General features: G+C 35.3%; 47 protein-coding genes and 1 other annotated feature (1 of these 48 cut by a window edge). Of the genes, 11 read left to right on the forward strand and 36 right to left on the reverse strand.

What is annotated here, in order from left to right:
• The 3 genes from rpiA to I5677_RS08630 all read right to left on the reverse strand — a co-directional run.
• A protein-coding gene (rpiA, locus tag I5677_RS08620) for a ribose-5-phosphate isomerase RpiA (protein WP_197661176.1) crosses the window boundary here: on the reverse strand, positions 1 to 641 show its 5' portion. Its footprint begins 34 nt before the window's first position; the window shows 641 of its 675 coding nt (coding positions 1–641); its start codon is at positions 639 to 641; the stop codon falls past the left edge of the window.
• A gap of 560 nt (positions 642 to 1,201) precedes the next feature.
• Positions 1,202 to 2,449: a glycoside hydrolase family 10 protein gene (locus I5677_RS08625; RefSeq protein WP_197661177.1), complete on the reverse strand. Its 1,248-nt coding sequence runs from the start codon at positions 2,447 to 2,449 to the stop codon at positions 1,202 to 1,204.
• Positions 2,450 to 2,591: 142 nt separating this feature from the next.
• The gene (locus tag I5677_RS08630; protein WP_197661178.1) at positions 2,592 to 5,348 is read right to left on the reverse strand and encodes an N-acetylmuramoyl-L-alanine amidase; all 2,757 of its coding nucleotides are present in this window, start codon (positions 5,346 to 5,348) and stop codon (positions 2,592 to 2,594) included.
• Between the two features lie 530 nt (positions 5,349 to 5,878).
• Here I5677_RS08630 and I5677_RS08635 point away from each other — a divergent pair.
• Complete coding sequence (locus I5677_RS08635; RefSeq protein ID WP_197661179.1) at positions 5,879 to 6,601, forward strand: tRNA 2-thiocytidine biosynthesis TtcA family protein; 723 nt, start codon at positions 5,879 to 5,881, stop codon at positions 6,599 to 6,601.
• Between the two features lie 106 nt (positions 6,602 to 6,707).
• Entirely contained in the window at positions 6,708 to 7,760 is a 1,053-nt protein-coding gene (locus tag I5677_RS08640; protein WP_197661180.1) for a tyrosine-type recombinase/integrase, read from the forward strand.
• Here I5677_RS08640 and I5677_RS08645 read toward each other — a convergent pair whose 3' ends face one another.
• The 9 genes from I5677_RS08645 to I5677_RS08685 form a co-directional block, all read right to left on the reverse strand.
• Entirely contained in the window at positions 7,761 to 8,336 is a 576-nt protein-coding gene (locus I5677_RS08645; RefSeq protein ID WP_197661181.1) for a hypothetical protein, read from the reverse strand. It abuts the gene before it with no gap.
• Between the two features lie 370 nt (positions 8,337 to 8,706).
• Positions 8,707 to 9,966, reverse strand: coding sequence for a diaminopimelate decarboxylase (gene lysA, locus I5677_RS08650; RefSeq protein WP_197661182.1), 1,260 nt, complete (start codon positions 9,964 to 9,966; stop codon positions 8,707 to 8,709).
• Positions 9,963 to 10,664, reverse strand: a complete 702-nt coding sequence (locus I5677_RS08655; RefSeq protein WP_197661183.1) for a TrmB family transcriptional regulator — start codon at positions 10,662 to 10,664, stop codon at positions 9,963 to 9,965. The genes lysA and I5677_RS08655 overlap by 4 nt, the downstream gene beginning before the upstream one ends.
• 261 nt (positions 10,665 to 10,925) lie before the next feature.
• Positions 10,926 to 11,912 (reverse strand): hypothetical protein, encoded by a 987-nt coding sequence (locus tag I5677_RS08660; protein ID WP_197661184.1) that lies wholly within the window; start codon positions 11,910 to 11,912, stop codon positions 10,926 to 10,928.
• 114 nt (positions 11,913 to 12,026) lie between these two features.
• The gene (locus I5677_RS08665) at positions 12,027 to 12,866 is read right to left on the reverse strand and encodes an EcsC family protein (RefSeq protein ID WP_197661185.1); all 840 of its coding nucleotides are present in this window, start codon (positions 12,864 to 12,866) and stop codon (positions 12,027 to 12,029) included.
• Between the two features lie 18 nt (positions 12,867 to 12,884).
• Complete coding sequence (locus tag I5677_RS08670; RefSeq protein WP_197661186.1) at positions 12,885 to 13,583, reverse strand: RluA family pseudouridine synthase; 699 nt, start codon at positions 13,581 to 13,583, stop codon at positions 12,885 to 12,887.
• A 15-nt stretch (positions 13,584 to 13,598) separates the two neighbouring features.
• Positions 13,599 to 13,784 (reverse strand): hypothetical protein, encoded by a 186-nt coding sequence (locus I5677_RS08675; protein ID WP_197661187.1) that lies wholly within the window; start codon positions 13,782 to 13,784, stop codon positions 13,599 to 13,601.
• A 678-nt stretch (positions 13,785 to 14,462) separates the two neighbouring features.
• Positions 14,463 to 14,705, reverse strand: a binding site (T-box leader).
• Positions 14,706 to 14,760: 55 nt separating this feature from the next.
• Positions 14,761 to 16,092: an aspartate kinase gene (locus tag I5677_RS08680; RefSeq protein ID WP_197661188.1), complete on the reverse strand. Its 1,332-nt coding sequence runs from the start codon at positions 16,090 to 16,092 to the stop codon at positions 14,761 to 14,763.
• 594 nt (positions 16,093 to 16,686) lie between these two features.
• Positions 16,687 to 17,040 (reverse strand): LysM peptidoglycan-binding domain-containing protein, encoded by a 354-nt coding sequence (locus I5677_RS08685; RefSeq protein WP_197661189.1) that lies wholly within the window; start codon positions 17,038 to 17,040, stop codon positions 16,687 to 16,689.
• 618 nt (positions 17,041 to 17,658) lie between these two features.
• Here I5677_RS08685 and lexA point away from each other — a divergent pair.
• On the forward strand, positions 17,659 to 18,276 hold the full coding sequence (gene lexA / locus I5677_RS08690) for a transcriptional repressor LexA (RefSeq protein WP_197661190.1): 618 nt from the start codon (positions 17,659 to 17,661) through the stop codon (positions 18,274 to 18,276).
• Positions 18,277 to 18,485: 209 nt separating this feature from the next.
• On the opposite strand, the gene rsfS is transcribed toward lexA, so the two are convergent.
• From rsfS to rplU, 8 genes are all read right to left on the reverse strand, one after another.
• Positions 18,486 to 18,842: a ribosome silencing factor gene (gene rsfS, locus I5677_RS08695; protein ID WP_197661191.1), complete on the reverse strand. Its 357-nt coding sequence runs from the start codon at positions 18,840 to 18,842 to the stop codon at positions 18,486 to 18,488.
• 12 nt (positions 18,843 to 18,854) lie between these two features.
• Positions 18,855 to 19,439 (reverse strand): bis(5'-nucleosyl)-tetraphosphatase (symmetrical) YqeK, encoded by a 585-nt coding sequence (gene yqeK / locus I5677_RS08700; RefSeq protein WP_197661192.1) that lies wholly within the window; start codon positions 19,437 to 19,439, stop codon positions 18,855 to 18,857.
• Positions 19,440 to 19,444: 5 nt separating this feature from the next.
• Entirely contained in the window at positions 19,445 to 20,056 is a 612-nt protein-coding gene (nadD, locus tag I5677_RS08705) for a nicotinate-nucleotide adenylyltransferase (protein WP_197661193.1), read from the reverse strand.
• 111 nt (positions 20,057 to 20,167) lie between these two features.
• Entirely contained in the window at positions 20,168 to 20,476 is a 309-nt protein-coding gene (yhbY, locus tag I5677_RS08710; RefSeq protein ID WP_197661194.1) for a ribosome assembly RNA-binding protein YhbY, read from the reverse strand.
• A 203-nt stretch (positions 20,477 to 20,679) separates the two neighbouring features.
• Positions 20,680 to 21,966, reverse strand: a complete 1,287-nt coding sequence (gene obgE, locus I5677_RS08715) for a GTPase ObgE (RefSeq protein WP_197661195.1) — start codon at positions 21,964 to 21,966, stop codon at positions 20,680 to 20,682.
• A 328-nt stretch (positions 21,967 to 22,294) separates the two neighbouring features.
• The gene (gene rpmA / locus I5677_RS08720; RefSeq protein WP_197661196.1) at positions 22,295 to 22,582 is read right to left on the reverse strand and encodes a 50S ribosomal protein L27; all 288 of its coding nucleotides are present in this window, start codon (positions 22,580 to 22,582) and stop codon (positions 22,295 to 22,297) included.
• A gap of 40 nt (positions 22,583 to 22,622) precedes the next feature.
• The gene (locus I5677_RS08725; RefSeq protein WP_197661197.1) at positions 22,623 to 22,955 is read right to left on the reverse strand and encodes a ribosomal-processing cysteine protease Prp; all 333 of its coding nucleotides are present in this window, start codon (positions 22,953 to 22,955) and stop codon (positions 22,623 to 22,625) included.
• Between the two features lie 11 nt (positions 22,956 to 22,966).
• Positions 22,967 to 23,275, reverse strand: coding sequence for a 50S ribosomal protein L21 (gene rplU, locus I5677_RS08730; protein WP_197661198.1), 309 nt, complete (start codon positions 23,273 to 23,275; stop codon positions 22,967 to 22,969).
• A 910-nt stretch (positions 23,276 to 24,185) separates the two neighbouring features.
• Here rplU and I5677_RS08735 point away from each other — a divergent pair.
• Genes I5677_RS08735 through I5677_RS08745 form a run of 3 tightly spaced genes read left to right on the forward strand, consistent with a single transcriptional unit; the run spans position 24,186 to position 26,751 of the window.
• Entirely contained in the window at positions 24,186 to 25,172 is a 987-nt protein-coding gene (locus I5677_RS08735) for an ABC transporter ATP-binding protein (RefSeq protein ID WP_197661199.1), read from the forward strand.
• Positions 25,169 to 25,963: an ABC transporter permease gene (locus tag I5677_RS08740; protein ID WP_197661200.1), complete on the forward strand. Its 795-nt coding sequence runs from the start codon at positions 25,169 to 25,171 to the stop codon at positions 25,961 to 25,963. The genes I5677_RS08735 and I5677_RS08740 overlap by 4 nt, the downstream gene beginning before the upstream one ends.
• Positions 25,960 to 26,751 (forward strand): ABC transporter permease, encoded by a 792-nt coding sequence (locus I5677_RS08745; protein WP_197661201.1) that lies wholly within the window; start codon positions 25,960 to 25,962, stop codon positions 26,749 to 26,751. Before I5677_RS08740 ends, I5677_RS08745 begins: the two co-directional genes overlap by 4 nt.
• Before the next feature lie 570 nt (positions 26,752 to 27,321).
• Here the strand turns inward: I5677_RS08745 and ybaK are convergent.
• The 11 genes from ybaK to I5677_RS08800 form a co-directional block, all read right to left on the reverse strand.
• Positions 27,322 to 27,792: a Cys-tRNA(Pro) deacylase gene (ybaK, locus tag I5677_RS08750; RefSeq protein ID WP_197661202.1), complete on the reverse strand. Its 471-nt coding sequence runs from the start codon at positions 27,790 to 27,792 to the stop codon at positions 27,322 to 27,324.
• 92 nt (positions 27,793 to 27,884) lie between these two features.
• Positions 27,885 to 29,099 (reverse strand): ribonuclease E/G, encoded by a 1,215-nt coding sequence (locus I5677_RS08755; RefSeq protein ID WP_197661203.1) that lies wholly within the window; start codon positions 29,097 to 29,099, stop codon positions 27,885 to 27,887.
• 60 nt (positions 29,100 to 29,159) lie between these two features.
• Entirely contained in the window at positions 29,160 to 30,056 is an 897-nt protein-coding gene (locus I5677_RS08760; RefSeq protein WP_197661204.1) for a TIGR03936 family radical SAM-associated protein, read from the reverse strand.
• Positions 30,040 to 32,016, reverse strand: coding sequence for a TIGR03960 family B12-binding radical SAM protein (locus I5677_RS08765; RefSeq protein WP_197661205.1), 1,977 nt, complete (start codon positions 32,014 to 32,016; stop codon positions 30,040 to 30,042). Before I5677_RS08765 ends, I5677_RS08760 begins: the two co-directional genes overlap by 17 nt.
• A 194-nt stretch (positions 32,017 to 32,210) precedes the next feature.
• A complete protein-coding gene (locus I5677_RS08770; protein ID WP_197661206.1) occupies positions 32,211 to 32,810 on the reverse strand; it encodes a hypothetical protein in 600 nt (199 codons plus the stop codon).
• A gap of 233 nt (positions 32,811 to 33,043) precedes the next feature.
• Positions 33,044 to 33,571, reverse strand: coding sequence for a GNAT family N-acetyltransferase (locus I5677_RS08775; protein WP_197661207.1), 528 nt, complete (start codon positions 33,569 to 33,571; stop codon positions 33,044 to 33,046).
• Positions 33,572 to 33,832: 261 nt separating this feature from the next.
• A complete protein-coding gene (locus I5677_RS08780) occupies positions 33,833 to 34,465 on the reverse strand; it encodes a response regulator transcription factor (protein ID WP_206762684.1) in 633 nt (210 codons plus the stop codon).
• Between the two features lie 174 nt (positions 34,466 to 34,639).
• Positions 34,640 to 35,755, reverse strand: a complete 1,116-nt coding sequence (locus I5677_RS08785) for a sensor histidine kinase (RefSeq protein WP_197661208.1) — start codon at positions 35,753 to 35,755, stop codon at positions 34,640 to 34,642.
• Between the two features lie 11 nt (positions 35,756 to 35,766).
• A complete protein-coding gene (locus tag I5677_RS08790; RefSeq protein WP_197661209.1) occupies positions 35,767 to 36,912 on the reverse strand; it encodes an ABC transporter permease in 1,146 nt (381 codons plus the stop codon).
• A complete protein-coding gene (locus I5677_RS08795; RefSeq protein WP_197661210.1) occupies positions 36,909 to 38,015 on the reverse strand; it encodes an ABC transporter permease in 1,107 nt (368 codons plus the stop codon). The genes I5677_RS08790 and I5677_RS08795 overlap by 4 nt, the downstream gene beginning before the upstream one ends.
• 12 nt (positions 38,016 to 38,027) lie before the next feature.
• On the reverse strand, positions 38,028 to 38,975 hold the full coding sequence (locus I5677_RS08800; RefSeq protein ID WP_197661211.1) for an ABC transporter ATP-binding protein: 948 nt from the start codon (positions 38,973 to 38,975) through the stop codon (positions 38,028 to 38,030).
• 641 nt (positions 38,976 to 39,616) lie between these two features.
• Between I5677_RS08800 and tyrS the strand changes: the two genes are divergently transcribed.
• From tyrS to I5677_RS08825, 5 genes are all read left to right on the forward strand, one after another.
• Positions 39,617 to 40,849 (forward strand): tyrosine--tRNA ligase, encoded by a 1,233-nt coding sequence (gene tyrS / locus I5677_RS08805; protein WP_197661212.1) that lies wholly within the window; start codon positions 39,617 to 39,619, stop codon positions 40,847 to 40,849.
• A 172-nt stretch (positions 40,850 to 41,021) separates the two neighbouring features.
• The gene (locus I5677_RS08810) at positions 41,022 to 41,999 is read left to right on the forward strand and encodes an SUR7/PalI family protein (protein WP_197661213.1); all 978 of its coding nucleotides are present in this window, start codon (positions 41,022 to 41,024) and stop codon (positions 41,997 to 41,999) included.
• A 358-nt stretch (positions 42,000 to 42,357) separates the two neighbouring features.
• Positions 42,358 to 43,332, forward strand: a complete 975-nt coding sequence (locus tag I5677_RS08815; RefSeq protein ID WP_197661214.1) for a biotin--[acetyl-CoA-carboxylase] ligase — start codon at positions 42,358 to 42,360, stop codon at positions 43,330 to 43,332.
• Positions 43,333 to 43,539: 207 nt separating this feature from the next.
• Complete coding sequence (locus I5677_RS08820; protein ID WP_197661215.1) at positions 43,540 to 44,121, forward strand: biotin transporter BioY; 582 nt, start codon at positions 43,540 to 43,542, stop codon at positions 44,119 to 44,121.
• 385 nt (positions 44,122 to 44,506) lie between these two features.
• Positions 44,507 to 45,934 carry a PQQ-dependent sugar dehydrogenase gene (locus tag I5677_RS08825; RefSeq protein WP_197661216.1) on the forward strand — a complete coding sequence of 476 codons (1,428 nt, stop codon included), beginning with the start codon at positions 44,507 to 44,509 and terminating at the stop codon, positions 45,932 to 45,934.
• 198 nt (positions 45,935 to 46,132) lie between these two features.
• Here the strand turns inward: I5677_RS08825 and I5677_RS08830 are convergent, their stop codons facing one another.
• The 5 genes from I5677_RS08830 to I5677_RS08850 all read right to left on the reverse strand — a co-directional run bounded on the left by I5677_RS08830 (position 46,133) and on the right by I5677_RS08850 (position 49,991).
• Positions 46,133 to 46,408, reverse strand: a complete 276-nt coding sequence (locus I5677_RS08830; protein WP_197661217.1) for a hypothetical protein — start codon at positions 46,406 to 46,408, stop codon at positions 46,133 to 46,135.
• Positions 46,409 to 46,750: 342 nt separating this feature from the next.
• Complete coding sequence (locus I5677_RS08835) at positions 46,751 to 47,107, reverse strand: hypothetical protein (protein ID WP_197661218.1); 357 nt, start codon at positions 47,105 to 47,107, stop codon at positions 46,751 to 46,753.
• Positions 47,108 to 47,224: 117 nt separating this feature from the next.
• Positions 47,225 to 47,473, reverse strand: coding sequence for a hypothetical protein (locus I5677_RS08840; protein ID WP_197661219.1), 249 nt, complete (start codon positions 47,471 to 47,473; stop codon positions 47,225 to 47,227).
• Positions 47,474 to 47,695: 222 nt separating this feature from the next.
• Positions 47,696 to 48,856, reverse strand: a complete 1,161-nt coding sequence (locus I5677_RS08845) for an LCP family protein (protein WP_197661220.1) — start codon at positions 48,854 to 48,856, stop codon at positions 47,696 to 47,698.
• 289 nt (positions 48,857 to 49,145) lie between these two features.
• Complete coding sequence (locus I5677_RS08850; RefSeq protein ID WP_197661221.1) at positions 49,146 to 49,991, reverse strand: Ig-like domain-containing protein; 846 nt, start codon at positions 49,989 to 49,991, stop codon at positions 49,146 to 49,148.
• Positions 49,992 to 50,142 lie beyond the last annotated feature (151 nt).

Raw genomic sequence — 50,142 nt, forward strand, 5'->3', positions numbered from 1 at the left:
GTATCATTACCGATGATAATTCTGTCACATAGGTTTAAAAACAAACCGGTTTCTAATACTCCGGTGATATTTTTTAATTTCTCTTCCACTTCTTTCACTTTTAAAGGTTTTTCAATCCATAAATCGGCAATATAATTATGATTATCTGTAATATAAATCTCCTTGTTATTCCTACGAAGCTTTGGATTATACTGTAAGCGTTCCAGTCTTGCCATAATATGTTGATAGCCATAGGGTAATATCTCAACAGGCAGGGGAAATGCCCCAAGTGCATCCACTGTCTTACTGGAATCCATAATCCATATGACTTCTTTGGCTACTTTGGCTACCATTTTTTCACGAAATAAAGCACCTCCGCCTCCCTTTATCGCATTAAAATCCGGATCAATCTCATCCACACCGTCTATTACGAGATCAATCTCCTTAACCTCATCAATGGATACTAAGGGTATCATAAATTGATTAGCTAACCGGGTCGTACTCTCAGAAGTGGCTACCGCTTGAATCTTTAGTCCCTTCTTAACCATCTCTCCAACTCTTTCAATCATATAATACGCCGTAGAACCGGTACCAAGTCCCAGTATCATACCATCTTTTATATATTCGGTCGCTTTCACACCGGCCATTCTCTTCTGTTCCATCTCAGTATCTCCTTTACAACAAAGTTTTTCTAAAATTTTTATTGACTTATTATAGATAATCTTTCTATCAAAAGCTATATAAGCTATTATTAACTATAGTAAAAAGAATATAATAGTATTTGTAATTCGTATATAGTTTTATGGTATTATTTTTCATACCGTATTATTGCATAGGCACTGGGAAAGTAAGCTCTGGTCTATAAAAGATATACCTAAGATGAAATAAGGAGATATACAATCACCCAAATATAACCATATCACTTTTAAGTTAACATAATATTTTTATGTATATTAATATTAACCATTGTTCCTTCAATACAAAATATGGTATCCATTTCCTAACACAATTTTATATTCAATCAGGCCCTTTTGTTTACATAATATACTTATGATTAATTTCTCCCCTCATATCACTTTCATATTTTATGTTTTATTTATTTCATTCTTTCTTATGCAAAAAAGTACACCTCATGTAAAATACATTCTTTACATGAGGTGTACTTTAGTCTTCCTATACTTAAAAATAAGTTAATACCTGTTACCAATAAAATAATCTCTGATTAGTTTATAATCTTTAACATATGCTTTACTCCGGTTTGTGTCGCTTTCTTATAGAAGAAATCATATCTAAAATGCATGTAACCGTCTACCTTACCGGTGTTTCTTCCATATTCAATCTGTTTCTTTAATAAATAGGGGTCCTTCTTCCAATCGGTTTCCAAATCAGATCCTGCCCGATAGGTTGCAATACCAACATATACTTTTACATTCTGATTCTTTCGCAACTCTAACCATCTATCTAATGTCTCGTCGTACGGGAATCTGGAATGATTGAAGGACCAATAAATTTGAGGAGCAATATAATCAATATAACCCGGTTTTGACATCCACGTCTTAATATCTGTATAATACCTATCATCCATTAATAGATAATCCAGAAATCCACCCGGGCTGATACCAAACTCAACCGATTTGTCAATACCTTTTATTAATTGATAGGATTTTTTCACAAGTCGATTTACATTGTCTCTGCGCCACTGTTCAATTGGTTTTATCTTAACTCCATTTTCCTTACACCACTTAACGTATTCATTATATTCAATATGGTCAAAGCTTTTTTTATAATTTGATCCTAAGGTAGGATAAAAATAATCATCAAAATGTATTCCATCTACATCATAATTCGTTACGATTTCCTCAATACCATTTCGAATTAATGACTGAACCCAGATATCCGAGGGGTTATAATAGAGCGAACCATTGTAAGAAATCACCCTTCTATCATTCGTTTTTAACTTATCTGTACGCCATCTTCTAGCCATATTATCCTTAGCTAAGGCTTTGTAATCCGTACTGTTACTTGTAACTCGGTAAGGATTAAGCCATGCATGAAATTCAAGATCTCTCTTATGGGCAGCACTTACCATGTATTTTAGAGGATCAAATCCCGGATCCTTTCCCTGTGTCCCTGATATATATTTGGACCAAGGGAAATAATCAGAAGGATAAAAAGCATCTCCAAATGGACGAACATGAACAATAACGGCATCCATTTTTAGTTCAACCACATTATCAAACATTTCATCAATAATATTCTGAAAACGCTTTTCGCTAAATCCCAACTCCCCGGTAGAAGGATCCTTTAATCTGTCATTAAACTCTAAGTAGGAAATCCAAACTGCATTAAATTCCCTATCATCTTCTGCCGCTTTACTTATATGACTGGAAAGGTATAATCCTCCAAAGAGTGCAAAAATAATACATGCCAATTTAATCCAAGTATATCCTGTCATTCTTTTATTTATCATCTGTTTGTACTCCTTCGTAATGAAAGGATGCTGATTGAAAAATGGCAGGCTTACATATTCCATTTTTACCAACAGCATCCCCATGCTTTTGTGTATTTCGTATGTGTATGTTTTTTAATTAAGAATAATTTGTACTTGATAATTAACGGCCGGTTGGATAGAGTTCAAAGATCTGTTGTAATGTCTCATATATGATCCTTACTGAATTCTCCTGGAATACTGGATCAGAAATCAATGCAAAATCATTTTTGTTTGACATAAAGCCTAACTCTATCAAAACAGCAGGAACTGTGTTCTTATGTACTACCGTATATCTTTCGGACTTTACTCCCCGGTTATTGGTTCCTAAAGCCGATGTCAGATTGTTGACAAATAAGGTAGCCATTGTCTTGCTGTTAAGGCCCGCTTTGTTAGTCGTGTTATTATTGGTGGAATAATAAACCTCAGTTCCGTAAGCTGCTGTAGAAAGCGAAGCATTCATATGAAGGCTGACAAATAAATCTGCTCCCATTTTACTCGCATAAGCCGCTCTGTCGGATAGAGACATATCCACATCTGTCTCTCTGGTATAGTATACCTTAAGTTTGGATGGATTGGAATTAAAGTACTTTTCTCCTAAGGTATATAACATCTTAAGATTAAGATCCTTCTCCTTCGCACCAAAATACTGTGCTCCGTTCGCAGGTCCGCCGTGTCCGGGATCTAATATCACTATATTCTTATAAATATCTCGGGGTTCACCGATGTTAATATAGATACTATTGTTATCCCAAACAAATTCATAGCCTTGCAGTCTTGATGTAGAAATCATTATCTCCGTTTCATAGTTAGCATTTAAAAAAACCGAAACATCCATAATTACGGATGAATTATTAATAATCGGATTTGCTGCTAAATATGCGGTATGATCTCCCGGAAGTTTTATAGAGAATCTATGATTAAAATAATCATCTTTATGTAAAATCTGCTCTCCGTTAAAACCTGCCGGCTTCGGAATAATCAGTTCATACTTAGCTATATCAATGACCTCAGATACAGGAACTTCCGGAGCTTCAGGTACCACTGGCTGAACCGGAGGGTTTGCAACATTTCCATTGGAGTTTTGGAAGGTAATGGTATATTTGTTTTCTGTCTCTGAAACATAATATTGGGTACCATCCTGCATACCCAAAATCAATTGAGTTTTATCCGGTAATTTTACAGTATAGAAAAGATTTAGGTATTTAGAGCCTGCTACCATTAAAGTCTGATCTCCAATACTATTGACTGTATAAGGAAGATCAATATAAAGCATACCATTTTGCTCAGACATATTCACCTTCAACGGCTTCATACCGGTCAGGGTAATGTAATCGTTTTTATCATTTGTACCGATCGTCACTTGATTCAGGCTATTCAAATAAAACGTCACATATAATATAGTTTTATCCTCAGACAGTTTTATATCATAGGAATAATTCTCAGGTATAACCGCGAAATCCACCCTACTGCTTTGCGTATTATAATCAAATTCCGTTTCAATGTTCTTAACATAGTTACCGTGAATTCCTTGGATTTCATAGATGTAATTGGTACCTGCCATATTCGATACAAGTAAATTAACTAACTGACCGTTTTTCTTGGAGGTGACCTTCTCAAAAGGCTTAGATCCAATGATCATATAAGTTTCTGTATTGAGCTTTACATTAGAATAATCTCTTGCAACAGAATAAATAAAACCATTTTCCTCTGAGGGAAGCATGTCCATATTCAGTTCAGTTACACCACTGCTTTTAGCAATTAAAGTATCAAAGGTTGTCCATTCATGCAAAATTGTACCGGGATCAAAAACCACTCCGGTATCTCCTAATTCAGGCGATGGACTTTCACCGGATTTCTCTGTGGGGTTTTCTTGATCGTGCTCGACCTTATCCTCATTCGATATATCACTATCTTTTCTTGATATAATTTTAGAGGTTCTATTGGGGTTGTCCCAGGTATAATCATATCCAAGACAGGAGGCGGTAAAGCTTCCAGGTACCATAACATAAGAAGTGCCCACCTCATGATTGGTAACAATGATTGGTGCGGTATCCATAACGATGGGCTTACCGTTAAGGTGAGCTACCGGACTTCCAATCTTCATAACAAGGATGTTATCATTCTTAGACAATGTAACGGATTTATCTGCTTTATTATACTTATAATCCGCATCAATAACCGAATCGCTAAAAACCCTCTTCGCCCTGAGCATAGCTGTATTATTCGTGATAATACTCGGCATATTTCCAAGGCTTATTTTTTTACCATCAATAGTAACATTGGCAAGGGTTCCGGTATATTCGAATTTCTTACCGCTGTTATAAGATAGCGTAACTGAAGATTTCTTTTCGATTGCCACAGTACTCTTAGCACTATACCAAGTGTACCCCAGACCAAAGGTTTCGGATACGAATCTGGAAGGTACCAGAATGTTTGTTATACCTGCATCCCTATACTTAATCTTTACCGGGGCAACAGGTAAGGTAACTGCTTTTCCGTTCACCGTAGCCTTCTTACTGCCGATGGTCATAACAATGGTTGTTCCGGATCTTGATAATGTTACCGTACTTTTCGGTTTATTATATACAAAATCTGCATCAATATCGGATCTTACAAACACATCCTTATATGATACCAAAGCTATCCCATCAATAATTATTCCAGGGGTCTTTTCCTTGCTGATGATTTTACCGTTTAACGTGGCTTTCACTTGCTTACCTGTATAAGTCAAGTAACTTTTCGTTGTATAATTATATAGTTTCAATCCGGAAGCCGCTGAAATCTCAGCCGTCTGCAATCCCACAAAAAGAAAGGCCATTATAATAATACAGCCCAGCTTAAACATCAGAAGACGATTCCGAATTCGATTATCCTTCATAATACTCTTTATCTTTTGCAAATTAAATTCCATGTTTTGTCATCAACCCCTGTCTTTTTGTAATTTAATAGCATATGTTTTCTTGTTTCACCGGTTTTTATCTTTTGTATAAGTAATTATTACAATAGTGTTAAAAAGTGTTAAAAATGTGTCATCTTTGTTATTTTACAAAAAATTCTCTATTTATTACATAATTTTATATATTAACCAATAAAAATATTTCCACATTATAACACAAAATCAATATTTTTGTAAATACTACATGTGTAGATTACAAAACAATTACCCTTCTTCATTGTTCTACAGTTATCGACCGAATATCATAAAAATAATTATTTCAGAAAATAAAGTTATTACAATTTTATTACCATGTTTTCTATATAAATAGTAAGGAATTTATAGTTAGAATTGCTTATTTTGTCAACAAACGTTTTCTTTTCATCGTTTTTATGTTATAATGGATAAAATTCATTGATGATCTCAGTTACTTGTCAATGATTACACAATAGCATAGTGAGGCTTAAGACAAGATGAAATTACAACAATTATTAAGCTATACCAGAAAAGCAGTAGACGATTATAAAATGATTAAAGATGGCGATAAAATAGCTATTGGGATTTCAGGAGGAAAGGATAGCCTGACATTACTTTATGCCTTGTCAGGTCTTCGCCGCTTCTATCCCCATAAGTTTGAATTGGAAGCCATTACGGTAGATATGGGTTTTAAAGGAACGGATTTTTCAGAAATATCCGGGCTGTGCAGACATCTTGGTGTTAATTATACAGTTGTAGAATCAGAGATTGCAGAAATAATATTTGAGCATCGCAAAGAGAGTAACCCTTGTTCTTTATGTGCTAAGATGCGAAAAGGTGCATTTAATGCCAAGGCAAAGGAACTAGGCTGTAATAAGGAAGCCTATGCACATCATTATGATGATGTGATTGAAACTATGATGATGTCATTGATTTATGAGGGAAGATTTCACTGCTTCTCTCCTGTTACCTATCTGGACCGCTCAGATATTACTCTGATACGTCCATTAATCTATGTAGATGAGAAAGATATCAAGGGGTTTCGTAATGCATATCAGCTTCCAGTAGTGAATAATCCGTGCCCGGTAGACGGTTATACCAAACGGGAATATGTAAAGCAGTTAATTAAAAACTTAGGATCCGAAAGTCCGGGACTTAGAGAACGCCTCTTCCACGCAATACAAACCGGTCAAATAAATGGATGGGCTAAGCCGGAATGAAACAACTACCATTTCAAAACTACTGTTGTCGTTAATGGATAAAAATGATTATATTTTATTTTCTACAACTATAGAATATGATGAATGAATATAAGGAAGTGTTATTATGGCTGAACATACTTACCATGACCAAGTAAATATCGAGAATGCAAAAAGGTTAAGATCACTGCTTGAAACCTTACCGCGGTTTTGTCAGTATTTTTTTCGGGGAATTGAACCAACTACCTCCTCTAGGACCAGAATCGCTTATGCCTATGACTTAAGGGTTTTTTTTGATTTTTTAGTTAGTAATAATCCAATGCTAAAAAATACACCAGTAACAGATCTTAAGGTTGATATTCTGGATCAGATTAAAGCAATAGATATTGAAGAATATTTAGATTATCTGACCTATTATAAGACTGAGGAAACCGAACGCATTAATACAGAGAACGGTAAGAAACGTAAACTGGTATCCTTACGTAGCTTCTATAATTATTATTATAAGAAGGAAATGATCACGACCAATCCTGCTTCTTTAATCAGTGTTCCTAAACTCCATGAAAAAGAAATAGTACGTTTGGAAATTGATGAAGTGGCAAAACTGTTAGATGAAGTGGAAAACGGGGATCATATGACCAAGGCGCAACAAAAATATCATGAGAAAACCAAAGTAAGAGATCTTGCTCTCATGACACTTCTACTCGGTACCGGAATTCGTGTATCCGAGTGTGTAGGTTTGGATATGAACGACGTTGATTTTGATAACAATGGAATTAAGATAAGAAGAAAAGGCGGCTACGAAGTTGTTGTGTATTTTGGTGAGGAAGTCAGAGAGGCTCTGCTGGATTATCTGGCTGAACGTAAAAAATTAATCCCTGCCGACGGTCATACTAACGCCCTCTTCCTTTCCATGCAGATGAAACGGCTTAACGTACGTTCCGTAGAAAACCTGGTGAAGAAATATGCTGCCACCGTGACTAAGCTTAAGAAAATCACCCCCCATAAGTTACGAAGCACTTACGGCACCTCTTTATACCGTGAAACAGGTGATATCTATCTGGTAGCCGATGTTCTAGGCCATAAGGATGTTAATACAACCAAAAAGCATTATGCAGCGATTGAAGACAGCCGCAGACGTAGTGCCGCTAATGTTGTTAAGCTTAGGGAGAAAGAATAATCATTTATATTTTTTTTCAATTAATGCAAATCCTTTGCATATATCTTTCCATGCTAATTGAATAGCATTTTTCTGTTGTTCTACAGCTTGGATTATCTGATTGCGCCATGTTATTCCTTGCGAATAATCAATATTTTCCAACTTATTTATTATATCTAATATTGTATGGTCTCCCATTCCATAGTCTTTTGTTATAGCATGACCATTTTCAATTGCTATTGATGCTCCGCCCTTCAAAACACCCATAATTCCTTTAATAAATAAGGTCATTTCATCAGTATAGGTATCATCAGAAATTGAAACAAAACCTCTTATTCTTTCTCTTAAAGTAAAAAGTTCTATTCGCTTTTCTTCAATTCTATTTTTTATTATTTTTGTCGAACAGTTATAATCATTTAACTCTTCTAATGTACAGTGTAATAATCTTAAGTAGTCATCAGTTATTATTTTCATGTCATCAAAAATCTCTTCAAAATATGTAAACTCTTGATTGTTAAAATTTTTCTTTCCTACAATTAATTCGCGTATTTTTTCATATACTGATATGGCTAAATTTGCTAATGATATACCATCCATTTTTACACCTCCAATTATTGTATGATTACTTTATTCATATAGGGCATAAATATCTCTCTAGCAATTAAGATATAGTTGTATAAATTATTTTATACTATTGTTCTTATTACTAATTTTTGAAATATTTTGTTATAATTATACATTATTTACATAAAATATACCATGTATTATTTTATCATTAATTCTATATTTCGTAATTACATAGGTTATAAGCCTTCTATTAATATTTACTATTATTATCCGTTTTTAGAAAAACTGTTAAGAACTTATGTTCTTAACAGTTTTAATATTACATAAACTTATATCACTATTTTATTACGTTTCATCTTTACTTTATTCCTATAGATAACATATGCTACATACTACTATTTTAAATTATCTCTCCACTAAGTAGATCTTCATAGGTCTCTCTTCGTCTGATTATCTTATAATCATTTTCCTCCACAAGTACTTCTACCGGTCTGGAATGGGAATTATAATGTGATGACATAACAATTCCATAGGCTCCGGCATCTGTCACTGCCAACAAGTCTCCTTGCGTAACCTCTTCCATCTGACGATCCTTAGCTAAAAAATCCGTACTTTCACAGATAGGTCCAACAACGTCCACCGTATTCATGGATTTTTCTTTCTGGATTACCGGGATAATATTATGATAGGACTGATATAGACTGGGCCTGATCAGATGATGCATTCCACTATCTATGATTACAAATCTCTTATCGTATGAGTTATCCTTTATATATTGAACTTCTGTAATTAAAAGTCCGGCCTGAGCCACTAGAAATCTACCGGGCTCCAGAACAAATGTGATATCCGGCATATCCTGAAACGGTTCTGTAATCAGTCTAGCATATTCGTTAAGATCAGGACTTGCCTGTTCTTCTTTATAAGGGATACCAATCCCACCACCAATATCAACATACTGAATAGGTATATTCATCGACCTTAGCTGCCTTACATAATCAGCAACGATTTTCATCGCTTCACCGTAAGGGGCAACATCTAATAGCTGTGAACCGATATGAAGGTCTATACCGATTACCTCAACATGCTCCATTTGCATGGCCTTCTTATATATATTAACTCCCATTTCACTATCAATACCGAACTTATTCTCCTTCATTCCGGTTGTAATGTAAGGATGGGTCTTAGCATCCACTCCGGGATTAATCCGTAATGAGATTGATACTTTTTTATTCTTGGAAGCCGCTATATTGTTAATTCGTGTGAGCTCCTGCTCAGATTCAACATTAAACATCAAGATATCTGCTTCTATTGCTTCTCTGATCTCTTTTTCTGTTTTTGCCACACCGGAATAAACAATCTTCTTCGGGTCTGCACCTGCCTTAATAGCTCTGTATAATTCCCCGCCGGATACAATATCTACGCCACATCCATTTTCTACAAAGACATTGGCAATATTGATATTATGGCATACCTTCATGGAATAACAAATCAAGAGTTTCGTATTCCCGAACGCTTCCTTAAGCTGCTTTAATTGATTTAGTAGACTGCCTTTACTATATAAATAAGTAGGTGTACCTGTCTCCTTAATGATATCTTCTACCCTTACCTCTTCCATCATTAATTGTTTTTCTTTGTAATAAATATATGGTGCTTTAATCATTCTTTTTTACTCCCTTCCACTTCGGATAAACGTATTTCATTTTTTAGTGAGTCCTTTAAAAGCTCTACCAAAGGTTTATTCTTGGAAAACAAACAGATATCATCATTACTACCTGTTATCGTTCCTGTAAGTACATAAGAGGAATCTGCAATTAGTCTAATCTGCCCGGATGATTTATTTATTTTATGAGTTATTACTCCTTTCAATTCAAAATCTCCAGAAATAATAGCCACCACTTTAAGTCCCTTAGCGACTGCCGCTTCTAATGGTTCTTTAAAATATTCTATTTCATTTTCAGATATTGATACATAGACTCTCTCTATAGCATCTCCTATAAGAGTACGTATTTTATCTAAGATATTTTGAAATCCACTTATAGTAATATATCCTTCTGCAGATTCATGAATATTAGGGCATTCTTTTCGGATTAATTCAACTACCTCTTTCATATGAAGCAGAAAATTCGAACAGTACTCTTCAACCGGCACCGCAACATATCGGGGAACTGCTCCCTCGACTACACATGCCGCTCCTTTATCCACAAGCCCAGATAAAGCCTGATAGGCATTGGCTCTTGGTATTCCCGATATCTTTGCCGCTTCATATCCGGTTAACTGCCCTTCTCGGCAAAGCACGATATATAACTCAGATTCATTCTTCGTTAATCCCGTTTTCATAAGACCTTCGATTAAATTCAACTTCAATCCTCCAATGAATTATATGACTTATAGTAGTATGTACTGCTACTACTAGTAATAACATAAGATTTTATCTATGTCAATACCTAAAGAATCTAGACACGCACTGAAACGAATTTATAAGTTCTTCAAAATAAAAAGTACAAGGTCTTTTATACGAAAACCTTATACTTTTTATTTTTAACAAATACCTCTTAATAATTTGTTTGTAACAGATAATCTCAAGTTTTAATAAGTGTGATTATTTTGAAGAAAAATACTCTAAAACAAAGTAATTAAATCTCTGCCACAATACATTTCAAGATTATCCTGCTTATGATACTCTTTTAAACTCTTAATTATATCTATTGTTGTATGTAGTCCTAAAATATCCTTCTTCAAAACTTGAGGATCATTTTCATTCTGTACTAAATGATTAAATAATAGTTCAGGCATACCAATATGAAAGCTGGTTTCAAAGATGTTAATATTTGTAACTAATAAGCCATGGGTTTTATAGTTATAATCCTTATACTTATCATAACCATTATTAATAAATAATTGAGAAATAGGCTTATAATAGGTATTTAAAGCTTCATTAAGATCAATATTTATTTCTATATCCCCTTCGCTTTCCGGATCTTTAACTTTCGTAGCTAATTTATTATCCGAAAAATACACCACATTAGCAGCAGCTAATTCCGGCTTTTTCTTATTTACAGTCTTTACTTGCTTTACTTGTTCATAGGCTTTATCAAGAGAATCATTTATATTTCTTGTTCTACCCTTTGCTTCCCATATACTCCAAGTTCCTTTATAAACATTATAACCAAATAAATCTGGTCTACTGTTACCAGTTTCATATTTAACTTTTGTTAACTTCATACTATCCACTGTCTTTTGATGTATTAAATAATCTACATGAAATATTTTTTCACTTATTAATTTAGTAATAAACATACCTAAATAATATTGTATAATAGCTCTTTCACTAGTTTCCAGATATTTAACCTTATCTGATTTAACTAAATATCCAGAATCTTCTTCTAGAGCAGAATTTATAACAAAAAATTTAAATATTATTTCATTTATTCTGTGGGATTCAATTGTTTTGTTAAGATACTGTACAGGCATTCCACAAGTAATAATTGCATGCAATATTTCCTTACCTGTAACTTCAATTTCATGCTTTACAAGCGTTGGGTATTTTAATTTATCACATTGCTCTGAACTAAGTAAAATTTTATATGTTCTGCTAGTTGAAATCATATATTTTCTCCTTTGTGTTATTTATACAGTAGTCAACAACCTTATGCTCTATCGATTTCACATTATAGCATGATATTTACTACTTAACTTATTGAAAATACTAAAATGATATTTTTATGAATGCTCTTTGTTCATTCTACTTAACAAATATCTTTTCTTATATTTCAATCTGGCATAAGAGGTGATTTTACGAATAATAGTATGGTTTACGATTCCTCCTACCACCCCAACAATCGGAATACCTTGTATAAACTTAGCGGTTAAGAGAGCATCTGACAATATATCAGCCGCTTCCTTCATATGATCTTTCAGATTCACATCGGTGACAATATTACAATCTATATTTTTACCCAATTCATCTATCTTACAATCATATTCCTTTTGATTCATTTCTTTTTTCATCGCTCCAGAGATGATATGAAGCATATATACTTTTTCTTCGTCCGTATGATATTGGTATCCATAGCTTAAGGCTATCTCGTTAATGCTTCTTATGATTACAGCGATAAATAAGGGTATATCCGGAAGACCAATACCTAAGGCTCCTAAAATCCCGCCTTCTAAAACAGCGATCGAGGAATTAAGCGTATTAGAAAGTTTGGCCTGCTGATCTAATCTTTTAAAATTTCGTTTGTTACAGAATTTATCTACGGCATAATTGTTAATCTCGTATTCCATTAATCGCTTATCTTTATTATAGGTTTTTTCAATATAAACACTACCCTTTTCAAACACTAACTGAAATCCTTTGTAAAATGCAGCCTCCAAAGTATCTTGTAGCTTTTTTGGAATTTTATCCTGTATTTGATCTATCACAGGATTAAACTTTGTCTTTATGAAGGCATTTTCTTTTTTGTTTAGTATTTTTTGCTCTTTCTTTTCAATCTGCTTTAGTTGTTTTGATAACACATTTTTTTTATTACGTTCCTCTTTACTTGTAACTCTGATATACATACGAACTAATCTCCTATATTAAAATTTCTGAAACAAACTATACGGATACTGCTCCTTCGGTAAGATTTTAAATGTATAGTTTTTATTCGTTTTTGGATGTTCGAGCGTTAATATTCCTGCCCATAGGGCGATTTGTGTCCATTCCTTTTGTTTTACAAATGTCTGATTGTATTTATTGTCACCCCATAAAGGTAAATTGGCATTGGCTAATTGCACCCTGATTTGATGATGTCTGCCGGTTTGTAAGTTCACTTTAATAAGGGTTAACACACCGTGTTCTTTCGTTTCAACCGTCTCCAAAACTTGATAATCAAGAATTGCTTCCTTTGCATTAGCTGTTCCTGCTGGTACCACCTTTGACATATTCACTGAGGATAATTTCTTAAGATAATCCACTAAGGTATCCTCTTCTTTATCCGGTACGCCACAGACAACTGCATAATATACTTTGCACATCTTATTCAATCTTATCTGTTCTGAAAGCTTTTGATTGGCATATTTGGTTTTCGCAAATACCATGACACCTCCCACCGGGCGATCCAATCGTTGGATCAATCCTACATATGGATTTTTCGTCTCAGGATATTTACTTTGTAGATACTCCCCTATATAGGTAAGCATGTCCTTATCCCCGGTTTTATCTCTCTGTGAGGGAATCTTCGGTGGTTTTTCTACAACAATAATATGTTGATCTTCATGTATAATTTTTAGCGCCATCCGTTTCTCCTTGATTTAGTATCTTTCTTCAGACCTTATTTTATCTAATTTCTTTTTCTTCAGATTAATATGTCGCTCTCTGCTTCTGGGTTCGTATTTATCACACTTTTGACAATAGCCCTTATGAATTGCTTCCCTCTCCTTCTTGCAGACACCTATTGATATATAGTGAATACATACCGTTTCTCTATCCTTTGCCATGATGCATTCCCTTCCTTATAAGAAATAATTGTAACCATTGCATATAACTATCGTTTGTCTTTACCTTATCTTTCCAAAGACTGATTAATTACCTTAAGAAAAACTTATAGCTATTATACAACCTATCATATATTGCATCTATGCTTTAATGTAACAAACCTACGATTATATATCAAGTATATTCCATAAATATATTCATTTCTTCATCGATCTCATCATATTTTAGTTCATCTTGTATTCAATTTCACTTTGATCAATTTGTCTTTTACTTAATGGAAAAGCGAAATGCAACCTTTGTAATCAAAATGCAAGTTTTGTAAACGAGAAGCTACATTAGTAACCGAAATGCAGTTTGATTTTTCAACTTTAGACGTATTATAATAGAAAACAGCATGTCTAAGGGATGTCAACTCCCTCTCGATTTTTTGTAGTCGGAGAATAGCCCCCTCGTATCAGTTCATATACCGCTCATAGGTTAGTATGGTTTCTTCTGCTTCCTTGACAACAGCTTCACTTACACTTCCAATCGGAATCTTTGAATCGTAATACTTTTGAGCAGTATAAAAGCAGGATCTTTACGCACAAGTTCACATCCTACCTAGAAGGCATATTTTTATAATATAGACTAACTATATCAATTTGTTATTTATCAACATAAAAATAAGCCCCTACGAAAATCGTAGGGGCGATGTTGATCGCGTTGCCACCCTAATTCATTAATATGTCACCATATTAACCTCTTCAAGTACATGTGAATACTCTAGTTCTGTAACGTGAACACACGTCATAGCATCACCAAATATCATTTGGATCCGTATGCAGCTCCGAGACTTGTTTCGTTCTATCTATCCCATTCCTTCTCAGCTTTCGGAACTCTCTGTAGGGAATTAATAAAATTACTCTTCTCTTCATAGCTTTTGAATTTTTTAATATCGTATAGTATTAGATAAAAAATGTCAAGATATTTTATCAATTTCTATTCTTCATCTTGAGACAGAACAAACATATTATAGATTGCTTTGGTCGCTTCTTCAAAATCATCTTCAGAAACACCAATAATAATATTTAGCTCGGAAGAACCCTGATCTATCATCTTAACATTTATCTTAGCATGGGCAAGGGCAGAGAATATCCTTCCGGCTGTACCTCTGGCCTTTCTCATACCACGGCCCACGACTGCGATTAATGCCAGGTCCTCTTCGATATCAATATGATCCGGCTGTGTACGGGAGATAATCTCATTCATGACCGCCTGTTCTTTCCCTTTAATCGATTCCTTACTAACTATAACGCTGAGGGTATCGATACCGGAGGGCATATGTTCAAAACAGATATTATTCTTCTCAAGAGAACGCAGTACATTCCGGCCAAAACCAAGCATACTGTTCATCATGTCTTTTTCTATGTTGATAACACAAAAGCCTTTTTTTCCTGCGATACCGGTTATCGTGTATTTACTGATGTCATCTGCCTGAGATAAAATCATAGTTCCCGGATCTTCAGGAAGATTTGTGTTTCTGATATTAATCGGTATACCCATAGTACGTACAGGGAAGATCGCATCCTCATGCAATACCGTAGCACCCATATAGGAAAGCTCTCTAAGCTCTCGATAAGTAATTGTCGTAATGGGCTTTGGATCATTAACAATTCTTGGATCGCAGATTAAAAATCCGCTCACATCAGTCCAATTTTCATATAGCTCGGCATTCACTGCACTAGCTACGATGGAACCGGTTATATCGGATCCGCCTCGGGAAAAGGTTTTAATCGTATCATTAGGCATAGAACCATAAAAGCCCGGTATAACCGCATTCTCCATTTGTTGCAGCTTTGGCGCTAGCATAGAGATGGTTCTATCCAAATCAAATACACCGCTTTCATTAAAATATAGAAGACCTACCGTGTCCAGAAACGGGAACCCAAGATATTTTGCAAGTAAAATACTATTCAGATATTCACCACGGCTTGCTGCGTAATCCCGACCGGCGCTGTGAGCAAATAAATATTTTATATTTTTAAACTCCTCTTCGAGAGAAAGATCCAGTGAAAGATCATCTATGATAGAATTATAGCGATCCTCTATCGCTTTAAAATCATCATCGAAATTCTCTCCCTTGGAAGCCTTATCATAACATTTATAAAGCATATCCGTAATTTTAATATCATCGGCGAATCGCTTTCCGGGAGCAGATGCTACAACAAAACGCCTAGTTTTGTCAGCATGGATAATGTCCGCCACTTTCTTAAATTGATTCGCGTCGGCAAGTGAACTACCGCCAAATTTTACAACCTTTGTGTTATTCATGAAATTAACCTCTTTCTGCACATTCTTTTATGCTGAATAATTATAGATTAAAGTAATATAAGAACTTTCTAAGAAAATCGGATAAGCAATCTATTGTATTCATATTAAAATCTTCAATAAACTGAATTTTCTTGCATGATATTTAATAAACTTTAATCTTTATTCAAATTTATAATTTTATATTATAGTATAATTCTTAACAATAATCAATTGTTGTTTTTGCTGTGCTTACAAATGTTTTTCTAAACCGTACCCTATATAATACCTTTACTATATATATTCTTAATAATCTTATTAATAATACAGTTTTTAACAAATATATAGGATAATAAAACATAATATAAAACCGGCTGTTACAAATCTAAATTTAAGAGAGTATATATTACTACATAAACTAATAAAAGGACATATCATTCATTAATCAGCCAATATCGAACCTATTTTTTTCGTTCGTTATAGGCAAATACAATCAACAATGTGTCCTTCAAAAAATATATATTACGTACGTCTAATTTCCGGTATATTTATTATACGACAAACTAAATGTATGTTTTTTAAATTATGTACTTTTTTATCATCCGATATATATCATATTTATCTGGATGCATCGGCATAATAAGGAACTATGATATAATTTCCGGCACGAATGGTGTCCGTTAATAATCCGTTACTACTCTTAATCTCTTCTATATAATCATGTATGTCATTATATTCCTCTGTCATAAAGCTTGCAGCAATACTCCACAGGGAATCGCCTTGTTTTACTTCAATGCTGGTAACCATTTTGATTCGATCCGTATCTCTTTGAGCTGTTACAGTCTTACTAAAAAAGTATAAGGAAAAAATAAGAACTGCAATTAAGATACCAAAACCAATTAACCATATTTTCTTTTTATTTAATTTTGTTTCATAAAATCTTATTCCTAAAAATTTCTCTGCGTTATTCATCAAAATTACCTCCCGTATCTTAAAACTTTATATTGTGATTTTTATTATTTTCTTTATTGTAATATGGGTCACAGTCATACGATGTCCAAATCTGAAAAATTTTTATATTTATATTAATCCAAATAATGATTACTTCTATTAATAGAGTTACGTTCGTTTTTATGTACTCGTATCATCTTTATAGTCATATATAATTGATGATTTATATTTTATAATAACTTATACCTCAAACACATTACAAATCGAACATTTGATACGAACGTTTGTTTTGTTAATTAAATTATATCGAACAAACATTTGTTTGTCAATAGGTTTTTTCGAACATATATTTCTTTTTACAAACATTTTTTCGTTTTTTAGAACATTAGTTTTGCATTTTTCTGACAAGTATGTTATAATCTACTCAATTAACAATATCAGCGTATTAACGGAGTGTCCTGCTTCTCTTATGCTAAATATAATATCATGGATTGATTTTTACGAAGGATTAAGTCTTTGATATGAATTTATATCTATGTAACCACTACCGGGAATGCGCATTTCATGCCAGGAAGGCATAACTATGGATGGACAATCTATAGTAAGAACTATTAATTTAAAAATTGGAGGCTGATACTTATGGGATATGGTAGGATTAGCAATAAGCAAAAAGAAATATTAGAATACTTGAAGTCTCAGATTATTAACAAAGGATACCCGCCGGCTGTTCGTGAAATATGTGAAGCTGTTAAATTAAAGTCAACCTCTTCCGTTCACTCTCATCTTGAAACCTTGGAAAAAAACGGCTATATCCGACGTGACCCTTCAAAGCCCAGGGCAATCGAAATCATTGATGATGAGTTCAATCTGACTAGACGGGAATTGGTGAATGTACCCATTGTTGGTACTATTACTGCCGGTCAACCAATATTGGCTGTCGAGAATATTGACAGTTACTTCCCGATTCCTTCGGAATATATGCCGAACGAAGAAACCTTTATGCTCTATGTAAAAGGTGACAGTATGATTAATGCTGGAATTTTTAACGGAGACAAGATTTTGGTACAGAAGCAATCCCATGCCAAGAATGGTGATATTGTTGTGGCGCTCATCGAGGATGAGGTAACTGTAAAGACCTTTTATAAAGAAAACGGCTACTATCGCCTGCAACCGGAAAATGATTCCTTGGAGCCAATCATTGTTCCTGAGTTGAATATACTAGGTAAGGTAATCGGACTTTTCCGTATGTTTCGATAGGTAATGTTACAGTATTACATACACCTATCCATGATAAGAACTTCATTTTACAGTGATTTCTTAGACGTACAAAACCTGCTTGTCAAAGTCAATCGTGTTTTTTATTATATGAAAAGATGTTTAAAATAGCAAACAGGCTGGGCATTTTGCCCAGCCTGAATTATTCTTTTATTTATTAATCCTATTACATCCTAATTTATAGGAATAATTTAAACACCTAACTCTTCCTTACTAACTGTCTTACCATCTCTCCAGATACGTTCCAAATTATAAAACAAACGGTCTTCCTTCGAGAATACATGAATAACCACATCACCATAATCTAATAGTATCCAACTGGCAGAGCGTATTCCTTCGATCCGTTTCGGTTCATAGCCTTTTCTTCCCAGAGCATCTTTAACAGAATCCACCAAAGCATCTACTTGCGGTGCATTCACACCGTTTGCAATAATAAAATAATCTGCGATGATGGAGATATCTTTAATTTCAATCACCTGAATATCTTCACCCTTCTTATCTTCCAATGCCTGATAAGCTATTTTAACCATTTCTTTTGAATATTCCATATTAGTCCCCTTTCATTTCGTACTCGACAATAATTCTGTCTTATAATATTCATATGTGTCTTTTGTCAAGGTGTCAATGACTGCACCTGTATTTTGTAAATAATCCAATGTATTCTCTAAGATCATCACGATAGCCTGATCTAATTTATTATCATAAGCAGCTTTTCTGATTTCATAGATCCGGGGCAACTCCTCCCGATATGGTTCAATATAGTCTGCCGTAAAAATTATTTTTTCTAGTAATGACATTCCCGGACGCCCTGTAGTATGATAGGTGATAGCATTCAGGATGTCATCATCCTCAATTTCATATTGAACTTTCGCATGATATGCGCCTACTTTTGCATGAAGTAAATGAGGACTTTTCATTTCTATTTCAGAAACAGGAATGTTGTATGCTCTACATTCCTCCAGTAGATTGTCATCATTTATATTCTTTGCACAATCATGGACCAGTCCGGCAATACAAGCCTTCTCTAAATCACAGCCGTATATTACAGCCAGATCACAGGACACCTCTTCAACACCCAAACAGTGCAAATACCTGGAATCCTTCAGTATCATATTCATTCTGTCTCTTAATAAATCAAGCTTCATAATTATTACCTCAAAATTCTTGTATATAAATAATGTTTTATTATATAAGCCCATACACTATCTGGAACATAATATTTGACAGATTGGTTATTCGCAATTCTCTCTCTTATCATTGCAGAAGATATATCAATATTGGGCATATCTAAAAATTCTACATTGGCATGATAGGTCTTTACCAAGAAATTAAGTTGCTGTTCCATATCATCCTGGTTAATCCGATCCCTGCCTGCAACTATTATGGTACTTAGATTAAAAATTGTCTGTGGATCTTTCCAAGTCTGCAACATAAAAAACGAATCAGCCCCTACAATAAAATAGTATGAGTCATCCGGGTTCTTATCTTTTAATATAGATAATGTATCCGCCGTATAAGTTACACCTTTGCGTGAAAGCTCCATATCGGACAATGTAAAATGAGGGTTCTCCATAACAGCCAATCGAACCATATTATATCTATGTTCTTCAGAAACTAATTCTGTTATGTTTTTATGCGGTGGGTTCTTTGTAGGCATAAAAATCACATTATCTAAACCGATCTGTTCATATGCATTTTCTGCTAAAATCAGGTGTCCGTTATGAACCGGATTAAAGGTTCCACCCATGATACCGACTTTCATCAAAATGTACATCCTTTCAAGCTATAGTAAGTTCTGATGGAAATTTCACATTACATTCTTAATTCGTTTGTATTACCAAATGTCTTTCTATTATAAGAATTAATTAAGTCATTATGCTTTATTCTTCTTTTCAACAGGAAGATTGATTTTTTTCTTATCTTTTGATTCTCTATACAATACAATTTTCTTACCGATCACTTGTACGACTTCGGAATGGGTACGTTCGGATAAAACCTGAGCCATCTCCTTGATATCAGCGGTACAGTTTTTAAGAACATTGATTTTAATCAATTCTCTTGCTTCTAATGCATCGGAAATACCTTCTGTTATTTCCGGAGTTAAATTAGACTTACCGATCTGATAGATCGGGTCCATGGTCATAGCAAGACTTTTTAAATAAGCCCTTTGCTTTGTTGTCATCTATTTGCTCCTTTCTATATATTACGCAGCTTCGCTGCTAATAATTGCTTCTCTTGAAGTATACTTTTTCAGACTCGAGAAGCCTCGCTTGCGAGGCTTTTCTCTCGTTGACTACTACAATATATAAGCTCATCTAAAAGCATAAATGCTTTTATCTCTCGCTTACATATTACGCAGCTTCGCTGCTAATAATTGCTTCGCAATTATTTGTAGTAGTCAAACTCATGCCCATACATTCTGACGGTATCGCCTTCTTCAATTCCTAAGGCTTCTAATTCATCAAGTATATTATTCTCCTTTAAGAAACGTTGGAAGAATTCAAAACCTTTCTCCGAATCCAGATTGGTATAACCAAGCATTCTTTCAATTCTAGGTCCTTCAACCACATAAAGTCCATCTTCTTCCTTCCATACTTCATATGGAAGGTTACTGGTAACGATTTCATCCGGGAAGAATTCTTTCTCGAATATAATCGGGGTCTGATCAAGATTATCAAGCATACCTTTCACATGGTATAAAAGCTCCTTTACACCCTGGCCGCTAACCGCGGATATCGCAAAAACGGATATTCCTTTTGGCTCATAGGCTTCCCTTATCTTATGAATTACCTCATCCACTTCTTCTCCATAGATTGCATCGACTTTATTCGCTGCAATTACCTGTGGACGTTTTGCTAACTCCGGATTATAGGAGGTAAGTTCCGAGTTAATCAGTTCTATATCCTCGATCGGATCTCTTCCTTCGGTAGATGCAGCATCCACCAGATGGATAATCACCTTGGTTCTCTCAATATGTCTCAAGAACTCGTGGCCAAGTCCAAGCCCTTCGGAAGCTCCTTCTATCAACCCCGGAATATCTGCAATTACGAATCCGTCTGCACCATCTAAGTCTACAACACCTAAATTAGGGGTTGTGGTAGTAAAATGATAATTCCCAATCTTTGGTCTTGCATTAGTCACTCTGGATAAAAATGTAGACTTTCCTACATTCGGAAAACCAACCAATCCAACATCAGCAATCACTTTCAGTTCGAGTATAACACTTAACTCTTTCGCTTTTTGTCCCGGCTGTGCATATTTAGGAACCTGCATCGTAGCTGTTGCATAATGTTGATTACCCTTACCACCACGGCCACCACGAAGAATGACTTCTCTTCTATTTTCATGAGACATATCAGCAATTACTTTACCGGTTTCCTTTTCCCTAATGATGGTGCCGGGCGGAACCTTTATAATCAAGTCTGCTCCATCCTTACCGGTGCAACGCTTTTTACCGCCATCTTCACCGTTCTGGGCTGCATACTTTCTATTATAACGAAATTCTGATAATGTATTTAAACCTTCATCTACTTCAAATATTAAATCTCCGCCTTTACCGCCGTCACCGCCGTCAGGACCTCCTGCCGGTACATAAATTTCCCTTCGAAAGCTGACATGACCGTCACCGCCTTTGCCGGATTTAATAACAATCTCTGCTCTATCTGCAAACATAATATCACCTGCCTCTATTTTTCTTATGAATTAATCAACTTATATCTGTATACTACACGATAAGAAACATGGTAATTTCAGTAGTACTTTAAGTATTTTTCAAACGTGTATTATAAATATATCTAATTTATTTTTTCTATTATCTCCAAAATCCATCATGCTTATTATAATCGGAAAACATGGCAAATACAACCAAAATTCAAAAAAGCATAAAAGAACCCCAAATCCAAAAGGAATTTGGGGTTATTACCGAACACTATTCATACTAATCGAATTCTATCCTGTAAAGTGAGTTAACTCATTTCGACAGGAATTCAAATATCATGAACTATTTCGCTTCTACAGGGTAAACACTTGCTTGCTTTTTGTCTCTACCTTTTCTTTCGAATTTAACAACACCGTCAACTAAAGCAAATAATGTATCATCGCCACCACGTCCAACGTTTACGCCGGGATGGATTTTAGTTCCGCGCTGTCTGTAAAGAATATTTCCTGCAAGAACAAATTGTCCGTCTGCCCTCTTCGCACCCAATCTCTTGGATTCGGAATCTCTACCGTTCTTGGTAGAACCAACACCTTTTTTATGAGCGAAAAATTGAAGGTTCATTCTTAACATCGTCTACACCTCCTAAATTCAAAATTCCAAATGTTTAAGGTTACTGTGATTTGACCTGAGTAAGCTTAATATATTGATCCGTATATTCCTCCTGTATCCCCTGTAAGCCAAGAGCCAAGGAATTTAATAACAGATTCGTATTACTACTCATCGGTTCTATCACTCGAAATTCTATGAAGCCTTTTTTCTCATCCTGCTCCAAATGAAAACGGTCTGAGGTAAAATTTTCAACAGAATTTATAGTATTGATTACCAGAGCTGAAACAGCGGAGCATACAATATCACTTCCGTATTCAGAATAGTCAGCATGTCCCGATAAAATAAATCCGGTAATCAAATTGTCTGCATTTTTATAAATGGATACTTGAATCATATCACAATTACCTATGCATTGATCTTGTCAATCTTAACCTTGGTAAACGGCTGTCTATGTCCGTTTTTCTTGTGATATCCGGATTTTCTCTTGTATCTGTAGACAATAACTTTTCTATTCTTGCCTTCTTCAACAACAGTTGCAGTTACTTTAGCGTTCTCTACAGTAGGATTACCTACTACTAACTCGCCCTTGTTCACTACAAGCACTTGGTCAAAAGTTACTGTTGCTCCTGCTTCTAAGCCAAGCTTCTCAACTTTAATGATATCGCCTTCCGCTACCTTGTACTGTTTTCCACCAGTTGCAATAATTGCGTACATACGGCACCTCCTATTATCATTACTCGCCAGCTTTGGTGTCCGAATAATCGAAACTTATACCTCGCTGTGCGGCACACTTAGTTATGTTATCATATTCCACTATCTTTGTCAACCAATAAATCAAGGTTCTCTGTGGATTTGATAAGAGCTTTAATATGTTACGAGCTTCCACTCAATCCTATCAGTTTTTTACAATATCAAGTATATTTATGGTTAATAGACAAGATGATAAAATATGAAAGGATAAGCATTAATAGTATTATTATTATTTAAGTAACGATGCATTTAAAATAAAGTTTATTAAGTTTTAGTTTAATATTGTTATGATAACAAGCCTAAATTTATTTCATACCAACCATTGACAAAATCATCCTGTATTCATATAATTAGCTCATAAAATATAACATGAAAGGGTGGTTTGTTTGACAAGTGTGTCTGTAATGGAGGTTACAACGAATTAAATAGTTGTAAAAGGTTTCTTCAAAAACTACAGGATTTCCTGTTTCTTTTTGTTGTACCTTTCTTTAGGCATTATCTTATAGGATCATGCCTGATGACATCTGCCATAACAGATTGCTTAAATAAACCATGTAAACTATATAGTCAAATCATAATAACGAATTGATTATAAAGCGTTCAGGTAATCTTGTGACGCTTTTTTTCATGCCAATTAATATCTTCCCTTTCATAACAAAAAGGTTGTTTTAATCGGCTGCGAGTAATTATTATGATATATCTATAAGCCCGCGATAGCATTCTGGTCTTCTACTCATTTTACTTTAACAAATTGTTAGAAGTAATCTGAACTGATTTGGCTGAATGTCATATTGCGGGCTTTTATTTTGATTAAACGCAAGGGAACACGATATTCCCGAATGTCTTAAAATCATATTTATAAAGGAGAAAAACAATGAATATCATTGAAACTAAGAATTTAACAAAAACTTTTCAGCGGTTCCAAAAAGAACCCGGATTAAAAGGAAGTATGAAAGGCCTGTTTAAAAGGAAGTATCTGATGAAAAGTGCTGTTTCAGATTTTACCCTTACGGTAGAAGAAGGCGAATTTATCGGATTAATCGGTCCGAACGGTGCAGGGAAAACCACTCTTATTAAAATGCTTACAGGAATTATTGCTCCATCTAACGGAGAAATCTCTGTGGCAGGCCACTATCCGAACAAGTTAGAGAATTCCTTTAAAAGGCAGTATGCTGTAGTTATGGGACAGAAAAGCCAACTGTTTTTTGAGTTGTCTGCGAACGATACCTTCCTTCTATTTAAAGAACTATACAATATACCGGAAGATGAATATCGCAAGAATCTTGATTATTTTATTGCCTTATTTGGTGTAACAGATATCCTTGATGTCCAGGTTCGCACCCTATCCCTAGGTGAGCGAATGAAACTGGAGCTGATTGTTGCTCTGCTTCACAATCCCAAGATACTATTCCTTGATGAACCGACCATCGGACTGGATGCGGTGGCGCAAAAGCAGATCCGCAAATTCTTAAAAGAAGTCAATGAAACAAAAGGGACTACCATAATCCTAACCTCCCATTATATGGAGGATATCAAAAGTCTCTGTAAGCGTTGTGTTGTAATTAACGAAGGAAAAAAGCTGTTTGATGGTGATACAGATTTACTGTTCAAAAAATATCAGACCCATAAAAAAGTGACCGTGTCCTTTGTTCAAGAGGATCATTTTACATCTGAGATTGATTTTATTCCTCTGGAAAAGAGTCCTTATAAAACAACCTTACTGATCAAGAAGGAATTGTCACAGGAGCTCTTAAAGGATCTTCTTGTTCGATACGAACTGGATGATATCAGCATCGAAGAGGAAGATATCGGTAATGTTGTTGAGAGGATATACAATGATAAAAGCGGGGTGTCAGAATGAGAAAAGATATTGAGATTATAAAACTAATCTTTAAAACACAATTGGTTTGGAGGTTTGATATCGCGGCCAATGTGTTATTTACCATATCAAAAATCGTATTTGCTTATATTGTATGGAGTGCGGTATTTGGCGAAAAGGAAATGATTGCGGGATTTACCTTCCATACCATGCTGTCCTACTATATAATAAGCTCCTTCCTATCACAGTTAGATATGTCAGAGAGGATTGGATGGGATATCAGTTCTGCCATCCGGGGTGGAACCTTCTCCAAATTCATGGTGCTTCCTATTAATACAGAACGGTATTTTATCGCTCGCACGATCGGAGCATCCGCCTTTCATCTGCTCTTTCATCTGATAGCAGCAGTGATATGGATTTTTATTTTCCAAATTCGCTTTGCCTTTACCGGTGATATTTATATGCTTCTCAGTGCGGCCTGTTTTGTTATCATCGGTCTTCTATTTATGATGCAGTTGAATTATATGCTTGGCATCCTGACCTTTCAATTTGGCAATATTGATGTATTCTTAATGATAAAAAGTACATTGGTCAGCTTTATTACCGGTACCTTAGTGCCCTTAATCTTACTACCGGCTTCTATCGTAGCCTTTATGAGGGTATTTCCGTTTTACTACATCACATATCTGCCCTCTATGCTACTCATTGGGCAAAACAGAGACGAAATTATAACCGGAATTATTACTCTTTCCCTATGGGTTCTTGCATTCGTTCCGGTGAATAAACTATTGTATCACAGACTTCGTGTCAGATTTGATGGGGTGGGAATATGAAAAGAAATTTAAAGTTTATCCTAGCATTAATTAAAATGAAACTATCACATATGATGGTGTTCAGACTTTCCTTCTTTGGAGCCTTCTTTGTAGACGGAAGTTTATTCTTAATACAGATACTAACGTTTCAGGCCATTTACTCACAGGTGGATTCCATCGGTGGCTGGTCCAGGGGTGAAATGATTATCTTCATAGGTACCTTTTCTATGATTAATGCTTTGAATATGGTCATCTTCTTCTTTGGAGTTATTACCATACCGGATAAGATAAAAAACGGGCAACTGGATCACTATATCACAAAACCGGTTAGTCCACTGCTCCGTTTGACCTTTGAAAATGTCAATCCAGGTTCCATACCCTTACTTTTTTTAAGTGTTGGAATCATCACTTATGGAATTTCCCTTCTGGAGATTACAGTAACGCCCCTGAGGGTAATCGGTTATATCATACTGGTACTTATTATGACCGTATTATGGTATGACATTGAATTACTACTGCGTATTATACCGTTATTTACAGTATCAGCCTATAATTTTTCAAGGCTGGAGGACAGCTTATTGGACGTCAGCATGAAAATTCCGGGCGTCTTATTAAAAGGAGTTTTTAAGCTGATCCTCTACCTTGTAATACCTTACGGTATCATGTCCACCTTTCCAACCCAATTTATCACGAATACCCTGTCCCCCGGCTGGCTTGCCTATGGATGTGGTATCGTAATCCTGTTCACATATTTAACGGGTCGGATCTGGAAGTTGGGATTAAAGTATTATAAGAGTGCCAGCAGCTAGAATCAAATAATTACACCTTTAATATAACCAAAATAAGTATTTCATACCGATGATTGTGTATGCATACCTATAGACTACGGTGCATCCTACCTGGAAGGCTTTTTATGATATGGGAAATTCGGAGAAAATTCCCATACCAGGTTAGGGTGCCATAAGCCTTTCTTCAAATTTGAATTCGCCAATTTGCACATACACTTTCTTTAATGCAGAATGATATAAACATAGTTTAGTGAGCAACTGTTATAAAGTCAATGGTACTTAGACCGCGTGTTTTGCAGTCTTATGTACTAAATTCACGTATGATACTTTATATTTGGGCTTTTAACATCATAATCCTATATCATAAAAGCTCTATCATATCTCATGGATACTATTGAATCTTCCATGTTTATGATAGAGCTACTTTATACCTGATAAATTTATATCTTATAACTTATAAGATAAAGTCCTTATTTTAAATATGATTTATCCCCTTAAAATTCATCTTTTTAATTAATCTTAAATCATATTACTCATCTGATACATCTTATTATAAATCAACTATGCTATGTAGACATTTCATAGTCGCTTTCATTCGGCAATCTCACATAACTTCGCCTCAATATAAGAAATCAGGTGATCCCTAGGGATACATAACTGACAACCTCTGACTCCGGCACTTACCGTAATCTCATCAAATAATATTGCTGTTTCATCCATATAGGTAGGAAATTTCTTCTTCATTCCTATGGGAGAACAGCCTCCCCTGATATATCCGGTTGTAGGAAGCAACTCCTTCACAGGCAGCATCTCTATCTTCTTATCTCCTATGACCGTAGCAGCCTTCTTTAGATTAAGTTCTGTGTTAACAGGAATGCAAAATACGACGTATCCTTTCTTCTCTCCTTTAGCAACAAGGGTTTTAAAAACCTGCTCGGGTGGCATACCAATCAGCTCTGCTACATGCTCCCCCGCCAGATTATTATCATCCACCTCGTATTCTATAGCCTTGTAAGGAATTTGGGCCTGATCTAATTGGCGCATCACATTTGTCTTAATCATCTTTATCCATCCTGTTTATACTCATTTTTTTCTATAATCATCCTAAAGTATTATTAATAAATCCTATTATTTCTATAGTCTCATCTGTAATTTTAGTCTCGTACCTGTTCATATAGGGGTTTACGTACTTTTTTTCTGGTGACCTCCACCAGACCCAGCGATGTCATATCCACTAAAGTCGTTTTTACCGGATCCAGTTTAAAATATCCGTCTAATACTTCCATCAGATGTTTTTTATCTTTTTCCAGTTCCAAATCAATAAAATCTATGATGATAATACCACTAAGATTACGAAGTCTGATTTGTTTTGCAATTTCTTTGGCAGCTTCTAAATTAACCTTTAAAAATGTTTCCTGGACCTTCTTCTTGCCGGCAACTGCCTTACCGGTATTCACATCGATTACCGTTAAGGCTTCTGTAGGCTGAATTACTATCGAACCACCGGATTTTAACCATACCATAGGACGTAGGGCATCATTTAATTTATCATTAATTCCGTAAAGATTGGTGAGGCTAAGTAAAGCATCCTCGTAAAAGCGAAGCTTAGCCAAATCCTCCGGCTGATATTCCTCAAGATAATCCTTGATTTGATGATATAACTCCCGATCATCCGTAATAAATTCATCTACATTTTCAGCATAACCATCTCGGATATCGCAGATATATCCCGGGGGTGTCTGGTATAGTAAGGAAAAACGACTTTTATGAACACCATAGGTTTTAATATTCTCATAAGATGTAATCAATTTTTGTAGCTCATCCATGATTGTTTCTTGAGGCATATAGGCTGCGTTGGTGCGAATAATAAAACCGTATTCCTTATTCTCGAATCTCTTAGCAATATTTTTCAGACGCTGCCTTTCCTTATCATCAGCTATTTTCGTTGATACACCGATGGTTGACTTTCCATAGGTTAAAGCAACATACCTACCGGTCAGATTGATATTGGAGCTGACAACTGGTGCTTTGGTTTTTACATCTTCCTTAGAGACCTGTACAATCAGTTCATCTCCTGTTTTAATCTTAACCTGCTCCAGTTTTCCATCCTGATCATAATTTGTCTGCTCCTTTACCATAATCGGATAACGGTTCTCGGACATGGAATAATAGCACATCCTCCCGTCAGCAATCTCAATAAAAGCAGCATTGATATTCTTAACAATATTCTTCACCTTTCCAAGATATATGTTGCCAAGAATTCCGGAATCCTCGGTGGGATTAAGAGAAACCTGTACCAAATCCCTGCCTTCAAAGAATGCAGATATTATTTTATTATCCTGTTTTGCTATAACTAATTTATTATCCATACCTTACTCCGTATATCGCTTTTTCACAAATCTTACCTAAACTAATTTAATGCAATGCTATTACTGTTCCAGTTGGTCCAACGCCGTCAGGAGCCCTGTTTCTTCTTCCCTCGTATATACTTCTAACCTGTGCATCTGCCAAGCAAATTCCTGATAAGAAACCTTAAGATAATTACAAAATGCCTCCAAAACCAGTTCCGGTTTTAAATTAGCTGAGCTTCCCGTATGAAGCTGCAGATATACCTTGATACCATTGTCATACCGATCGGCCATACTTTCCGGTTTACTTTTATTATAATAATGGATGGTATTTTCCGTATGGCTATAATTTTCAGTATCACTAATATTTTCAGTATTCCATTGATTTTCTACATAAGTAGTATCTTCTTTAATTAAGCTTTTTAATTTCTCTGTATATTCAACTTCATCAAAAGCCACCATCGTAATCATTGGTTTAATATCCACAGACATTTCACTTTTCTTGGTTTTTTTATCTATTATAATCTCCTTTTGCTTCATAAAGCTTAAGAATGCTTTCTGAAACTTCTCCTGCGTATCTATAGTCGGGGAGACCAAATACCCATCCTTTAAGGAAACCAGATAATCCGCTGAGGAAACTAAGGACATCGCAGTCACTGCTTTTTTATTCTCCTCCCGATCCTTAAGAAATCGAAAACCAATGATACGAAATCCTTCCGTTAGTACTTCGTTCATCCTCTTTATCATAACTTCCGGTTCATCGGAGGATAAAAGTGATACATCCAGATATTCACCGTCACTGGTAAGGCCAACCCCTAAAGGAGCCGCAAAAGACATAATCTGATGAGGGCTGAAGCCCTTCGTATATTCATTATCCACACCGGCTCTTCGAAAGGCTTTTTGAAAATATCGCATGACATCCAGATGCCCGATGAATTTCATTGCTCCATATTTTTGAAACTTAATTCTTACCTTCATCATGTACCTCCCCGCTGTCGTTTAAGCGGTCCTGACGACCTTCTTCTATACATACTTCCTCATTAGCTTCTTCTATGCATTCATCCAATACTTGTCCACAACCCTCGTCAAAACAAACTCCTCCACCGAATACCTTAGCACCACAATTATAACAGGTCTGTCGGCAGTTTGGAGTAACCGCTTCGCCCTTCGCTCTCTTATATTCACGGAGTAAAAATGCCTTTGTCACACCAACATCAAGAAAATCCCAGGGGAAAATCTCATCTTCTGAGCGCTCTCTACTGTTGTAGAATGCTATATCAATCCCATTCTTTTCAAAGGCTTTTATCCATTTATCAACATTAAAATGTTCACTCCAAGAATCATAGAGACATCCGTCCTTATAAGCATCATAAATCACCTTACTGATACGACGGTCCCCTCTGGCTAATACACCCTCCAATTCACTGAGTTCTGCACTATGCCAGCTGTACTTAATACTCTTTCTATTCAATTGCTCATTGATCTTACCCCGTAAAAACCTCTGTTTTTCAATATATTCCTGCGCTGTATTCATTCTTGACCATTGGAATGGGGTAAAGGGCTTTGGTACAAAGAAGGAGGTACTGGCTACAATACTAACCTTACCGTTTCTCTGATCCTTCGGTATCTGATAATATTCTCTTGCTATTTTATCGGATAATACTGCAATTCCTTCGATATCTTCTTGGTTTTCTGTCGGAAGTCCAAGCATAAAGTATAGCTTAACTCTGTTCCAACCGCTCCAAAAAGCCTCGGATGCACCTTTTAATATAGCTTCCTCAGTTAAACCTTTATTCACAACATCCCTTAAGCGTTGTGAACCAGCTTCCGGTGCAAAGGTTAAACTACTTTTTCTAACATCCTGTACCTTACTCATAACATCTAAGGCAAAGGCGTCAATTCGTAGGGACGGCAGTGAAATATTCACTCCCTTGGAACCGAATTCTTCAATTAAAAAGTATACCAGTTCTTTCAGTACAGAATAATCACTTGAGCTTAAGGAGCTTAGGGAGATTTCTTCATGTCCGGTGGATTTAAGCATCTGATAGGCACATTCTTTTAAGAATTCCAAGGTTCTCTCCCTGGTCGGACGATAAACCATGCCAGCCTGACAGAACCTACAACCACGGATACATCCCCTCATAATCTCTAATACAACCCTGTCCTGCGTAGCCTTTATAAAAGGAACCAAAGGCTTAGTAGGATATTCGGCTTCACTTAAATCCGCTGCAATCACCTTTTTCACTTTATCGGGAGCCTTAGGATTGATCTTCTCAAAGCTTTGTATCGTATTATCTTCCTTATATTTCACATCATAAAAAGCAGGCACATAGATACCATCAATCTGTGCCATCTGCTCTAAATATTCTTGTCTTGTTTTGCCTTCTTTCTTACATTGCTTATAGATATCCAGCATTTCATTATAGGCTGCTTCTCCTTCCCCGATATAAAAGAAGTCAAAGAAATCTGCAATCGGTTCCGGATTATAACTACAGGGTCCCCCACCAATGACAATGGGATGCTCTTTTGTCCTATCCTTTGCATAGATAGGTATCTGAGATAACTCCAGTACCTGTAATATGTTCGTATAACACATCTCATACTGTAAGGTAATTCCTAAAAAGTCAAACTCCTTTATGGGGTCCTGACTTTCCAATGCAAAAAGAGGAATATTCTTCTCCCTCATCAGCTTGTCCAAATCCACCCATGGAGAATAAACCCTTTCGCAATAGGCATCATCTCTTTTATTGATTATATCATATAAAATCTGTATTCCCAGATGAGACATTCCAATCTCATAAACATCGGGAAAACACATACAAAAACGTATCTCTGTCTCTTTTGGGTCTTTCACCCTCATATTAACCTCACCGCCGATATAACGGGCGGGTTTTTCTACGGATAGTAAAATCTCATCCGAAAGTGCTAGCTTTCTCATATCTTATGTCCTTTCCTTCATTCTATCCGCTATTATAACTGATACGGAATGAAATTACAACGGAGGGTTTCACATACCATAAAAACTAATGATACCTCCTCGTCGAAATCCATGTACTTTTGGTACTACAAATATATCTTTTCATGTTTTTTCTTATATATTAATATTCAACCAAACTTATAAAATAGGTCAAATTAATCCAACCAAGATACAATGATGCTCTCAAGTTTATTCATCTGATCTTTTCCTGTGACAAATTCCTGTACCACCTCATGGTTGAAACTACCCCATTTCACCTGAAACTTATCAACCGCAAAAATACATAAAAATATGATGATAGCACACACCATTCGTATTATCAAGAAACGGAATGAGGCAATCTCTTGTTCGGATTCTTCTTCCATATTGGAATCCTGAAACAGATTCAGTGCTCTGCTTCTCTTTTTTGTTAACTTATCCTGATGATACATATCATTGTCATGAAAATAGGTATCGACTGTTCTGGTATTTTGAGCTGCATTCATCTGTCGCAAGCATGCTTCCCTGGCCTGCCTGATATATTCAGCCCTTGAAAGTTGTGCAAAACGTTTTTCGCTATCCGTTGTGATCGGAGTTATTTCATCGGCTTTTAATACTTCCGATGTAATTTTTCTGGAAGCTACCTCTTCCGGAGTAACAACGCTATTTTTCTTTTCCTCTAAAATTCTTCCTGTCAAAAATAAATTCTCATTAATATTATTCGATAAGCTCTTTTCAATCTGGCGATACATACGATCCTCAACATTCGTATCCATAATACCCCTCCCTTCTTTTATCTTCAAAATACTCGGTATGATAGAATCCATGCTTGTATTTCTATTTCATTATATTTATTACATATTCAATTTATGCCATTAAATCAGATCATTCACGAATGAGACAAAAAGGAGGAACCAATGTTCCTCCAAATGTTAAGCATAAAATATATCACATAGACTTTCATTTCAGTATTTTTATTAAAATGTTACATTCGAATTATATGATCTCTCTATCCATTCAGCTTCTTTGACAGATATAAGATTAGATCATCATCATTGCAACAGTCAGCATACTGTTCCAGCTGTTTCCCTTGATACCAGACACCGGAACCGTCAAATAGATACCCTCTTTTTATGTAGATGCGCTGTGCCTGTCCATAACCGGAATGAACACCAACAGCCAGACTAATTTCATCGCTTATATTTGCTGCAACCTCTTCCAAAACATCCAACAACTTATTACCGATACCCTTCTTTTGATATTTAATGAAAACTCCTAAGTTGTTTACTTCGGGAATATTTTGATTCGCAAAAGGCCCGGTTAAAACATTAGGAATTAGTGTTACATAACCCGCTATATTCCCTTCATACTCAGCGATAAAGACATATTTCTCTCTCTTTTCCTGTTCTATGTAATAATTTTGATAAGTCTTTAAATCCGGATGACAGTCTTGCGTTGTTAACTCTTCATAAATAGATCCAGCATCCTCCTCTTTCATATCTCTGATTATTATTTTCTCGTCCTTGTAATATATCATGATCTTTCTCCCTTATCATATTATTCTCTCTTCTTTTACCTTTAATTCTAGTGTTTGATCATACTCATAATCTCTTAGAATGTCCTTTATGCCATCTGTTAAGATTCTTAATTACACAAACCACCACTATGAATAATTGAGTTCCTTGTAAATTAATCTAACTTATTTTGTTTATCAATAATGATATTAAAATATTTTGATTCGTAAATATGAATGAGATTAATTATGTAAGTAAACATAAATGAGATAGGCACTAGAGTACTATATTGGATTATTCTTTAAATACTGTATCGCTATCTGTGTCCTATGCTCCAAGCCTGTCTTTTCTAATATGGTACTGATATGATTTCTTACGGTTCCGTTAGTTAAGAATAACTTTTCACAGATTTCTTTGTTCGATAAGCCTTCCGCTATCAGCTTCACAATATCTAATTCCCTCGGTGACAACAGCAGCTCAAACATATTATTCTTTGAGGTATCCGTAGATACTCTACTCCTTATAAATTCCAATATATCTTCCTGGAATACGGTACCTCCGGTGTGTATAACTCGAATCGCTGATAAAATTCTATCTGCCGGACTGTTTTTTAAGATATAGCCATTTACTCCGGCTTTTAACGCCCTTAGAATAAGATCCGGTTCATCAAAGGTGGTCAATAACAAAGGTTTTGATAGCTTTGCCTCCATAATTTCCTCAGCAGCCTGTATTCCATCCATAACCGGCATACGGATATCCAACATTATAACATCAGGATGATACCTTCTGCATAGCTCGACTGCTTGCTTGCCATCCGAGGCCGCATCCATAAATTCCATATCGGGCTGTGTCTCTATAATCATTTTTAAGCCTTCCCTAATAATTGCATCATCATCTGCGATTAATACCTTTATCATAATTCACCCTTCTTTCATTATCTGCTACATAACACCATGAAAACTCACTGGAACACTAATTCCATACAATAACTCATATCCTTATCCTGTAATTAAGACATATTTATCATATAGTTCTTTATATAGTTCTTCGTATAGTTCAAGTATAACTGGAGAAGTATTAAAAATTCATAACTAATAGTTAAATATATTTGTCACACTAAAGCCATTCTCACCTTTAGTAAAAAAACATCGGCCCTTAGCCTGGACAGTCCGTTCCTCGATTGCCTCAAGTCCTAATCCTTTTACAAAATCACCGCTTGATTTTCCATTATCTTTATACTCTACCTTGATAATCTTTTTAAATACATCTATATTTAAGTAAAATTCAGAAGCATTGGAATGTTTCAAAACATTCGTCAGGCATTCCTTCAGATTATCATGTATACAGGCCCATATATCCATTGTGATGAAATCAAGATCACCGGTCGTATGTAAAAATGTTGTTTTATTATAACTTACCTTATATTCTTCTAAAATCGCTGTAATATCATTAATTCCTAGAAGATACCGGTCTGCCCGCTCCTCCTTAAGGGCAGATCGTATTTCATCTACACCGTCTCTTAGATTAGTGATTGCTCTTTTTATATTGTCAGTTGCCTTTTCCTGATTGTCCTTCATGATTAAAAGAGCTGCTTCCAGCATAATAATACTTCCGGATATACCATGGCCGATCTGGTCATGGATTCTGGCTGCAATTCGGTTTCTCTCTTCTATGGAGGTAGTATACTTTAAGGTTTTAATCAGACTTTTAAGGTCTGTTAATTTTTTATTTAGTTCACTGATGGTCTCATTCTGATTTTCATTCAAAGTCTTATAGATAGAAAGCTTAGTTAAAATAATTCGAGAAAATAAAAGTAGTATTATAATGATCATTGATATTGCAAAGGCTAAATTGTCCGGGGTGAATATGAAAAATAGGAGTAAAAGTGATACTCCTATAATTTGATAAAACATGCCAGGATCAATAGTAACATCCAAAAGATGAATTAGCAGTACAATAAAAAGGGGGAATAGAATATCCAGTCCAAGAAAAAAACAGGCAGACATTGATACTAGTGATGTAATAACCACGACCATTTTATTGCTGAATAAACGATATAACCATACCTCCAATGTAAAAACACAAGCAAAGCTAAGTGTCGATATAACCGAAAAGACCATATCGACATTAGCTTTGCTTATAATTAAAATGGATGTGATAACCGTAATTATTTTGGTTAGGTAATATAGAATTGGTTTATCTATCATTTCGTTTCCACCTAACTGCTTCTATTATTTTGACTAAATAATACCGCACCCAATAAAAATGCCAGTATTGTAAACAAGGATAATATAATTATGTTCGGATATATATTCGCCACCGGATCAGCCAGAAGTATTCGAAAGGTATCCATAAACCAGAACTGTGGTAGTATCCTTGCCAGGTTTTGAAGGCTTACCGGTGCTAAATCCAAAGTAAAATAAGCTCCACCTAAAATATTCGCAACAGTAGAAAACCCAATTATTACGGAGATTGCAGCATTCTTTGATTTTAAAGAAAGCGCTATTACCAAACAAAAGCAAACTGTAAATAAGGAATACAGGGACATCATCAAAAATAATAAGCTTACAGGAAATCCGATGTGAATATCTTTTAACAAAATGTAGCCACAGTATATTACTACCTCAATGAGACATATGAATACTCCGAATAGTCCGGAGCCGATGATATAGTGTACCGGTTTTACCGGTGTGATTTTGATCCGGTTAAATACTCCGGATATGCGATCATCCAATACAATAAAGGATATGAATACTCCAAGTCCAAAGATAAACATCATATAAAAACCGATAGAATTCTCAAACCCGCCTCTGTCTTTCATTGTATTAATATCAATTGTATAAGCAGCCGCCTTATTAATCTCGATCGTTTCCAGTCTATAATCCGAAAGCATTTTATTGAATACTTCCACATCTCCTCCGGCACTGTCCGCAAGCATCCAGATATTACCAAGAAAGCTATTCAGATATGCTTCTAAAAATGCCACATTTTCAAAATCATCCAGAGAAGTCATAAGGATTTCCTTCTTTTGACCCTCACTAATCCCTTTGTAGAAATCCTTTGGTATCTCTATTATAACGGATATATCCTTATCAATCAACTGTGTAGACAACTGCTCATAGGAATTATTTTCAATCAACTCATAATCCAAATCTTTCGTTAAATAGTGCTTAAAATCTTCTGATAATGTGCTCTGATCCTGATCAATCACACCTACCCTAATTTTAGATAAGGTTATATCAGCAACGAGATATCCCATTGCATATAGCATAAAGCATAAGAGCAATCCGCTAACGATGGAGATAAGCACTGCCGTAATATTTCTTTTCACATTTGTTTTGGTTAGTAACCAGATGTTCTTCATCGTTCCCCTTCCTTTCTGCTAAAGATTACTGCGCCTAATGTCAGCATGAAAAACATTACTATTATGCTAGTGATTATCACAATATTTGCTCTTCCATAACGGCCAAATACCGCAAGGTCAAAGGCCGCTTCCTGGATTTGATAGATCGGCATCGCATCAGAAAATCCTTTGATATATACTTCCTTTGAATAACTTCCGGAGAAGAACATAACAATCCATATAAACGGCATAAGAATAACCACGGGACTTCCCTTAATCAGCAGTCCGATGACTGCTCCGATGGATATCATACATAGTGTGATAATAAAAAACATGAAAAACAAATATACATTATCGATTATATTACCTGCATAATGGGCATTAAAAAACAGCACACTGACTACCATCAATAAAACAATCTGTAATATCGTCTGAGGAACCATTCCTAATATCTTTGCCAAGAATAATGTTACTCTGTTTTTCGGTGCTATAATCAAACGGTTGACTGTTTTATTCTGACGTTCTCCTTTAAAGGCTGCTGAGCCTAAAATAATACTCATTGAACATATCATTGTCATCATTGTAACCGCATAATAATCCAGCATGGATCTGTTTACTCCAAGATCTTTTTGCTTTATCATATCATCCTGTAGCGTAATTCCCGAGGAAAGGACGTCAGGTACGGTCTTTATAATTGCTGACATGGATTTATTAGTTTGTATAAAACCATTCATTATTGCGCTTACGGTACGATTTTTAATATTGTTTCTTCCTTCGTAAATTTGAATTTTTAAAGGTTCTCCCTGAAAGACAACAACAGCATCTATTGCTTCATCCGCAGCCATGTTTTTTGCACTATCTAAATCGGTTGCTTTATCAAAAATAATACTTTCATCATCCTCTACGGAAGATATAAACCCTTCAACCGCCATAGCATGATAAATATTCTCTGTCTCAATTAGATATTGTACCTTTATAGATCCGATTGCCTCTTCTGCATTATCCATGGAGCCCAACAGATTTCCTAATAAAAACACCAGTACAACGGGAAACATCAGAAAGAAAAACAGATTTGTCTTTTCCCGTAAAAATTCCTTGGTTTCTTTCATTATAATATGAAACATCTCTCACCCTCCTTACCTTAACTCATGTCCGGTAAGAGTCAAGAACATCGTATCCAAATTAGGTACTTCCGTATTAATATTAATGACCGGTAATCCTAGGGATAAGAATTGCTCTATCATCTTAGATAAATGATTATGATTAATAGTTATATCCATACGAATGATATTCTCTTTTAGTGAAAGAGCCCTCATTCCCGGCATTACCATCTGTTTCTTCTTAAATTCCTCAAAGTTAAAATCTATTGGAAGCTTAGTTTCTATATAGACTGATTGAACATCTGTTACAAGAGATACCAGCTCGGCCTTTGTGCCACAAGCCACCATCTGTCCTTTGTCAATGATCGCAATCCTGTCACAGATTTCTTCTACCTCATTCATATAATGGGAGGTATAGATGACAGTAGCTCCCCGATCCCTAAGTACTTTGATGGAGTTTAGTATATGCTCTCTAGACTGGGTATCCACTCCCACGGTAGGCTCATCCATAACAATTAGCTGAGGTGCATGGGCAATCCCACAGGCAATATTTAATCTCCTTTTCATACCACCGGACATATGTTTTGGCTTTATCGATTGCTTGTCGGACAAACCTACGAACTCCAGAGCTTCCTTTGCAGACTCCGTTAATTGTCTCCCTTTCAATCCATAAAGAGACGCAAAGAACTTAACATTCTCCAGAGCATTCAGGTGATCATAAACCGCAATGTCCTGTGGAACCATTCCGATCAGCTGCTTTATCTCCATCTTATCTTTTCGAATATCCAATCCGTTAAGGATAATCTCTCCTTTATTAAAATCAGAAAGCGTTGTAAGTACACTTAACGTGGTGGATTTGCCGGCACCGTTCGGACCAAGTAAACCAAAGATTTCACCTTTGTTGACAGAAAAACTTAGATTATCCACCGCACAAAGCTCACCATATTTTTTTACTAAATTCTGTACTGAAATATAATATGACATTTTATTCCCCTCCAATTAAATTTATTTATGAAATACACACAGGATGTTGGGAAGGAAATCCTTATTTGGAGTTTCCTTCATTATTCTTTAATAGAAAAATTACATATCCTTTCATGAACACAATTACTTTGTTCTATGGGCATTTGTCTTTGTCTTGGTTCTATCATACCGAACATTACTATTACTTGGAAGTGACGACTGTTATGAAGTGACTATGACAATTGTCATATAAAAAAGATTACATATATAATATTTTAAAAATTACATCAGTTTCACTTAAACTTGATAGCAATAATTTGGTTGAAATGTATGTAAAAAGAAGCGTATAAACTTAAAACATTGTCTTTCTAAATATTATCATACTGGCTTATTATGTTTCGCCTAAATTCACTTAATCTTTGGAAAAGGACTATTCATACACTTTCCTACCGCTCAATGTTCCTATTTGTATCTATTCTATATAAATGAAAACTCATTGAAAAATCCAATGTTTTCATTTATAATGTCTTTAGTTATGGAAAGACTGATAAAGAAAATCCATGAAATTTAGATTAATTCTGTTATGGGCGGATAAATTATAGTTGTATCATAATCCGACAGAGAATTACATGAAGCTTAAGTATGATTAAGGAGGAAAACCGATGTCTACCAATGTATACGACATACTGAAAGAACGTGGGTTTATCGAACAATGTACCCATGAGGATGAAGTGAAAGAATTATTAGGAAAGGAATCTGTTACCTTTTATATAGGTTTTGATGCAACCGCAGACAGCTTAACAGCAGGACATTTTCTTACGGTTATGGCAATGATGCACATGCAAAGGGCGGGACACAGACCGATCGCACTCTTAGGTGGCGGTACCACTATGATCGGTGATCCCACCGGTAAATCCGATATGCGTACTCTTATGACAAAAGAAACCATTCAGCATAATGCAGACTGCTTCCATAGACAGCTGGCAAAATTTATTGATTTTGATCATGATAAGGCCATCCTTGCCAACAATGCTGATTGGCTGTTAGATTTAAATTACGTTGAGTTTTTAAGAGAGATTGGAATTCATTTTTCCGTGAATAAGATGCTGACTGCTGACTGCTATAAACAGAGAATGGAGAAGGGTCTTACCTTCTTTGAATTCAATTATATGCTCATGCAGTCCTACGACTTCTGGAAACTAAATAAATTATATGATTGTACGATGCAACTGGGTGGCAATGACCAATGGTCCAATATTCTTGGCGGTGTTGATTTGATCCGTCGTAAGGAGCAAAAACCTGCTTATGGTCTTACCTTCAAGCTTTTAACTACCAGCGAGGGTGTTAAGATGGGCAAAACCATGAAGGGTGCTGTTTGGTTGGATCCGAACAAAACAACCCCTTATGAATTTTATCAGTACTGGAGAAACATTGAGGATGTTAAAGTGGAGGAATGCCTTGGCCTGTTAACCTTCCTTCCGATGGATGAAGTAAGAAGACTCGGTGCCCTAAAAGACGCTGAGATTAACAAAGCGAAAGAAGTTCTTGCATTTGAAATCACAAAAATCGTCCACGGTGAAGAAGAAGCTACTAAGGCACAGGAGGCTGCCAGAGCTTTATTTAGCGGTGGCATGAAATCTGATGATATGCCAACCACTACTTATCCTGCTTCCAGGTTTGCAGAAGGTATTGATTTAATCACTCTGATGTGTGATGCAAAACTGGCTTCCTCCCGTTCCGACGCAAGAAGAACCATCTTACAGGGTGGTGTGACCGTTAATGATGTTAAAATCGAAGAATTTGATAAGGTATTTACAGACAAGGAATTTGACGCTGACGGTGCTCTGCTGGTTCGTAAAGGTAAAAAAGCATATCACCGTTTTATGGCTGAATAATTTGACCTTCATTTATAACAATATATTATTCGTATCAGCTTAAAGTACAGAAACTTATCGTATCCAATGAATTATCTCTGGTACAAGCTTTATCTTAGGATAAAGTTATCAGGGATAACCCATAAAATATAAGAATGGAGATGAGAAAATGCCTTGGTGTCCAAAATGCAAAATGGAATATCGTGAAGGAATAGACCTATGTTCCGATTGTAAAGTTGAGCTTGTAGACCAATTACAGGAGGAAGATGATTTTCTTCCATTTTTCCAAGCAGAACTAAAAAGTGTTGCCGATAAACTGAAGGATTATTTTGAATATTCTAAATTAAATTCCAAAGTTCAATACGATGAAGAGAATGAGGTATACATTTTATCTGTTCCTGCCGATCAGGTGAAGCAGGCTAAGAAACTATATCAAGCCTTCTATTTTGTAGAAAGGGAACGGCAAGAAAAAGAGGCTTTAGAAAAGCAATTGCAGGGCTCTGATCTCGAAGCTTCCGATGTGGATCACGATACTTTGGAGGATGCTTCACTAGCGGACAATCACGAAGATAGCATGAATGATGAAACACAAGGTAACACTATCTCCGAAGATCCTTCAGACGACCAGGAAGATGTAGATGCTGATGCAGAACAACTCACTGATTACGAGGAAGATAATAACGAATCCGATCTATATACGGATGAGGAAGAAACATCTGCTCCTTATATAATGAAAGCAGACCAATACAAGGATTATAATGCTACTGTATGGATTTTCTCATTGTTTGGCATTGGTGGTATTATCGTAGTTATCTTAAATATCGTTGGTATCTTAAGCTTCTTTAACGGCTTATTCCCTAATCTGATCATGAGTGGTTTATTCTTATTCTTCCTTTACATAGGATTAAGTACTTCAAAGAAGGCAAAACTCATACAGGCTGATATCGATGCTGAGAATAAGTTAACGGAAAAGATAAATCTTTGGTTAGAGGAAAATATAACAGAAAGTTTCCTTGCTTCCATCCATGATGAAAGCATCTCTGAAGAATTAAACTACTTGAAAAAAGTTAACAAGATAAAATTAATGTTGAATGACGAATTCGGAAAGCAAAACTCTTCTTATCTTGACCGATTAATCGAGGAATACTATAGTAATACCTTTGAAAAATAATCGCGCTGCATAGGGACCTATCCCTTCTTTATAAGACGAGACTCAGAATTTCAACAACCTAATTGAGGTATATAAGATGCTTTGTTTACATGCCACTTACATCAAAGTTGGTAGCATGCAGACAAAGCATTTATTGTGTTCTAATATAATCAAATACTATTCACAATCTCTTATCTTAATAATAAAAACATCATAACAACTTTTTCTAATATATTACCCTTTTAGGATTGCATGCGGGGTAGCGAATAACATTGGTTTATAAAATAACAACCTCAATTGTCAACTCTTATGTCTCGTGGGGTTGACAATACGCTTCTATATGGTATACTAAATCATCATATGATAAAGGATAAAAACTATGGAATTAAAACAACAGGTACTGAAAATCTTAGAGGAAAACCGTGGAGAAAGCGTCAATGGTGCAAAGCTTGCCGGTGAGCTTTATGTTACCCGAAGTGCTATATGGAAGGCTGTGAAGTCCTTGCAAAAGGATGGATACCGTATCGTAGCAGTTACTAACAAAGGATATTCCCTACTACCCCAGAATGATATTGTATCTGCGGAAAGCATATTACCCTACCTAAAAGGAAATGCAGTTAACTTTGAGCTGGATGTTCACCAGACGGTGACTTCCACCAATACAATCGCTAAGGAAATGGCAGGAAAAGGAGCAAAGGAAGGAACCGTAATCGTCGCAATGGAACAAACAGAAGGCAGAGGCAGAATGGGTAGAACCTTCTACTCTCCTAACTCCTCAGGAATCTATTTTTCCGTCATTCTAAGACCGAAGTTAACCCTGGAGGATTCCCTTCTTATAACGACAGCTACAGCCGTTGCCGTTGCTAAGGCAATGGATGCGGTAGCCGGTGTGAAGGCTGAAATTAAGTGGGTAAATGATATCTTTGTAAATAAAAAAAAGGTATGTGGAATTCTAACGGAAGCCTCCTTAAATTTTGAAAACGGTGGCTTAGAGTATGCAGTTGTTGGTATCGGAATTAATATCTCAACGGATACATTTCCTGAGGATATCAAAAAAGTAGCCGGCAGCCTGTTTCATATCAAGCCGACCGATGTTCCCATTACCTCAGTTCTTGTAGCGGAAGTTTTGAATAACATAGCTGATTGTATGAACTCCCTTACAGATAAAAAATATCTGGAGGAATATCGCAGGCGCTCTTTCTTAATCGGCAGAAAGATTATGGTCCTTAAAGGAAAGGAAACCCTTCCGGCCAAGGCTCTAGATATTGATGAGAAAGCAAGGCTCGTGGTGGAATATGAGGATAAGACCCGAGAAGCCCTTTCCTCCGGTGAGGTAAGTGTAAGGAGTATATAAGATTTCAACCTTGTATATGAATGCAACCATAATGTTATTATGTTAACTGTTTGCATTTAACAAATAATATTTATGTAATCTATCTTGTATTTAAATACATAATATTATTATGTAACATGTCGTAATTTTAAAACAGAAAAAAATATATTAATTAAAAAGAAAGGATATATACCGTCAATGATCAATTCGTCGGTATTGTTTAGAAGAATGAATACAGAACAAAATAGTATTAATTTAAAAGATAAAAATAAATTAACTACCAAAAAAATTATTATCGCAGGTATGTTTACTGCTATTATTGTTGTATTGGCACAGATTACAATTCCAACTACTCCGGTGCCATTTACTCTCTCACTTTTAGCAATCTTCTTAACAGGTGCCCTATTATCACCCCGTTTAGCACTCCTATCTGTAGCAGCATATATATTACTAGGTATCTTCGGATTACCTGTTTTTGCGAACTCCAGAGGCGGTGTAAGTGTATTATTCGATAAAACAGGTGGTTATATCATGGCCTATCCCCTTATGGCTTTTGTAACCTCTCTGTTCTATCATTTTATACGTAGATTTAAGACCGTAGCTTTGGTTGTCGGTATGTTTTTTTCCCTAATACTCTGTTACGGAATCGGAACCCTCTGGTTTAGCCATGTTACCGGCATTGATTTTTTCCATGCATTGACCCTATGTGTATATCCTTTCGTTTTCTTTGATGTTATAAAGATCGTATTGGCTACTTCCTTTAGTATGATCCTTAGAAAAACAGCTTTTAGGCATATGGGTCTTATATAAAAAACTAAACTACTCCATTCCTATTACATGTAAAAGAATTAATTATTCATTTACATGTAATAGGAATCGGTAAATGGATTAAGTTCAGCTCTTTATCTTTCTTTCTATATCAATATATTTCCTTATTCTTATTCATCTGGAACATCCTCATCAATTTCTCCAAAATCAATACTTTGAAACTCCCCTTCATATTCATTGGCAATGTGATTTATTTTTAGAGTCTCAATATCTAATCATGCATAACTTAGCTTAAAGGAATAATTAAGATATTCAAACCAATACTAGCTTGCTTATTCTTTTCATATCTTGTAAATTGTTACAGGTACTAATTAAGCCTTATTTATCATATTCATGTAAAAGATATCATAATTAGGAGTAATGCAGGTTGAAAAAAGTAAGAGTTCGCTTACGACCCATGGTAAATCAGTTAAATCTACCCACAGTTATAAAAACAACAATACTTCCCGGTGATACGATCGAAAGTCTTATGATCGCAACTCAAGTAGGAGAAATCTATTATTTAAGGAATGGAATTATTGGTACATTCTTAGATATTCGCTCACAAATTTTAGAATTAGGCTTAGTGGGCGGATATGATGAACGAGGATTATTAGGACTGGCGTTCCATCCTGATTTTTATTACAACGGATTATTTTATCTACATTACTCTGTAGTCGGTACACAAGGGCCCGGTGCCCTACCCGAGCCCTTTAGTCCGAATCCGTGTAATCCCGATAGCTTAAACCTTAAATGGACAGACAGAGAAAATCTATATGATCATATAGATACCGTTGAAGAATGGAAGATACAACCGGGTGAGTACCCTAGAAAACAAAGAACCTTGCTTAACTTAATAAGACCCTTTTTTAATCATAACGGTGTTAATAGCTTAAATATTTCACCGGAAACAGGGATGCTGGTTTTCACAAACGGTGATGGCGGGTCAGCTTATGATCCCTTTAACTTAAGCCAGGATGACATGGAAATTGCAGGTAAGATAATAGAAATAGATATTTATAAGAATACCTTTACGAATCAGGTACCGGCTGTGACCCGTTTTGATGAGCTTCCTACCTCTGTTCAGGAAACTCTCACTGTCATAACAAAGGGTGTTCGCAATATACCCGGTATCTCCTATCAACGTATAAATAACCAGTTTATTAAGTATGTAGGGAATGTCGGACAGCATTTGGTAGAGTCAATTTTCTCGTTTATTCATTACAAACCCCTACCGGTTCCTCAAATTATTAGAACCTATAAAACAAATGCTAATTTAAATCAAGAAGGAATTGTTAACCTTGGTTGGCGGGGATGGGAAGGTTCCCTTCCTACTCCTATTATGAGAAGCTGTAACAATAATGGGAATATGGATGAGAAAATAATAGCTTATTATGAGGAAGCAATCAAAACTTCTGTTCTTCGTCTTCCTCCTCTTACCTGTTATTATCATATGGATCCAAGACCAGATAAGTTTAATGGAACTGCCCTAACCGGTGTTCAGGCCTATATGGGTAAGGAAATCTCTGATTTAACGGGCTGCGTTGTATTTACCGATTTCCACCAAAATGGTGAAGCTCATGCTCATAATCATCAGCATATTGCAAAAGGTATTTTAGCTTATACCCAGGCAGATATGGATTGTAAACTGAATGATTATAGCATCATAGAAATCGATTATGATTTTGGTTCTGAGTCCGCTTATTATACTTGCCTTGGAGCTAATCGAGATCAAACCAGACTCTATTTAGGGGTATATGGTTCCAGAAATGTAACAGATCAAAATCAAGGAACTGTATTCGAGGTTGTCCCCTGATTTATCACGATACAACTCTATTTACAAACAGATTATTATTATAATTTAAGAACAATATAAAGGAAGTAACTTTTACATAAATGAATAAGACGAAGCATAGGAAAACCTATGTCTCGTCTTATCTTTTATTCGTAAGAACCATACAAAGTGTGTTTCTTACGGCTATTAATATATATCCGTCTTGTATGTAAATAAAAATTATGCTATCAATAAATAATCAAAACAATGGGTTAAGATTGCGCTTATGATAATATTATCTTCATTATCTCCAATTATTTGTTTTCTTTTCAAAATACTAGCATCATATCCTTTTGACATAACATATGCTTTTACGATATATAACAGAGGTACTTCAGACGGCTCAAAAATATCTGCATCCTCTTCAATCGCATATCCCCTCATTTCATTCACCATATTCTCAATATTTGTACAATCTTCTTTTTCAAAATAAATCGTATTCTTATCAATTCTCATGTTATCATTCCTCCACTAGATTATGTATGATATTAATAAGTTCCCAATAAATTACATAGCTATATTTTACTGTTAATTTTTTAACATTTATTATATTAATAGTGTACTATATATTTGAATTATTGTAAATATCAATTTATAAAATTTTTAGTTTTATGCGATTTTATATATTATTAATTACTAAAACCCACTTTGACATTATATAAATAGCATAAATTTATCAGAAAATGGAATTACTGATCTTTCATTTAATGATATTATTTTAACAATTTTATGGTTTTATTACATAACATCTTTGAATAAAGCTGATTAGGAACCTGCGTATTGTTTACGCTATGCTTTTCAATCATAATTATTAACTTTTAGTGTTCCTTCCTGTTTTTTATTCTCAAGCTCCATAAACTCATAAAAATAATTCAGATATCGACTTCTTATTTCCACAGAAACATATACATCCAACAAACCACCCAAGCCATGACTTAATTCTCTTAAAGCACTGACATATCTTAGCACACTACCGATAGAGACCATTCCCAATATGGCTTTTAATCTTACATATACATAACTGGCTCCTTCAAATATCAGTCCTATCAGCTGTCCAATAATACTGGCTTTGTTATAGTTATCTGTCATTTTATTAGAATTGTCCTCCATGCGAACATGATCCCGATGTATTTCATTCATAATCATATCCTTCATTCGGTATAATCGGATGTCCTTTCCCAGGGCATAATTCCAGATAAAGGTGTAAAAATAACCAAAACGGCGGTTTCCTTCAACATTTCTTTCAAAGTGTTTTTGCTCCTGTTCGCCGGTCTATCGCTTCAGATAATATGCTGCCAGTAAGGACAATCCCATAATAATAAGGACTGAAAATCCACTATACCACTCATTCATAAAGCCAGCGAGACCATGAAATTTACCCTTTGCTGGAGCAAATAATCCAATGAGAAGTCCAATGGAATAGATTACCCGAAATATTCTCTTAACCAGATTCCCTAGCATCTCACAAAAGGTTCCTATATCACCATGGCTATTCATACCTGCTTCCGCTTTGTGAATCATCTCTAAGGTTTGTGCCAAGTATTTATTGACTTCGGCATAATCTTAATTGTTGATAAAAAAAGCCCACCGAAATTTCGGCAGGCCAAGTTGTGACATTCTTATGAGGTATTTATAAGATATATTTATCGTTAAATTTTAAGTATTTAAGTAATGACTTTGCTATTTAAGTATTTTTTAAGTATCTTCTTACGGTACATAGATAATTATTATTCTCTGTTAATCTTATTGATCTAATGATGCTAAAGCCTCTATTGCTTCTTCCTTCGTATCATTATAAAGAAATTGATATAATTCGATACGGTTTTCTTCCCAATCAAGAACCAAAGGATAGCCAACACCATTATATTTTTTAGGAGCATCAAAGGCTCCATCTACCGGAATTCGGAAGGTATCCAAGGTACTAATTCTATTTTCAACGACTGTTGCCATCGCCTTCTCTATCTGGTCCTGGGTTAAATTCGTTGTTACATAGCCAAGGCATTCTTTTGTAAGAGGTAGAATCTTAAAGATGTTCTTCGTTGAGATATAACTATCAAAAATAGCCGCTAAAGCTCTTTGCTGGCGAACTACTCGGCCATAATCGTTATTCGCTCCTCCTAAGGTCTTTACCTTTCTTACACGGACATAACCCATAACCTGATTTCCGTTTAGATTATTAACACCCGGCTTCACATTTCGATTGGACTTTTTGGATATGTAATTGGTTTTATTCAGATATTTAGCCTCTTCCTTGCCAAGTTCTATCGATACACCACCTAGAAGATCTACGATGTTTTCAAAAGCATTAAAATTCACAGATACGTAACCTTCTATTTTTACTTTATAATTTAATTCGATGGTATCAACCAAAAGTCTGGCTCCGCCTTTTGCATACGCTGAGTTTAGTTTGTTCGGCTTATAACCCGGAATCTCAACATAACTGTCACGAAGCAGAGAGGTTAATTTAATGGATTTATCCTTTGAATTAACGGAAGCAATCATCATAGAATCGGTATTGCGGGCTCCACCGAATTCTTCAATACCAAAAATCAGATAATTCGTAACATAAGCCTCCTGCCTTAATGCCTTATCCTCAAGGTTAGAACCGCCCTTTTCTTCATAATCTTTGATGATTTCCTCATTGTTTACATTACTGTAGATAAATTTACCTGCCATACCATATAAAATATTTCGACCACCCTTAGTTCCAACTATAAGTAAAATGATTATTAGAAGTGATGCGGCAATAATCCCCACTGTTTTCAGAACAGGATGGTTTTTCTTTTTTCTCGTACCTGCCTTTTGTGGGTTCGGTAAATTCTCCTGTTCATTTATTAATCTATCTTCATTCATGATATCAATGACTTGTTGTTTTAATCTTTCTTCATCTCTTTTATCCTGCATATAATTCACCTTTTCATAATAGTATTCAATATATTATTGTCGAATTCTATATTTCTGTCAACTAATATTATCTGGATAAATTTTCTTGCTTTGTCAGACTGATTTTAGCAATATTTATCTACCTAATATAAATATTATAATTTTATCAATATTTTTTACCATGATAAGGGGCTAAGACAAAATGATAGTTCTCTCCTTTTGCATTAGCCCCTTTATCAACTTATTTTATTAAAATAATCCTATTATTTTCGTTATTACTAAAAGATTAGTATGTATCTATAGGTTATGATTAATAAACCAAAATATCACATTCTAAGGTTATGACTGTTTTGTCCGGTAGGGTTACCAGACACGATACTGTAGTCTCGCCTTCTCCTCTTGCAATAACCATACCATTCATATGATTAATTTCTACGATGGAATTATCCTTCGTATGCCATACATAATCACTTCCGGGAATTTTATTATAGATATTCAGATTAAACTCTTCATTGGACCGTAAGATGAGCTTATCCATGTTTAAGGATAGATCGTTATCTTTATCTTCATATCCTACGAATACTAGACTTGTCAGATCTTTTACTGTCCCGTCTAAAAAAGTAATTTTACAGTGAATTGTCGTTACTCCTTTGCTGACACCCGTGACATTACCATAACGATCAACTCTTGCAATCTCTTCGTCTTCACTAGACCATTGATAGTCCTGATCAAACGAGGATTTACCAATAATATTTAGATTATAATATATATTTGGTTGCAGATATATTTTATCTGCTGATAAATACGGAGTTCCATTAATCAGCACACTAAATACGATTTTTTCATTGGTCGTTTTATCTCTATAGATTAGATTAACAACTTGTTGTCCTTCTCTAATCTGATAATCAGGATTTTCCCATCTGACAGTAACATCATCTAATAAATCCTTCGAAACATTTACTATGGAATAGTCCTTCAATGATTGCCCGACATATATAGTATCGCCATATGCTTTATCATCTTGAATAACAATGATATTATTGTCATCTGTAGTAGATATGACTTCAATATTATTGTTTTGGGCATATGCAGTACCTGTAGTTACAGTTAAAAAAATAGTAGTTAATAGTAAAGATAATAAGTATTTTATCTTCATATATTACACCTCCTGAAATAAGTAGTTAGTGTAAAGTATTTTACACTGATTTTTATTTGATCCCTTTATTTTTCAAGGGTTACAGAGCTTTTTAAAATAAAAAAAACAATGACCCCCTATTTTCAGTTATAATTGGAGTTACCACACAACA

The organism is Mobilitalea sibirica (genome assembly GCF_015999265.1).
Classification (GTDB): domain Bacteria; phylum Bacillota; class Clostridia; order Lachnospirales; family Lachnospiraceae; genus Mobilitalea; species Mobilitalea sibirica.

Excerpts from the sequence above, each read along its gene's own strand:
- I5677_RS08625 (WP_197661177.1), bottom strand. The coding sequence starts at position 2,449 with ATGATAAATAAAAGAATGACAGGATATACTTGGATTAAATTGGCATGT.
- I5677_RS08630 (WP_197661178.1), bottom strand. The coding sequence starts at position 5,348 with ATGAAGGATAATCGAATTCGGAATCGTCTTCTGATGTTTAAGCTGGGC.
- I5677_RS08635 (WP_197661179.1), top strand. The coding sequence starts at position 5,879 with ATGAAATTACAACAATTATTAAGCTATACCAGAAAAGCAGTAGACGAT.
- I5677_RS08640 (WP_197661180.1), top strand. The coding sequence starts at position 6,708 with ATGGCTGAACATACTTACCATGACCAAGTAAATATCGAGAATGCAAAA.
- I5677_RS08645 (WP_197661181.1), bottom strand. The coding sequence starts at position 8,336 with ATGGATGGTATATCATTAGCAAATTTAGCCATATCAGTATATGAAAAA.
- lysA (WP_197661182.1), bottom strand. The coding sequence starts at position 9,966 with ATGATTAAAGCACCATATATTTATTACAAAGAAAAACAATTAATGATG.
- I5677_RS08660 (WP_197661184.1), bottom strand. The coding sequence starts at position 11,912 with ATGATTTCAACTAGCAGAACATATAAAATTTTACTTAGTTCAGAGCAA.
- I5677_RS08665 (WP_197661185.1), bottom strand. The coding sequence starts at position 12,866 with ATGTATATCAGAGTTACAAGTAAAGAGGAACGTAATAAAAAAAATGTG.
- I5677_RS08670 (WP_197661186.1), bottom strand. The coding sequence starts at position 13,583 with ATGGCGCTAAAAATTATACATGAAGATCAACATATTATTGTTGTAGAA.
- I5677_RS08675 (WP_197661187.1), bottom strand. The coding sequence starts at position 13,784 with ATGGCAAAGGATAGAGAAACGGTATGTATTCACTATATATCAATAGGT.
- I5677_RS08680 (WP_197661188.1), bottom strand. The coding sequence starts at position 16,092 with ATGAATAACACAAAGGTTGTAAAATTTGGCGGTAGTTCACTTGCCGAC.
- I5677_RS08685 (WP_197661189.1), bottom strand. The coding sequence starts at position 17,040 with ATGAATAACGCAGAGAAATTTTTAGGAATAAGATTTTATGAAACAAAA.
- lexA (WP_197661190.1), top strand. The coding sequence starts at position 17,659 with ATGGGATATGGTAGGATTAGCAATAAGCAAAAAGAAATATTAGAATAC.
- rsfS (WP_197661191.1), bottom strand. The coding sequence starts at position 18,842 with ATGGAATATTCAAAAGAAATGGTTAAAATAGCTTATCAGGCATTGGAA.
- yqeK (WP_197661192.1), bottom strand. The coding sequence starts at position 19,439 with ATGAAGCTTGATTTATTAAGAGACAGAATGAATATGATACTGAAGGAT.
- nadD (WP_197661193.1), bottom strand. The coding sequence starts at position 20,056 with ATGAAAGTCGGTATCATGGGTGGAACCTTTAATCCGGTTCATAACGGA.
- yhbY (WP_197661194.1), bottom strand. The coding sequence starts at position 20,476 with ATGACAACAAAGCAAAGGGCTTATTTAAAAAGTCTTGCTATGACCATG.
- obgE (WP_197661195.1), bottom strand. The coding sequence starts at position 21,966 with ATGTTTGCAGATAGAGCAGAGATTGTTATTAAATCCGGCAAAGGCGGT.
- rpmA (WP_197661196.1), bottom strand. The coding sequence starts at position 22,582 with ATGTTAAGAATGAACCTTCAATTTTTCGCTCATAAAAAAGGTGTTGGT.
- I5677_RS08725 (WP_197661197.1), bottom strand. The coding sequence starts at position 22,955 with ATGATTCAAGTATCCATTTATAAAAATGCAGACAATTTGATTACCGGA.
- rplU (WP_197661198.1), bottom strand. The coding sequence starts at position 23,275 with ATGTACGCAATTATTGCAACTGGTGGAAAACAGTACAAGGTAGCGGAA.
- I5677_RS08735 (WP_197661199.1), top strand. The coding sequence starts at position 24,186 with ATGAATATCATTGAAACTAAGAATTTAACAAAAACTTTTCAGCGGTTC.
- I5677_RS08740 (WP_197661200.1), top strand. The coding sequence starts at position 25,169 with ATGAGAAAAGATATTGAGATTATAAAACTAATCTTTAAAACACAATTG.
- I5677_RS08745 (WP_197661201.1), top strand. The coding sequence starts at position 25,960 with ATGAAAAGAAATTTAAAGTTTATCCTAGCATTAATTAAAATGAAACTA.
- ybaK (WP_197661202.1), bottom strand. The coding sequence starts at position 27,792 with ATGATTAAGACAAATGTGATGCGCCAATTAGATCAGGCCCAAATTCCT.
- I5677_RS08755 (WP_197661203.1), bottom strand. The coding sequence starts at position 29,099 with ATGGATAATAAATTAGTTATAGCAAAACAGGATAATAAAATAATATCT.
- I5677_RS08760 (WP_197661204.1), bottom strand. The coding sequence starts at position 30,056 with ATGAAGGTAAGAATTAAGTTTCAAAAATATGGAGCAATGAAATTCATC.
- I5677_RS08765 (WP_197661205.1), bottom strand. The coding sequence starts at position 32,016 with ATGAGAAAGCTAGCACTTTCGGATGAGATTTTACTATCCGTAGAAAAA.
- I5677_RS08770 (WP_197661206.1), bottom strand. The coding sequence starts at position 32,810 with ATGGATACGAATGTTGAGGATCGTATGTATCGCCAGATTGAAAAGAGC.
- I5677_RS08775 (WP_197661207.1), bottom strand. The coding sequence starts at position 33,571 with ATGATATATTACAAGGACGAGAAAATAATAATCAGAGATATGAAAGAG.
- I5677_RS08780 (WP_206762684.1), bottom strand. The coding sequence starts at position 34,465 with ATGATAAAGGTATTAATCGCAGATGATGATGCAATTATTAGGGAAGGC.
- I5677_RS08785 (WP_197661208.1), bottom strand. The coding sequence starts at position 35,755 with ATGATAGATAAACCAATTCTATATTACCTAACCAAAATAATTACGGTT.
- I5677_RS08790 (WP_197661209.1), bottom strand. The coding sequence starts at position 36,912 with ATGAAGAACATCTGGTTACTAACCAAAACAAATGTGAAAAGAAATATT.
- I5677_RS08795 (WP_197661210.1), bottom strand. The coding sequence starts at position 38,015 with ATGTTTCATATTATAATGAAAGAAACCAAGGAATTTTTACGGGAAAAG.
- I5677_RS08800 (WP_197661211.1), bottom strand. The coding sequence starts at position 38,975 with ATGTCATATTATATTTCAGTACAGAATTTAGTAAAAAAATATGGTGAG.
- tyrS (WP_197661212.1), top strand. The coding sequence starts at position 39,617 with ATGTCTACCAATGTATACGACATACTGAAAGAACGTGGGTTTATCGAA.
- I5677_RS08810 (WP_197661213.1), top strand. The coding sequence starts at position 41,022 with ATGGAATATCGTGAAGGAATAGACCTATGTTCCGATTGTAAAGTTGAG.
- I5677_RS08815 (WP_197661214.1), top strand. The coding sequence starts at position 42,358 with ATGGAATTAAAACAACAGGTACTGAAAATCTTAGAGGAAAACCGTGGA.
- I5677_RS08820 (WP_197661215.1), top strand. The coding sequence starts at position 43,540 with ATGAATACAGAACAAAATAGTATTAATTTAAAAGATAAAAATAAATTA.
- I5677_RS08830 (WP_197661217.1), bottom strand. The coding sequence starts at position 46,408 with ATGAGAATTGATAAGAATACGATTTATTTTGAAAAAGAAGATTGTACA.
- I5677_RS08835 (WP_197661218.1), bottom strand. The coding sequence starts at position 47,107 with ATGAAGGATATGATTATGAATGAAATACATCGGGATCATGTTCGCATG.
- I5677_RS08840 (WP_197661219.1), bottom strand. The coding sequence starts at position 47,473 with ATGATTCACAAAGCGGAAGCAGGTATGAATAGCCATGGTGATATAGGA.
- I5677_RS08845 (WP_197661220.1), bottom strand. The coding sequence starts at position 48,856 with ATGCAGGATAAAAGAGATGAAGAAAGATTAAAACAACAAGTCATTGAT.
- I5677_RS08850 (WP_197661221.1), bottom strand. The coding sequence starts at position 49,991 with ATGAAGATAAAATACTTATTATCTTTACTATTAACTACTATTTTTTTA.